The sequence below is a fragment of the Kaistella yonginensis genome, assembly GCF_030409525.1.
Classification (GTDB): domain Bacteria; phylum Bacteroidota; class Bacteroidia; order Flavobacteriales; family Weeksellaceae; genus Kaistella; species Kaistella yonginensis.
This window is the reverse complement of record NZ_JAUFQB010000063.1, coordinates 115343-173013: the sequence shown is the minus strand read 5'-3', so window position 1 is coordinate 173013 and position 57671 is coordinate 115343. Positions and strand designations below refer to the sequence as shown.

The window sequence follows — 57671 nt, the reverse complement described above, 5'->3', positions numbered from 1 at the left end:
AGGAAAACAGAACCATTAAGGCAATTGCAAAGGAAGTATTTTCCTATGGGGTGGGAATGACCATGAGTTCAAAAAAAGATGGTTTGGTAAATATCGGTGGGTTCATCGCTTTAAATGATGCAGAGGTGTATAAAAAAGCGTCTAATTTCACAATTATTTTTGAAGGATTCATTACCTATGGCGGAATGGCGGGAAGAGATATGGCTGCTTTAGCTATTGGACTAAACGAAGCTACAGAATTTGAATATTTAGAAAGCCGTATTTCTCAGGTGGAATATTTGGGAAATAAACTTATCGCATTCGGAATCCCCGTGCAAAAACCTATCGGTGGTCACGCGGTTTTCATCGATTCTTTGACTTTTTTACCGCATATTGCGAGAAAAGAATTTCCGGCACAAACATTAGCAAATGAAATTTATAAAGAAGCTGGAATTAGAACCGTAGAAATAGGAACTTTGTTAGCAGACCGCGATCCAGAAACACGTGAAAACCGATATCCAAAATTAGAATTGGTTCGTCTGGCAATTCCACGCCGAACATATACCAACAACCATATGGATTATATCGCAGTCGCCATTAAAAATGTATTTGATAGACGAGAAGATATTAAAAAAGGATATAATATTACTTGGGAATCTGAAATTCTGCGCCATTTTACGGTGGAGTTAGAGCAGGCTTAATCGCTTAAATACCATCTTTATTAAAAGTAAAACTTCGGCTTTCGTCGAGGTTTTATTTTTAAAATTTTTTCCCTGAATTAATTAGATCAGCTCGTACCTTTTTATGAAAATTTACTGCTCAATATTCACCGCATCAAAACCGACCAATTCTTCGTTTTCAAAAATTACATGCAATTCTATCGGATTACAACAAACTTCACAATCTTCAATATACGTTTGATTGGAAATGGAAGGATCCAAAAGTGCAGAAATTTCTTCCCAACAGTATGGGCATGTATAAAAATGTTCTAACATGAGGCGTAATAATTAAAAAGGCTATTATTTTGATGCGGTTTCACCATCACCTACAAATTCCAAACTAACAGAATTCATGCAATATCGTGTTCCCGTTGGGGGTGGGCCATCATTAAAAACATGCCCTAAATGCGAATCGCATCTTTTACAAACCACTTCAATTCTTTCCATGCCGTAGGTAGAATCTCTCTTGTAGGCCGTTCCTTCTTTATCTGCTTCAAAGAAACTTGGCCAGCCACATGATGAAGCAAATTTAGCATCGGAGCGAAACAAATGATTGCCACAAACCACGCAGTAGTATTCCCCTTTTTCATCGTAAACATTGTATTTGCCAGTTCCTGGTCTTTCGGTTCCCGCTTCACGAGCCACCGCATACACATCGGCAGAAAGAATTTCTTTCCATTCAGAATTCGGGACATTCAACTTGGTGCGGTCTGTTCGCGAATAATATGGATTGTTTTTTGTTGTAGAATTTTCCATTGAGGTTGATTTTTGAATTGATTTTGTTTTATCGGGTTGAATAACTTGTGAGCACATCTGCAAAGACATGCAAAAGAAGATTAAGAGAATTTTTTTATACATTTTAAAATAATTAGCGGCAAAAATCACGCATTGAAAACAATTGCGAATCAAATTTAGTACATTTGAAACAATGAATGATACGGAGAAAAAAGCACAATTAAGGAAGTACAAAATGTTTGCCACGGGACTTTTCGTTTTGATGGCTGTTATTTTTGTGGTGATGACTATCTTAGAAAAGAAAAACCCAGCCCATTGGATTGGATACCTCCGTGCGTTCTCTGAAGCGGCCATGGTTGGTGCTTTGGCCGATTGGTTTGCGGTTACAGCCCTTTTTAATTATCCTTTGGGTTTAAAAATCCCTCATACCAACTTAATCGAGAATAGTAAAGAACGAATTGGTGATAATCTGGGAAATTTCGTGGTAGAAAATTTTCTATCGCCTCAAAATATTCGACCTTATATTCAGAAAATAAAAGTTTCACATTTTGTCGGTGAATGGCTGTCGAAAGAACGAAACCAAGAAAACTTACTGAATGAACTTTCGTACATTGTCCTGGATATTTTACATAAATTAGATGATACTGCCGTGGTAAGTTTTATCGGAAAAAAGGCAAAAGAAATGTCTGATGATTTACAAATCAACCAAATCATCGGAAACGGACTGGAGTACATTTTAGATAAAGAAGACCACCAAAGATTTATTACTAATTTATCTAAACAGATTAAAGATTATGTCTTAAATAATCAAGACATGGTTAAACAAAGGGTAAAAAGCGAAAGTTTTTTTCTTGTTCCAAAGTTTGTAGACGACAGTATTGCAGATAAAATAACCAAAGGATTATCCAAATATTTTGAAGAAGTTGAACGCGATCTCAATCATTCTTTGCGCACGGAAATCACTCAGAAACTCTATTCTTTTTCTAAAGAAATCCAAACCGATGAGAAATGGGTAGATGAATTCAGAGACATTAAAAATGATTTTCTGAAAGAAGAAAAAATCGTTCAGTATTCCACTGATATTTGGGCTTCCATTAAAAAATCAGTGTCGAAAGAATTGGAAGAAGAACATTCTGCTCTGAAAAATTATCTTCAGAAAAATCTTTCAGAGCTTTCTCAAAATTTACAGACGGACGAGGTTTTTCAAAATAAAATCGATCATTGGATTCGCGTGACCGCTTACAAATACATTCTAAAAAACACGCATCAATTTGGAGGTTTAATCAGTGCAACGGTAGGAAACTGGGAAGGAAAAGAGTTGAGCGAAAAGCTGGAACTGGAGGTGGGTAAAGACTTACAGTTTATCCGCGTGAATGGAACTTTGGTCGGCGGATTGGTCGGTTTGATTATTTATACGGTGAGTAATTTCTTTATTTGATGCAGAGCGCTGTTTGAACTTGAAGCTCTAATAACTCTTACGTTTTATCCAAAATTTTCTGGTTAATCTCCGCAATTAATTTCGGGCCCTCGTAAATAAATCCCGTATACAATTGCACCAAACTTGCACCAGCTTCAAGTTTTTCTAAAGCATCTTCCGCAGAATGAATACCACCAACACCGATAATTGGGAATGCTTTTCCGCTTTTTTCGGAAAGAAATCTAATGACTTCAGTTGAACGTTTCGCTAACGGTTTCCCCGAAAGTCCACCGGTTTCTGCTTTGTTTTCAGCCTGTAGATTTTCACGCGAAAGGGTCGTATTGGTTGCGATTACGCCCGTAATTTTGGTTTCATTTACAATATCAATAATATCCAAAAGTTGGGAATCTGTTAAATCTGGAGCTATTTTTAAAAGAATCGGCTTGGGGTTTTCCTTGGTCAGATTTAATTCTTGAAGTGTTCCGAGCAGCTTTGTTAAAGGCTCTTTATCCTGAAGTTCACGTAAGTTAGGCGTATTTGGCGAACTCACATTTACAACGAAATAATCTACATGATCGAATAATTTTTCGAAACAGATGATATAATCGTTTACGGCTTCTTCGTTTGGCGTTACCTTATTTTTACCAATATTACCACCGATGAGTACGTTTGTATTTTTTCTTAATCTTTCGACAGCTGCCTCAACTCCACCATTGTTAAAGCCCATGCGGTTAATAATAGCAGAATCTTCTTTTAAACGGAAGAGTCTTTTTTTAGGATTTCCCTCTTGCGGTTTTGGTGTTAAAGTTCCTATTTCTACAAAGCCAAATCCTAAATCTGAAAGTTCATTGTACATTTTGGCATCCTTATCAAAACCTGCAGCAAGACCCACGGGGTTTTTAAATTTCAGGCCAAAAACTTCTCGTTCCAATCGTTGGTCTTCAATGGGTTTTGGGAGAAAAATTTTGGTAAGGAATGGAAATTTCTTTAATAATGAAAAAGTGAAATAATGAACCTCTTCCGGGTCGAAGTTAAAAAGTATCGGGCGTATGAAGGATTTGTACATAGGTAAATGGGTTGATACAAAAATACACAAATTCGGATTGTTGGCGGAAATCTTTCTCTAATTTCTTTTATTATAAAGCTTTTTCCCTTGTTTTATTTGAAATTTATTTACATTCGTATTGATTTAAAATTCTAATAAAAATTCTAGTGTTTAACATTGACTGATGTGGAATAACAAACTCAACCTTTTTTCCTTTTACACAAGCTTAGTTGCAGTGGGAATTATGATCATTGAAGCGGGTTTCTTCAAAGAATTTCTGTATCGCAGTCAAGTTATTTATTTCTATGATTTCAGTTTTATTCTCACGCTCATCAATATTGTTTATTATAATTTTTATAAAAAAACTTCGGCTTTAAAAAAGATTTGGCCGTTGGAGATTATTGTTACAGCCTTAGTGATAATCTATTATCTGGCTCGTTTTGAATTTAATTTCTTTGAAACCCGTACTTTTCAATTTTTCAATGTCCGGCTGTTGTACGTGTTAATTATATTGTGTTTCATTCGGGATTTTTCCAGTTTGCGGATTAATTTTAAGCGAACATTTATGAATCCTGCGCAGCTTTTTATACTCAGTTTTTTATCAATTATATTATTGGGAGCCGCCTTTCTCATGATGCCAAATGCTACGGTTAATGGCATAAAACCATTAGACGCCCTTTTTACTGCGACAAGTGCGGTATGTGTAACAGGGCTCATTGTTCTGGATACCGCAAAAGATTTTACGCTGTTTGGTAAAATCATCATCATCACCCTAATTCAAATCGGCGGTTTAGGAATAATGACCTTTGCCAGCTATTTCAGTTACTTTTTTCGCGGCGGAGCGTCCTATGAAAACCAGTTGAGTTTGGGCGAAATGACGAGTTCCGATAAGCTGGGCGAAGTATTTAACACCTTGAAAAGAATTATAATTATTACCGTAACCATAGAAGCTTTAGGTGCCGTATTTATTTATTCAACCTTAGATTTATCTTTACTTGATGGTTCTATTAACAAAGGTATTTTCTTTTCCATCTTTCACTCGGTTTCTGCTTTTTGTAATGCAGGATTTTCCACCCTTAGCGGAAATTTATATGAACCTGGTTATCAATTTAATTATGGCTTGCACTTTACAGTGGCTTCTCTGTTTATTTTTGGTGGTTTAGGATTTCCCATTGTATACAATGTGTATAAATACATAAAACACCTCATAAGAATATTCTTTTTTTCCTTTTTTACCAAAGAAAAAACGCACTATACACCGTGGGTGATTAATTTGAATTCCCGGATTATTTTAGTCACCACCTTCTCTTTATTGCTGTTCGGAACTTTTTCAATTTATTATTTCGAACATGATGGTGCACTAAAGAATCATTCCACCTTGGGTGCGTGGGTAGAAGCTTTTTTTATCTCGGCAAATAATAGAACTGCGGGATTTAATACGGTAGATATCGCTGCCATATCAGCGCCTACAATTATGATTTGCATGTTTTTAATGTGGATTGGTGCATCACCCGCCTCCACGGGAGGTGGTATTAAAACCAGCACTTTTGCCATCGCAGTTTTAAATATTATCAGTTTAACCAAAGGGAAGAAAAGAACAGAAATTTTTCGCCGTGAAATTGGCGAACATTCTATTAGAAGAGCTTTTGCCATTATTGCGTTGTCTTTAATTATCGTGGGATTTGGTATTTTTCTATTGGTGATCGTAGAACCAGGAAAAGATCTTATGAGTTTGGCTTTCGAAGCATTTTCTGCTTATTCTACGGTGGGATTAAGTTTAAACATAACACCAACCCTTTCACCGGAGGGCAAAAGTATTATTATTGCTATTATGTTTATTGGTCGGGTCAGTATGTTTTCGCTATTAATCGCGGTGATGAAACGAGAAAAATATTATAATTACCGATATCCTAAAGAAGAAATCTTAATTAATTAAATCCATAAAAATGAAATACATCGTCATCGGTCTGGGAAATTTCGGCTTGTCACTCGCAGAAAAACTAACCAAATTAGGAAATGAAGTGATCGGCATCGATAACAACATGGCAAAAGTGGAGGCCGTAAAGGAAAAAATCTCTCACGCGATTTGCATGGATGCAACAGATGAATACACCATGAATGGACTTCCATTCAAAGATACTGACGTGGTGATCATTGCGATTGGCGAAGATACGGGAGCCAACATTATGGCCACTGCAATGGTGAAGAAATTACATCCGCACCGTCTCATCAGTCGTGCGATTACGAATATACACGAAACCATTTTAGAAGCAATGGATGTACAAACCATCATTCATCCAGAAGAAGAAACTGCGGAAAGATGGGCGAAAAAACTCTCATTGAAAGGCGTTGTAGAATCCTTTGAACTGAGTATTAATTACAGTATTGTAGAAATTGCAATTCCAGATCAATTGGTCGGAAAAACTATTGAAGAAGTAGGCTTTAGAAACAATTATAACCTGGTTTGTGTTTCTATTATTAAAAAAATAGCCGACAAAAATCTCTTTGGAAAAGTAAAAAGAATCAATCAGATTCAGGGAGTGGTTACCACCGATACCGTTTTACAAAGTGCAGATATTTTGGTGCTTTACGGTGAAAATAGTGACATTAAAAAATTTATTAAAGAAAACTAAACATCGTAATTTATGACGGTTAGAAAACAATGTCAAGCACCACTTTTCTAAAACAAAACTAAAGTGTTAATTATTATTAAATTATGTTAATTTTTTCTTAAAATTGGCATGGTTTTTAGTAGTGATTTTGATTAAATAATGTAATCAAAATGAAAAACGTCTTAACCTTTAGCTTATTACTGTCCACTTGTTTAATACTTGCTCAGTTCATTCATCCAAAAATTTCTTTGAAAAAAGATTGGAAGGAAAACAATACCTTCAAAGGTTCAATTGCCGGGAAAAACATCACTTTACACCTCGAATACTCACGACATTCGGGCTGGCATGACAAAGTTTTTCTGGTCAAGGGTTGGTATTTATATGACCAATACCAAAAAAAAATTCCTCTTATTGGCTATTATAACGGGGATTTGATGCTGTATAACTTTGGCGAAAATCAAAAAAATGCCGAACAAACTTTATTTAATATTGATCAATTTTGTTGGACGGAACCATGTCCTACGCTGTCTAACTATGCCGAATATTTAGAAATAAAACAAAATGAAGGGCAAGTGCAAAAAGGAATTCTCAAAATCGAAAATAAAATATTCAATGTGAAATTAAACACCGATTTATTGGATGTAACGAAGAGAAATGAATGGCTGCAACTTCCAAACGGCACCGTTATAAATTTGTATGATACCTTAGACGGCTACGGTGGAAACACGCTGGTTTCAACATACGAAGATCAAAAAGAAAACAGAATAATGCTTTATTTTGAGCGGGATTCAAACTTCAATAAACAAGGAATGTGTGGTGCTTCTGAACCCGAAACTGGTTATCGTTTACTTAGTTTTGATAAAAATTGGAAAATGAAAAAATTTCAAGTTTATTCCACCAATAGTTGTCTTGCGGATGTGGAGTTGCAAAAAGAAATGAAAACGAAATACAATCACATCAAAGCGTATTATCTTTATTTCGAAAATTCCCTCAATTTATTGACGGTGAATCTGAAAGACTCGACTTTTGGGATAAAAAAATTGAAAAAAAACTACGATCCGTATAACTCATTTTGGTCAAAACGATTGTTTGGGAAATAGACTTAAAAAAAAAACGCCAACCAAAACAATCTTTCTTTGAGAACCGAACCGTAACTAGCCCTGATCGAAACGGCATCCTTTTTTATTTTTTGGTGCGGGAAAAGCAGTGGCAGAAATAAAAAAGATACAGTGAAGAGCAGGTTCTCGGCTCCCAAAAAATAGAATAAAATTCCCTATTTTTGCACAAATTCTATAAACGATGGCAAAACAAGAAGATGTTTTCAAAAAATTGATCTCGCACGCGAAAGAGTATGGTTTTATTTTTCCTTCCAGTGAAATTTATGACGGACTTTCGGCGATTTACGATTACGGACAAAATGGGGCAGAACTGAAAAATAACATCAAACAATATTGGTGGAAAGCAATGGTTCAGTTGAATGATAATATTGTAGGCATAGACTCTGCGATCTTTATGCATCCTACAATTTGGAAAGCTTCCGGTCATGTTGATGCTTTTAATGATCCTTTGATCGATAATAAAGATTCAAAAAAACGATTTCGTGCTGATGTTTTGTTGGAAGACTACTGCGCGAAATTAGAAGATAAGGCGCAAAAAGAAATCGAAAAAGCTGCTAAAAGATTTGGAGAAGCTTTCGATAAAAATGAATTTGAAACCACCAATCCACGGGTTTTAGAATATAGAGAAAAACAAAAAACCATTCTTTCGAGAATGGCACAATCACTTGATAAAGAAGATCTTGCCGATGTAAAAGCCTTGATTGAAGAATTGGAAATTGCAGATCCAGATTCTGGTTCGAAAAACTGGACGGATGTTCGTCAATTCAACTTGATGTTCGGAACAAAATTAGGTGCTTCTGCAGATTCTGCTACCGATTTGTATTTGCGACCAGAAACCGCGCAAGGAATTTTTGTGAATTTTCTAAACGTTCAGAAAACATCCCGTCATAAATTGCCGTTCGGAATTGCCCAAATCGGGAAAGCCTTTAGAAATGAGATTGTTGCGAGGCAATTTATTTTCAGAATGAGAGAATTTGAACAAATGGAAATGCAATATTTTGTACCTCCTGGAACGGAACTCGATTTCTACGAACAGTGGAAAGAAAAGCGTTTGAACTGGCATTTGGCTTTAGGTTTAGGTGCTGATAATTATAAATTCCACGATCACGAAAAGTTGGCGCACTATGCAAATGCCGCGGCTGATATTGAATTTAAATTCCCTTTTGGGTTTAAAGAACTGGAAGGAATTCACTCCAGAACCGATTTCGATTTAAGCGCGCACGAAAAACATTCTGGTCGTAAATTACAGTATTTCGATTCAGAAAGAAATGAAAATTATGTTCCGTTTGTGGTGGAAACTTCGGTTGGTTTAGACCGTTTGTTTTTGGCAATTTTCTCTAACTGTTTAAAAGATGAAGTTTTAGAAGATGGTTCCGAAAGAACGGTTCTTTCGCTTCCACCTGCTTTAGCTCCAGTAAAAGCAGCGATTTTACCTTTAATGAAAAAAGATGGTTTAGGAGAATATGGCGAAAAAATCTTCAATGATTTGAAATATGATTTCAATATGATCTATGAAGATAAAGACAGTATCGGTAAAAGATACAGAAGACAAGATGCGATCGGAACACCTTTCTGCATAACGATCGACCACGATTCTTTAACCGATGACACGGTGACTTTACGAGACCGAGACACCATGAAACAGGAAAGAGTTGCTGTTGCTGATTTAAGAAGAATTATTGACGAGAAAACGAATTTCAGAAACTTACTTTCTAAGATTTAAGATTTCAAAAAATAGTATTAATGAAAAGTTCCGGAGAAATCTGGAATTTTTTTATTTTAAAGGTTACCTTTATAAATCATAAATTTGTAGTTAAATTTTGGTCATGATTAAAAAAGTTCTAAAAGGTATTCTTATCTTTTTCGCCGCACTAATTGCACTTGCCTACACCTTTGGATATGATTACTTATTTAAAGGAATCCGGGAAACCTATTTGCGAGGTAAGAACAGCGCGACAATTGATGATGCCAAATATTTTCCTTCTCATATTATTGCCAAAGGAAAATCTATACCGTGGGTTCAGGATTCTCTTTACAACAAAAAATCTTTGCCTGAAAACCTCGTGGAAGATTTAAATCAGTCGAATACCGCCTCATTTATCGTCATTAAAAACGGAAAATTGCTGCACGAGCAATACTGGGAGGGCTATAATCAATCCACAAAAACCAATTCTTTTTCAATGGCAAAAGCAGTGAACGTCATGTTGATTGGTAAAGCGATTGAAGACAAAAAAATAAAAGGATTAAATCAAAAATTTGCAGATTTTTATCAAAATTACAATAACGTGCCATTCGGCAACCATCTTACCATCGGTGATTTAGCCAAAATGGAAGCAGGCTTAAACTGGAAAGAAGATTACAATAATCCTTTTCTGCCGACCGCAAAAGCCTACTACGGAAAATCTTTGGAAGAGGCGGTTTTTCTGCGTGGGCTCAAAGAACAACCGGGGACGAAATTTGAATATCAATCGGGAGCCTCACAGTTGTTAGGTTTCGCCTTAAGGAAATCAATCAATAAAACCGTTGCCGAATATCTTTCTGAAAAATTCTGGCAACCCTTGGGAATGGAGCAAAATGCAGACTGGATGACGGACGATTTCGGCATGGAAAAGACATTTTGCTGCATCAATTCCAATAGCAGAGATTTCGCCAAATTGGGGCAATTGCTTTTAAACGATGGCATATTTAACAATCACCAAGTCCTGAGCTCAAATTATATTAAACAAATGCGGACACCTACAAAATTATCAAATGGGGCGTACGGAATGGGGCTTTGGATTAATGAGGATGCACCAATTAAACATTATTATTTTTGGGGAGTGAATGGGCAGTATATCATCATCGTGCCTGAAAAACAACTGGTAATTGTTCGTACAGGAATGTACAGGGACCAACCCAAAGACGCAAAAGGCCGGCCGCAGCAGGTTGAGTTTTTGGTGAATGAAGTGGTGAGAAATTTTAATTAAAATTTTGGTTTTTCAAAAGTCTATGATTTACCATCTAATAATCTACTACCTCCAAAAGAATTTTCCGTAAATTTGAAGGATTCTAAATAAGCATTATGTTCGACATCCAAAATATTCGCAGCCAGTTTCCTATTCTTTCGCAAAAAGTGAATGGTAAACCTTTGATTTATCTTGATAATGGTGCTACTTCGCAAAAACCGATTTCGGTCATAGAAAGCTGGAAGAAATATTATCAGGAAATAAATGCAAATGTGCACCGCGGAATCCATACTTTAAGCCAGTTAGCAACGGAAGAAATGGAGATTTCTCGTAGAAAAATTCAAAAATTCATTAATGCTAAAAATGATTTTGAAGTCATTTTTACAAAAGGAACTACCGAAGGAATTAACCTCATCGCTTATTCTTTGACTAATTTAATTAAGGAAAATGACGAGATTATCATCTCGTATTTGGAGCATCATTCGAATATCGTTCCTTGGCAAATGCTGTGTGAAAGAACGGGTGCCAAATTGAAAGTCATTCCGATGGACGAAAACGGAATTCTTCAACTCGATTTTTTGGATGAAAATTTAAGTGAGAAAACCAAAATTGTATCTGTTAATCAGGTTTCAAATGCCTTAGGAATTATTAATCCTGTGGAAGAGATTATTGCCAAAACAAGAGCAAACTCTAATGCAATGATTGTTATCGATGGCGCGCAGTCGGTTCCCCATTTTAAAATCGATGTTCAAAACATGGATTGTGATTTTTTCGTTTTCTCGGGACATAAAATGTACGCTCCGATGGGAACGGGGATTCTGTACGGCAAAGAAGATATTCTTAGGAAGATTCAGCCTTTCCACGGTGGTGGCGAAATGATTGCAACCTGTTCTTTCGAAAAAACAACCTACGCTGATTTACCTTTTAAATTTGAAGCCGGAACTCCCAATGTCGGTGGGAATATCGCACTTGGAGCCGCAATTGATTTCATGGAAAAAATCGGACAGGAGCAGATTCAGAACCATGAAAATGCGTTGCTGGATTACGCACAGAAAAAACTTTTAGAAATTGAAGGTTTGAAAATTTATGGCGAAAAAGCGAATCGAACCGGTGTTGTTTCCTTTAATCTCGAAGGAATCGGAATCGCTTCTGATGTCGGAATGATCCTAGACAAACTCGGAATTGCGGTGAGAACCGGCCATCACTGTACACAACCGATTATGGAATATTTTAAAATTGCAGGAACAGTTCGTGCCAGTTTTGCAGTTTACAATACTTTTGACGAAATTGATATTTTAACTGAAGGTGTAATAAAAGCAAAAAAAATGTTGGGTTAAAAATAAATCTTAAGAATCTTTAGGCATCTCTTAACCTTTGTTCAGAAAAGCATCCCAACCTTGCGCATTCAAAGCTACAAGCTCACTGCTACCTCTTGCAACCAAATAATTACCTTGATCCAAATCCACAGCGTGACCGATAACCGTAAAGTCTGGATGACTTTTAATTTTTTCAAAATCTGTGGGTGCAATTGTAAATAGCAGTTCATAATCTTCACCACCGCTCAAGGCACACATTACAGGATTTAAATTTAATTCTTCTGCGGTTGAAATTGTTAAAGAATCCATAGGAATTTTTTCTTCGTAGATTCTAAAACCTACTTTACTTTGATCAGATAAATGCAAAGTCTCAGAAGATAAGCCGTCAGAAACATCAATCATGGAAGTCGGCCGAATATCCAGTTCTTGCAACATTTTTTTAATGTCAGTACGTGCTTCAGGCTTCAATTGTCGTTCGAGAATATAATCGTAGCCTTCCATTTCCGGTTGCATATTTGGATTGGCCAGAAACACCGAATGTTCCCGCTCCAAAATCTGTAAACCTGTATAAGCACCACCCAAATCACCAGTTACCACGAGTAAATCATTGGGTTTCGCGCCATTTCTCTTGACCAAATTTTCAGAATGTTCCAACCCGATGGCTGTAATGGTCATGACCAAACCAGAAGTAGAACTGGTTGTGTCGCCACCAACCAAATCAACTTTATAATGTTTACACGCTAACGCAATTCCAGCATAAATTTCTTCTAAGGCCTCCACCGGAAATCGGCTCGAAATAGCTAAGGAAACCAAAATTTGAGTTGGCGTTGCATTCATCGCAGCAACATCGCTTAGATTTACGACCACCGCTTTATAACCCAAATGTTTCAAGGGAACATACCCTAAATTAAAATGAACGCCTTCTGCCAAAACATCAGTCGTTACAACCACTTTTTGGCCTTCAGGATTAATTACCGCGCAGTCATCACCAATAGAAACTTCTGTCGAAGTATTCTCAAAACTAAATTTTTCGGTAAGATGCTTAATCAATCCAAATTCTCCATATTTGGAAATCGGAGTTAAGTCTGGATTTTTATCTTCTAACATTGTAATTTTTTATATGATGAGGTTCTTTACTTTACTTCTCGATTTGTTGGTCTTTGTCTTTCTTCCAAATAAAGGTATTCCTTTTGTGAAACGGAATTACATTTTCCGGTTTGAACGGCAAATCTTTTAAATCCTGTCTTGTTAAAACCTTTACGTTTTCACTTTTGAATTCATTCATCACCTCCAAAACCTCTTCCGGCGGTGTAGTTGATTTTCTCAGCATGGTATCAATCCAAACGCCTGTTGCTTCAGCCGTTGCACAATGAGTACCATCTGGCATATAAAACTTATGAACGAACTGATAAATACTTGCATCTTCCGACATTCCGGCAATTTCCAACGACACATAAACCGTTTGATCCGCATAGATTTCTTTAAAGAATGAATAACGCTCATGAAGAATAACAGGTCCAATTCCCCACCGCGTCAACTCTTTTAAGCCCATTTTATGGGTGTTCATAAATGCCATTCTGGTTTGCGCACAGTACATCACATAAGACGAATTTGCCAGGTGGCGGTTCGCATCGATATCACTCCAACGCACTTCAAATTTATAATGATAATCAGACATAAATTTTATTTTATATTTTTTAGGCGCCTTTTTCCGCCTTCCGTTCCCGCTTTTTTGTTCCTCGGTTCCTCGTCACAAAAAGAGCTCCACTCAAGTCGGGGCGCAGATTTCGCTTCAATTGAAGCCTTCTTTTCAATTCACAAAAATAAGCATTAATCATGGGTTAGAAAAATAGTATTTTTGCAACATATTCGTTAAAGCCGATAACACGTTTCATAATCTCAAATTCAATCGGTTTTATTTATATTATTATGACAAAAAAGAAAATCATCATTATCGGTGGCGGTGCAGCAGGATTCTTCTGTGCAGCAAATCTAGACGAAACCCAATTTGAGGTCATCATTCTCGAACAGAATTCAGAGGTCTTACAAAAAGTGAAAATTTCCGGTGGCGGAAGATGCAATGTATCGCATGCCTGTTTTGATCCAAAAGAATTGGTACAGTTTTACCCCAGAGGAAACAAAGAACTTTTAAGCGTATTTCATAAATTTCAGCCAGGCGATACGATGGAATGGTTTGAACAACGAAATGCTTCGTTGAAAATTGAGAACGATAACCGAATGTTCCCAGAAAGCAATTCTTCCCAAACCATCATTAATACTTTATTAGAAGAAGTAGCGAATAAAAATCTTCAGATTCATACCAAATCCGTGGTTTTAGAAATTGAACCGAAAGAAAATCAATATTTAATAACAACCACTACCAATTCGTATCTTGCTGATTTTGTAGTCTATACCACCGGCAGCTCGCCAAAGTCACTAAAAATGATTCAAAGTCTTGGACATAAAATCGTGGAACCCGTTCCGTCGCTATTTACATTCAACATTAAAAATGAAACAGTAAAAGATTTAATGGGCACCAGCTTTCCTAATGCTGAAGTTGCTATTCCCCACTTAAAAATGGACGAGTCAGGACCGATGCTCATTACGCATTGGGGTCTTTCCGGCCCGGCAATCTTAAAGCTTTCAGCCTGGAAAGCGAGAGAATTGGCGGACTTAAAGTACCAATTTGAAATCATCGTTAATTTTTTAGGAATCGATTTGGAATCCGCAGAGGAAACATTTAAAAACTTCCGACAAGATCATCCTAAAAAAACCATCGGAAGCTCAAAAATATTTGAAATTACCACCCGTTTTTGGCATCGTATGTTGTGGTTGGCTAAAGTAGATTTAGATAAAAATGTTTCAAATATTTCTGGATTGGAACTACAGCAAATCCTTCAAAACCTGTGCGCAAATAAAATGAAAGTCACTGGCAAATCAACCTACAAGGATGAATTCGTGACTGCCGGCGGAGTTGATTTAAAGGAAATTGATTTTAAAACGATGAAATCCAAACTGCTTCCCAACTTTTTTATTGCAGGAGAAGTTTTGAATATTGACGCCGTTACGGGTGGATTCAATTTTCAGGCGTGCTGGAGTGAGGCTTGGCTAATTTCACAAGCTTTAAATGAAAACCTGTTTTAAATTGTGATAAAATCAGTGTGGTAAACATTAATTTTATTAAATTTGAACAAATGAAAAATAGAATGAAAAATATATTTGCCTTAGTCTTATTCCTTTTGATGTTGACTTCCTGCCAGACTCGCGTTGTAAGTTCGCAGAAACCAATTCAAAATAACTCTTTGGAATTGTATCATAAATATACCATTCAAACGAATGACGCAAAAGTATACAAACTTGAAGTTTTAAAATTGGACAACGAAAACATCTACGGAAAATTAAAATCTGGTGAAGATGTCATTATTAATAAAACGGAAGTTCGCGAAGCAAAAAAATTAGATTTGCTATCGTCGATTGCCATTGCTGCTGCGGCGATTGCTGCCGTTATTTTTGTCCCGATTTAAAAGAAAATTTTATCCCAAAAAAAGGAGTGACTTTCAATGGTTCACTCCTTTTTTTATTTTATGCTTTCAATCCTTTAATCTCATCCCGCAATTTCGCGGCTTTGATGAAGTCTAAATTCTTGGCGGCGGCCTCCATGGCTTTTTGTTTTTCGGCCACTAATTTTTCGATGTCTTTGCTGCCATATTTGGCTTTCTGTTCCGCCACTTCTTGTAAGATTTGTTTTTGGGTGTATTTTTCATCTGGAAAATCTTTGCTTCTTCCGACCATTACTTCAGATATTTTTTTATTCAAAGCCGTCGGAACCTGTCCATGCTTTTCATTGTATTCGATCTGTTTTTGTCTTCTGTAAAGCGTTTCATCGATGGTTGCCTGCATTGATTTCGTCATTTTATCTGCGTATAAAATCGCTTTTCCATTTGGATTTCTTGCAGCTCTTCCGACGGTTTGTGTCATTGATCTACGGGAGCGAAGCATTCCTTCTTTATCAGCATCTAAAATGGCGACCAAAGAAACTTCCGGTAAATCCAATCCTTCTCTCAATAAGTTGACGCCGACCAAAACATCAAATAAACCCACGCGTAAATCCTGCATGATTTGAATACGATCCAAAGTTTCCACATCAGAGTGAATATATCGCGTTCTGATTCCGAACTTGGTAAAATATTTGGTCAACTCTTCGGCCATTTTTTTGGTCAAAGTCGTCACTAAAGTTCGTTCATCAACTTCTGCCCGTTTTTGAATTTCTTCCATTAAATCATCAATTTGATTTAGAGAAGGTCGGATTTCAATCACAGGATCCAGCAATCCTGTTGGGCGAATCAGTTGCTCGATGTATTCACCACCCGATTTTTCCAGCTCGTAATCTGCCGGAGTTGCCGATACATAAATAACCTGATTCTGAATCCCTTCAAATTCGTCAAACTTCAACGGACGGTTATCCATAGCGGCTGGAAGACGGAAGCCATGTTCCACCAAAACCTCTTTTCGGCTGCGGTCACCACCGTACATGGCGTGAACCTGTGGAATGGTAACGTGACTTTCATCAATCACCATTAAATAATCCCTCGGAAAATAATCCAATAAACAGAATGGTCGCGATCCGGGTAATCTTCCGTCGAAATAGCGTGAGTAGTTTTCGATTCCGCTACAATAACCGAGTTCTTTCATCATTTCTAAATCGAGTTCGGTACGTTCCTGTAAACGTTTTGCTTCGTAAGGTTTTTCAATATCATTAAAGAAATCGACCTGCTTCACCATGTCATCCTGGATTTCGCGAATGGCACTTACTTGCGTTTCCTTCGAAGTAACAAAAAGGTTAGCGGGATAAATTTTTATATCATCAAAATGATCCATTACATTTCCAGACAAAGGATCAAAACTTTGAATGGTTTCAATCTCATCGCCGAAAAACTGAATCCGTATCGCATTATCTGCATACGCTGGAAATACATCAACCACATCGCCTTTCACCCGAAAAGTTCCGCGTGTAAACTCATTTAAAGTTCTCGCATATAAAGCATTAACCAATGAATGGAGTAAATTGGTTCTTGTTATTTTCTGATTCTTCTCGATCGAAATTAGTGATTTTTCGAATTCTGCTGGATTACCAACCCCATAAATACAAGAAACGGATGCAATAATAAGAACATCTCTTCTGCCCGACAGTAAACTTGCCGTGGCAGAAAGTCGTAGTTTTTCTACTTCTTCATTGATGGATAAATCTTTTTCAATGTAGGTATTGGTTGACGCAATAAAAGCTTCCGGCTGATAATAATCGTAGTATGAAACAAAATATTCCACCGCATTATTAGGAAAAAACTCCTTGAACTCCATGAACAATTGAGCGGCTAATGTTTTGTTATGCGCTAACACCAAGGTAGGTTTTTGCACATTGTTCACCACATTGGCGATGGTAAAGGTTTTCCCAGAACCGGTAACACCGAGTAGGGTTTGGTATTTCTCACCGATCTCGAGCCCTTCGGTCAATTTTTTTATGGCAGTTGGCTGATCGCCGGTTGGTTTATATTCTGATTGAAGTTCGAATTTCATTTTGCAAAAATACGGAAATTAATAGAGTGAAGTTTACCTGTTTCCGTTAATGCTCAGTAACCAATTAATGAAATTTTTATTGATATTCGATCTTATGATTCAGTTCAATAGGATTATTATTATCTCGAATTTCTTTCTGCTTTTTTTCATTCCATTCTTTGAAATTGGGAGTGAATTCATTTCCGTTTTCATCCTGCCATTTGGTGATCATCACTGTACTTCCAAAGTTTTTACCATTGATTTCTCTGGTTGGATCAGAATAATAATCACGTGCTAATTTTTCATATTGTTTCCAGGAAATTGCGAGTTCTTTTTCTTTTTCGTATAATTTTCCGTCTGAGTTTTTGATTTGAACTAAACTAAAAACATAATCATTTTTACTATCGCAAATTTCTGTAATTAATCCTGGTAATCCTTGAAACACATATGGTCCTTCTTGTAACGCAATTTCATTGGTGAACCAAGCAACCCAATTTCGTCCGCCATAATTGGTAACCGCTTTTTGAGATTTCATTCCTAAATTTTCCTTTGTTTCTTTCTCAATGGTCCAAACCAATTCTTCATCAATTTTTATAGTGAAGAGTTTTTGAAAATTGGTAATAAATTTTTTTGTTTCCCTTGTGTTCAGGTTTTTAGAGACGCTTTTGAAATCTTTAAAAGAAGTAGTCATGAAACTAAATCTTTTCGTTGCGTGAAAAGTGGAATCCGCTTCTTTATCTTTTAATGTTCTAAACATCGATTTCCCTTCAGCAATATCCAACACATATTTCGCTTTGGAAGTACTGTCTTTCGAAGGATTAGGTTTATATTTTAATTCGTACACAAAACTTTTATTTTGGGCGAAAACGAAACCAAATGCAAATAGAAAAAAAAGACTTAAATATTGCTTCAACATTCTTTTAAATTTCGTCAAATATAAAATTTTAAATAATATCTATTTTTTGATTATAGGTCCTTCGAACTGCATTGTTAACGGCAATTTAAAAATAGTTTTTACAGGATTGCTATCTTCTGTAGCTGGTTTCCAAATTTTTCCTTCATTGGCGGCGGTTATAGCCCGTACTGCTTCTTGATTAAAAATTTTGTTTTCACCTTCTGCGAAGATATTTGAAATTTTTCCTTTTTCATCAATACTTAAATAAACGGTTGTTTTTATTAAGCCTTCGTCTCCTTTAAAAATGGAAGTGTCAAAAGAGTTTGAAACTAAACTTCTTAGCATTTGCGCCTCCCGGAAATTCTGCAGGAACTTGTTCAAATTCACTTGGTGGGGGCGGTGGCGGAGGTGAAACTGGTGCCGATACATTTTGTTTTTTCTTGATGGTATCTTTCTTCACTTCAATATCATCTCTTGTTTTCGTCGAAAATGTTATAATTTTTTTCTCAAATTTTGTAGCGTTCTTTTTCTTAAATGACATTACATCTTGCTTTTGAGGAAGAGTTGCCTCTACGATAGCAGATGTTTCAGTCTGTGCGTTCACTTTTTTAGTAAAAAGTACAAACAGAATCGCGAGTACCGGGAGAAGAGTCAATTTCTTCAACCCAGTAAATCTGGAGTTTTTAGAATTCATCATAATAAATCTTTTTTTGGTGTTGTTAAAATCGAATTGGTGCGTAAGATTAAAATTTTGCGAAATCTTAATTTCATTTAGAATCAAATGCTGGTAGTTACCGACATCAAAATTGTTTTGTAAAACATATTCATCAGCCAGAAATTCATGATTGGTGATCATGGCCTTTTTGAAAAAGAATAAGGCAGGATTAAACCATGAAAATATTTTTAGGAATTCAATGAACAGAATGTCCGCGCTATGTTTTTCTTCGATGTGGCATTTCTCGTGAAGGAATATGCGTTCATCAATTTGATCATTAACTAAATATTTTCTGCTGAAATAAATGGTATTCAGAAAACTGAATGGAGCATAATCTTTATCGATAATCAGAATGTTTTGGTTTCTATAATTTCTTTTTTCGCCTTTCAAAAATTTGATTTTAAAAATGGAGTAGATGAATTTGACTAAAAAATAAATAGAAACAGCAGCATAAACAACTAATAAAATTTTTATCCAATCAATACTTATAGCTTGCGCTGTATTTATTTGTCGAAAATTTTGAAGTGGTTCTCCAATGATTAAATTTGTTTTGCCTGTTGGCTTAAAGGGAATATTAAAAGGAATGAAAGGAATCGCATAAGCAAAAACTAAAGCCGACAAAAGAAAAATTCGGTTGAATTTAAAAATCCGCTCTCGTTCTAAAAACAAATAGTAGAACCCAATAAGTAAACAGGATGAAAGAACGATTTTTAAAATGATTGTTTCCATGTTTTTATTCTTTTATTTGATGATCAATAATATCTCGTAGGTCTTTCAACTGGCTTTGTGAAAGCTTTTTGTTGGAAGCGAAAAAAGAAGCAAACTGAGATACAGAACTGTTGAAAAAACGGTCAATCATCGAATTCATCTCCTGATTGAAGTAGGTTTCTTTATCAACTTTTGGGAAATACTCTCTGGAATTGCCAAAGGTTTTATAGCCAACTAAATTCTTGGTCTGCATTCTTTTTAGAAGTGTCGCAACTGTTGTAGAGGCGGGTTTTGGCTCTTGATATACTTCTAAAATATCTTTCATAAAAGCAGTTTTCTGTTCCCACAAAATTTCCATTATTTCCTTTTCTGCTTCCGTTAATTTTTGTTTCATTTCTACAAGTTAAGATTTGATTCTACAAATGTAGAATAACTTTTTTAAATAAACATTATATTTTTGTATATTTATTGAAATTGATAACAAGGAATGTTTTTTGTTGTCAATAGCTACTTATCAAATTCAATTACCAATGAAATATTCAATTAATTCAATCTCAGCAGTTGTTGCTTTTTCCCTATTGGCTTCGTGCTCCGGAAATTCTCAAACAACATCTTCAACAAATAATTCAGTCCCTGTAAACGGAACTGTACCAAATCCAGAAACATCGGATAAAAATTCCCCGACCTTTAAACCTGCTTTTGAAGGACAAACAAGAGTGGAAGGCGTTAAGACAAAAACGGTATATAACGTTGAAGTCATAAAGTCAGAGTTGGGAAAACCGTGGGGAATTATCAATTTACCAGACGGACGATTTTTAATTACCGAAAAATCAGGCTTCATGAATATTCTTTCTGCAGACGGAAAGACAATGTCTAAAGTTGTTGGATTCCCAACAGTAGATTCAAAAGCACAAGGTGGATTGTTAGATGTAGCGCTCGATCCCGACTTTAAAAACAACAGAATGATTTATTGGACTTTCTCTGAGCCTGTCTCTGGCGGAAATCATACCGCCGTTGGGAAAGGCAAACTTTCTGGTGATGAAAAGACCATTGAAAATCCCCAAGTTATTTTTAGAGCCACTCCAACTTATGATGGTAAACTCCATTACGGAAGTCGATTGGTTTTTGACAAAGATGGAAATTTATTTGTCAGCACTGGTGAGCGTTCTGACCTTGAAACCAGACCTTTAGCATTAAATACAATGGCTTATTTGGGAAAAGTTTTAAAAATGACCAAAGAAGGGAAACCTGCATCGGGAAATCCTTTCTTCGGAAATTCAAAATACAAACCTGAAATCTATTCTTATGGTCACCGAAATCCACAAGGTTTAGCCATGGATGAGAAAGGACAATTATGGGAAGCGGAGATGGGACCGAAAGGTGGTGACGAAGTTAATTTAATACAACCCGGAAAAAATTACGGCTGGGGCGATGTTACTTATGGAATTGAATATAGCGGTAAAAAAATTAATGCTGGAACTACCCAAAAAGAGGGCACCACGCAACCGGTGTATTATTGGGATCCCTCGATTTCAATGAGTGGAATTACCTTCTACACTGGAAACATAGCAGAATGGAAAAATAATATGATGCTCGGCTGTTTGAGTGGTGAGAAAATTATCAGACTGGTCATTAAAAACAATAAAGTAGTTGGTGAAGAATGGCTGCTGGAAGATCGAAAAGAGCGTTTTCGTGATGTTCATAATGGTCACGACGGAAATCTTTATGCGATTACCGATAGCGGGAAACTTTATAAAATTTCAAAAAAATAAAATGAAAATGAAAATGCTTAACTTTGCAGCTGTTAAATATAACATAGAAATTATGAAAAAAATATTTTTAACTGCAATGATTGCGGTTTTCGGAGTGGCAAATGCACAATCAGATGCATTTAGAGGAACAAATGATATGCGTTATCAAATTGGGGTTAACCTTCAAGATGGTGGAACCGGTGTAATGACTTCTTTGGATTACGGTTTGGGCGAAAGTTTCTCTATTGGTGCACAGGCAGGATATTTATTAGGTGCTAAAGAAATTGACGCATTAGGCAAGCCTTCTTTTGGTGACCGTTTCGACATCAAAGCAAGATTCAATGCAAACCTAGGAAGCGTCTTAGGATTGCCACAAAATATCGATGTTTATCCTGGTCTTAATCTAGGTTTGAAAAACTTCGGAGGTCATATTGGCACGAGGGTGTTTTTCGATAAAGGTTTCGGCCTTTTTGCAGAGGCTCAATTTCCTTTTGCAAAATATGATGAAAAAGACAAAGTTTATAATAATTTAAACAATCAGTTTCAAATGAATGTGGGTGTTTCTTTTGATATTTCAAAAAAATAAGAAACCTATTTGATCTAGAAAAAACCTCGGCTTTCGTCGAGGTTTTTCTTTACCTATTGGCAATCATTCACTTGGCTACTTCTAATTTTGTCTTGGCTTCTGTTTTAAGCTTCTGCCAAAGGTGAATGTTTTTTGATTAATTCCTGCTGAACATTTGGCGGCACCAATTGGTAATCGGCAAACTTCATGGTGAATTTTGCACGTCCACCTGTGATAGACCGTAAGCTAGAACCGTAATCATGGAGTGCTGCGAGCGGAATATCAGATAAAATTTTTTGATAATGTCCTTCGGAATCCATGCCCGAAATTATGGCACGTCTTGTTTGTAAATCGCCCATAACATCGCCTGTGTCTTCATCTGGACAAAGAATTTCTACGGAATACATCGGTTCTAAAAGCTGCGGTTTAGCCTGATGGAATGCTTCTTTAAAAGCACCAGATGCCGCCAGTTGGAAGGAAATATCGTTGGAATCTACACTATGCATTTTCCCATCATAAATAATAACCCTGATGTTCTGGCAACGAGAACCGGTCAATGGACCTTCATTCATCTGCTGCATAATTCCTTTTTTAATGGCACCGATGTAGCGGTTATCAATCGTACCACCCACGATACACCAGTAGAAGGCGAGTTTGCCACCCCACGGTAGGTCTTCAATTTCTTTTTGTCGGATATTGAAACCGGATGGCTCCTCCATTCCCTCGTAGAAATTTTCAACCCTCATGTGAATTTCTCCAAACTGACCAGAACCGCCAGATTGTTTTTTGTGTCGATAATCTGCATCAGCAGCTCCTGTAATGGTTTCGCGATAAGAAATTTTTGGTTCGGCAAAATTCATTTTCACACCAAAATCATCTTGTAGTCTTTCTTTCACCAAGTCGAGGTGAAGTTGCCCCTGTCCATGAAGAATTGTTTGTTTGAGCTCTGCAGATTGTTCTACTTTCAGCGTAGGGTCTTCTTCTTGAATTTTATGCAATGCCGTCACCAGTTTTTCCATGTCGGCAGCTGCATCGGTAAATATTGCTTTTCTGATCCGGCTTTCTGGGAATTCCATCGGGCGGACCTTTCGGTTGAGCCCTTTTGTATTGAGCGTATGATTCGAACGGGCAAATTTCAGTTTCACGGTAACGCCTAGATCACCTGCAACCAATTCATCAACCGGAATTCGGTCTTTGCCTTCGGCCACAAATAATTGCGAAATACGTTCTGTTTCACCATTTTCTGCATTCACCAGTTCATCACCTGGTTTTACTTTCCCACTTAAAACTTTAAAATAAGAAACCATTCCCACTTGCGGTTCCGAAATTGTTTTGTAAATAAAAAGGGTTGTTTTGTCATCGGAATTATAAGAAACTTCGTCGCCATTTTCTAGTTTTCTAGCTGGTCTTTCCGCAGGAGAAGGTGCGATATCATCTAAGAACCCCATCAATCTGCCGCTTCCCATATCTTTTATACCACTGGTAATAAATACGGGAAAGAATTGTTGTTTTGCTAAAGCGAGCGTAATTCCTTGGGCTAAATCTTCTTCAGAAAGTGTTCCTTCTTCGAAATATTTTTCCATTAAGCCTTCTTCATTTTCTGCGGCAATCTCTACCAGTGCGTTGTGCATTTGGTTGGCTTTTTCTATTTCGCTAGCTGGAATAGGTTTTTTCTCTGGTTTACCACCATCTGCTGGAAACTCGTACATAATCATTCTTAAAGCATCGATAATCGCATTGAAATTTGGGCCAGAATTATACGGATATTGGATGGGAAGAAGTTTGCTGCCAAATCGTTCTTTGGCTTGGTCTAAAGTTTTGTCGTAATCCGCCTTGGGATGATCCATTTGATTGATGACAAAAATTGCTGGAGTTTGGTATTTTTCAACATATTCCCAAACGAGTTCGGTTCCTACTTCGACGCCATTTGCTGCATTGAGGACGATAATCGCGGTGTCTGCAACTTTTAGAGAAGAGACCACTTCGCCGATAAAATCATCAAATCCTGGTGTATCAATCATATTGATTTTATTGTTCCGCCAGTTAACGAACATTTGATGTGAAAAAAGGGTTTTCCCTTTTTCATGTTCCAAATCAGTATTGTCGCTCACCGTGTTTTGCCCTTCTATACTACCACGGCGCTTAATCGCCCCGCCCTCGTACAACATGGTTTCAATCAATGTAGTTTTGCCGCTGTCGGAATGTCCGAGCAAGACCACATTTCGTAAGTTTTTGGTATTAGCACTCATAATATTTGATTTTAGTAATTTACGGGTAATACTAAAAAGGAAATGACCAGCACTTGATTTTTAGGAATATAAAGTTACAAAAGATTTAGATTGGTTTTTAAGAAATACGTTGAGGAAAGGATGATATTTGACATTATGAATTTGCCCGGATTTTAATAAATTGAGGGTAGATGGTAGAATTTTGAAGGTAGAAAATACCCTTTGTTCTAGTCCCGATGGGAGTGGCATCCCACGAATTCGCGACTGCGATGAGTGGAAACAGCGGACAGCGGGTGAGGATTGGGTAAGTTGCAATTCGTTTGTTACTCCTGATTACGACGCATAAAAAAACCACCATAAAAGGTGGTTTTCTTGGAATATCAATTATTTAATTTATATTATTTGCAACGTTGTCATTAAAAACATCTTGTGATAAAACTCTTTTGGCAAATCTAAATCTAGGTCCCCAATAAGAATCATCCAGTGAGGAGATCATCACTCCTTTGGAAGTTGCGGCGTGAATAAATTTCACTTGGCCGTCATCTGTTATGCTTTCTACGATTCCTACGTGTGAGATTCTTCCTTTACCGTGTGAAAAGAAAACCAGGTCTCCTTTCTGAAGGTTGTTTTTTTCTACTTTCTCACCTTCTTGTGCTTGGGAAGCTGCAACTCTTGGTAGCGTCATGCCAGCACTTGCACCGAATACTGATAAAACGAAGGCAGAACAGTCAATTCCCCGTCTTGTCATTCCGCCATATCTATAAGGAGTTCCTAAATAGGTTTCGGCTTCGGTTAAAATATCATCTATTTTTTTTGAGAAACGAACTGCTTTTGCAATTTCCTCATTTTTAACAATATTCTCTAAACTCTTTCCTGTGGCAAATTGCTCATCTTTGAAGCTGCTCAATAGTTGGTCTTTTGCTAGTGCAAGTTTCTTATTATCTATCGAAGCTAGTTTGGCATTTGATTTGTATTCGTTAACGTAAGTTGTTGGCGTGGAAACTACATAGTTGGTAACACAAGATTGCATTGATAATGTAGCAAACACAGCGGCACAATAAAACAAAACTCTTTTCTTCATATATATTTGATTCTCCGTGTTAAAACGTAATATTTTCATTTAAAAAGCAATACAAAAGTAGGTATTACAGCAAAACTGAGGGTGAAAACACCCTAATCAGCCTAGCACTTTAACACATTTTAACAGTATTTTTAATAATGTTAAAAGAATAATCCCCGCAATCCCTTTATTTAAGGGGTTGCGATTTTAGTTCCATTAAGATTTGTTAACATTTATATTTTTAATCTATCAACTTTATTGAATTCTTCTATTGACTGAAAATTGAATTAAAATAATAAAGAAAAGCCCCATTTAATGGGGCTTCTCTAAGGATAGTTTGTTTAATGTTATTTTGTAAACAGTAATTCACGGTATTTTGTCATTGGCCATAATTCGTCATCCACCATCATTTCTAGTTCATCCGATGAGTTTCTAATGGTAGCAAAGAAAGGAATCACCTCTTCACAAAAAGACTCAGCCATTTCGCGCGATGAGTCCTTTGACTTCGCCTCGGCAATTGCCTTCAACAGATTTTCTACTCCTATTTTGATAATGCTTACGTGACCTGAAATGTCTCTAATCAAACTCATCTGCTCTTTGGCTAAGGTTTGAAACTCCTCATCGCCGAAGATTTCTTTCAATCCTTTTACATTTTCAATAAGACGGTTTTGATAATTAAGAGCGCAAGGAATAATATGATTTCTCGCAATATCGGCAAGCACTCTGGCTTCGATGGCAATTACGCTAGAATACTTCTCTAGTTTAATTTCATTTCTGGCTTCCATTTCGCGGTGGGTATAAATCCCAAGCTCTTCATACAATGCTATAAATTTTGGATCCAACTCTCTACTCAGTGCTTGTGGTGTTGTTTTCAGATTGTTCAATCCCCTCTTTGCAGCTTCAATAGCCCATTCTTCCGAATAACCATCTCCTTCAAACATGATGTTTTTCGAGACTTTAATATATTCCCGCAAGACATTAAAAATGGCTTCGTCTTTTTTTAAACCACTTTCTACCAGGGCATCAACTTCTACTTTGAACATTTTAAACTGCTTAGCAGCGATGGCATTCATAACAGTCATCACCTCGGCACAATTTGCAGAGGAGCCCACTGCTCTAATTTCAAATTTATTTCCCGTAAAAGCAAAAGGTGAAGTTCTGTTTCTGTCGGTATTGTCGAGTAAAATATTCGGAATTTTCCCAACAACATTCAGCTTCAAATCTGTTTTTTCTTCTGGGGATAGTTTTCCGTCTTTTACTTTTTCAAGTTCTTCTAACACACCGAATAGCTGAGAGCCGATGAAAGCAGAAATTATCGCAGGCGGCGCTTCATTCGCACCCAAACGGTGATCGTTTCCGGCAGAAGCAATACTTACCCGTAATAAATCTGCATAATCATGAACTGCTTTGAGGGTATTGACGAAAAAAGTTAAAAACTGTAAATTCTTTTTAGGATTCTTGCCTGGGCTCAACAGGTTCTCGCCGGTATCGGTGGCCAAACTCCAGTTATTATGTTTTCCACTTCCGTTTACTCCGGCAAATGGTTTCTCGTGAAATAAAATATGAAAATGATGTTTGTGTGCGACCCTCGCCATTAGATCCATTAATAATGAATTATGGTCAACCGCCACATTTACCTCTTCAAACATCGGTGCCAATTCAAATTGATTGGGAGCCACTTCATTATGCCGAGTAGTTACGGGAATACCTAATTGAATTGATTTAATTTCTAATTCTTTCATGAAGTTCATGACTCTGGTAGGAATCGACCCAAAATAATGATCATCTAATTGTTGACCTTTAGCTGGTGAATGTCCCAAAAGGGTTTTTCCTGTAATTACTAAATCTGGTCGGGACTGGTATAAGGCAGAATCAACCAAGAAATACTCCTGTTCCCACCCTAAGGTTGGACTTACTTTGGTTACATTTTTGTCAAAATAAGAGCGACAAATATCCGTGGCCGCTTCGTCAACTGCATGTAAAGCTCGCAATAATGGTGCTTTATAATCCAGTGTTTCCCCTGTGTAGGAAATGAAGATAGAAGGAATACAGAGCGTAGTTCCCATGATAAAAGCCGGCGAAGTAGGATCCCAAGCGGTATAGCCACGTGCTTCAAAAGTATTTCTGATCCCTCCGTTAGGAAATGATGACGCATCGGGTTCTTGCTGAATCAGCATCCCGCCCGAAAACCTTTCTATAGCGCGATCACTTTCAAAGGGAGTAAAGAAAGAATCATGTTTTTCGGCAGTAGAACCTGTTAACGGTTGAAACCAGTGTGTATAATGAGTAACCCCTTTGCTCAGAGACCAATCTTTCATCGCTACGGCAATTTGATCAGCAACATCCCGTTGAATTTTCACGCCGCTTTTAATGGCGTTTTGAATGGAGGCAAATGCTTCATGCGTTAAATACTCCCTCATCGTTTCTTCTGAAAAAACGTTTTCACAAAAAAGAGAAGATAATTTTGCCGGAACTTCGACCGCATTTTCTTTTCTATAATCTTTTTGAGAAAGCAATTCTAGCGCTTTAAATCTTAAATTTGACATTTGATGTTGTTTTTGATGGGGTAAAAGTACAAAAAATATAAAAACGAAATAAAAATACCTCAAAAATTATGGGGTCATAGATAAAAAAAATTAAACAACAAAAGACAATTCACTTTCACTATAATTAAAACATTTGTGATTTTATTGATTTAAAAGGAAATACATCTCAAATAAAAAAGCAAATAAACAGTTAAAAATGGTCATTGTAAACCACCGATTAAGAAATTATTAAATATAAAGACCATCTAATGAGGAATGTATAAATCAGAACTAATTCCTTATATTTGTATGAAATTTTACACTATGGTAAATTCAAGAGCTAGAGAAACCACCGAAGCTATCGAGCGACTGTATGTTTCTATGCGTCATTTATTCTATCGCGGTTTTTTCAAACCAGCCGGGATCTCAGGAGAAAGTCTTCGATCCCTACTTACAACAATCAACCCAGAAATTTATGGAACGATGGGAGTTCCTAACAAAATAGAGTTAGACGGACTTCTTTATGTTTTGGATCGACTCCCAGAAGGAATTGAGGAATGCTCGTTCATTCACCTTACCTCTGATGAAGGCTTTGACAAAGGAAGTTTCGAAGTGATCGTTCCTAAAAAGAGAAGAAGAAATTGTTATCGTATTGATGAACATCAAATGAACATTGAAGTTCTGTTGGGCCGTTCAGAAATCTACGATATCCTCACGCACCTTACCTTCTTATATATAGAAGCTGATAAAATTCGCAAGCTGGCCTTTATTTCTGAACACGGCGATAAGCCGAGCAGAGCTTGGAAAATAATTGAAGAGGTTGCAACGGGTGAGAAAAAACTCAGCAGAAAAGAAAAAGAAGTTGCATTAATTCATCTTTCATCCCTATTGGGACGAACTTTTGATGAAACATTAAATGCTTATAACAGTTTCGGCGATGATCAAAATCCCGACCGATTATTCAAAATCATCTACCACTTGGGTGATGAAAGCTTTAATGACTATAAAAAAATAAGAGAAAGAGAAGTTCACTTTTCGGCAATTCTAAGAGAACGAGTAGGACATCACTTTTTTGGTGAAAAATGGGCGAATAAAGTAAAACAGGTTTTAGCAGAAAACAATCTGCATATGAGACCTTTACACATTATTTCCGCCAATATGCACTCGGTGAAAAACATGCTTTACGCAAACGATTCTATTGGGAAAAAAGTTACGAAAAACGTAGATTACAAGATGTACGAAGAAATTTCTAACAAGAAATCCTTGCAGGAAAAAATACTCGCTCACTCCCAAGAAGCAGGTTTGATTTATATCGACGATCAAAGCGGAAGTAATATTGACGTTCAGATTATCGATTTGTCTAAAACCGATTTAAAGAACACGCCCTTTGCAGGAATGAAATATGGCGGAGATGACGTGATTATGGTTTTTGACTATGCCTTTGGTGAACAAGCTTATGAAGTGATGGATGAACTTTTACGCCCGTATGACTTCAATGGTGAAATCTATACCATGAAGGTGAAATCAATTTCAATTATGGGGAAAGCCGGAATTTTGATGGGCGGAAAAGGAGACATTATGATACCAACCTCTCATGTCTTTGAAGGAACGGCAGACAATTATCCATTTGAAAATGCGCTAAAATTAGCGGATTTTGAGGATGATGAATTACAAGCCTTCGAAGGTGGAATGGTTACTGTTCTCGGGACTTCGCTTCAAAATAAAGATATTCTTAAATATTTTATGGAAACTTCCTGGAAAGCGATCGGGCTGGAAATGGAAGGAGCACATTATCAAAAAGCCATTCAGGTTGCTTCCAAAATTCGTCATCATATCTCCGAAGATCTATTCGTGATGTACGCTTATTACGCGTCAGACAATCCGTTGGAAACGGGTTCTACCCTTTCTTCCGGCGGTTTAGGACTAACTGGTGTGAAGCCAACCTATCTGATTACATTGAGAATTTTAGAGAAAATTTTAGCAAGCGGAATGGTTTCTAAAAAATAAACCCAAACCCTTTTAGCGCTATCGAGCTGAAAGGGTTTTTTTTGCCATAAAACAGTCTATAAATACAAAAATTCTTATCTTTCCCTTTCAAAATTAAAAATACTATGAACAAAGGGTTTTTTATTATTCTAACTTTATTTTTCGGCTTGCTATCTGCGCAAAAGAATGCCTATTCTCAACAACATGCCAAATACAAAATGGATATTGATGTTGATGCAAAAAACTACACCTACGAGGGAAAGCAAACATTAACCTACACCAACAATTCACCCGATGAATTAAATGTTGTTTATTTTCACCTCTATTGGAATGCATTTAAACCAGGTTCCATGATGGATCAAAGAGTGACGAGCCAAGGAAAGAATGGCGATTCAAGGTTACAAATAAATGGTGTTTCAACTTTAGCTTCTATTCCAAAAGATGAAGAAGGTGCTCAAAATATTCACTGGATTAAACAAAATGGAAAAGATCTGAAGTTCGAAATTCAGGAAACCATCATGAAAGTGTATTTAAATTCGCCGCTTAAAGCGAATTCATCAACCTTATTTACGATGGAGTGGGATGCCGTAATTCCCATGCAGATTCGCCGTGCAGGTAGAAATAACCGAGAAGGAATTGACATGACGGTCACGCAGTGGTATCCTAAAATTGCAGAGTATGATTATGATGGTTGGGCCACTTTCGATTATATTGGAAGAGAATTTCACGCACCGTTTTCTGATTATGAAGTGAACATAAAAATCGATAAAAATTATGTGATTGGCGCAGGAGGAACATTAGAAAATCCTTTGGAAGTAAAAGGTTATGATCCAAAAGCCACCCTTAAGACGGATAAAAACAACAAAACAACTTGGAAATGGACCGCGAAAAATTTACTGGATTTTGCCTGGGCTGCCGATCGTGATTATACGGTGGATTCCTTTGTTGTTCTGAATGGACCAAAAGTATATTACGTTTATCAAAAATCTGAAAAGACCAAATATTGGGAAGAATCAAAACCTTTTGTAACCCAATTTTTTCAAATAATGAATGCGACATTCGGAAGGTATGTATATCCCTCGTACTCCTTTATTCAAGGTGGAGACGGAGGGATGGAATATGGGATGTGTACCATGATGCTGGGAGAAGCAAGAACTTTAGACGGATTAGTTGGGTTAATGGTTCACGAAGGCGGTCATTCTTACAATCAACAAATCATGGCCTACAATGAAAGCATGCGACCTTGGATGGATGAAGGTTTCACCAGCTATTATGATGATATTATCATGCATCAGTTATTCCCCCCAAAATCACCACAAGCCAATCCATTTACCACCAGTATCGATCGTTACAGAAATTTTGTAAAGAGAGGAATTGAAGAACCTGCCGGTTGGCTGGGAGATCATCACGACAATGGCAACGCCTATTCATTTGCAACCTACTACAAAGGGGAACTTTTTTTAGTGCAGTTGGGTTATATCATGGGTGAGCAGAATTTGGCCTTGGTGATGAGAACATTTTATAACGAATGGAATTTGAAACATCCAACCGATAGAGATTTCATGAATATTGCACAGAAAATTTCGGGTATGGATTTAAAATGGTTTCATCATTACTGGATTAATACGACGAAAACAATTGATTATGGAATTAAAGAGGTAAAATATGATGAAAATTCTACAACCATCACATTGGAAAACAAAGGGACAATTCCCATGCCTATTGATTTCTCCATATTAACAGCGGATAAAAAAGTAGTAAATTTTCAAATTCCTTTGAATATGACCCAAACTTGGAAATCGAAAGACATTTACGGTGATTTCAAAACAATTCCCTACTGGCCGTGGACTCAGAAAGAATATACCTTAACCATTCCATACAGCAAATCACAGATTTCTGCATTGGGTATTGATTTCTCTCAAAGATTAGCCGATGTGAATTTGGAAGATAATTTGGTAGAAGTGAAATAAAGAGCCAAGGAAAAAGTTAGAAGAGCCATTTGGAGTTAATTTGAGATTTGTCCACGAGTTAAAGGTGAATTAAATCGCTCATGTAAAGTATGCTTAAAATTTTGCAGTTCCTATTAAATATAGGGATTTTAATAGTTCTTCGAATAGATTTTTTTCTCCGTTAAAAATTCCGTTTTACTTCCGTCCCCAGTTCTAAACAAAGTTTTGATGGTCGTTTTTTTATGGTCTGCACTCGGAAGAAAACAAACAAAGTGCAAATGCGGACCATTGCTCCAACCTGTATTTCCACTGATTCCGATGGTATCACCTTGTTTTACGGTATCTCCAATTTTCACCAAAACTCCATTTTGTTTTAAATGATAATATTGCGCAATAGTTCCATCGGAATGTAAAACACTGATATAGTTTCCAAAATTCGCGCAACTTTCGGTTGCGCAACCTCTATTATTTACATGCACCTCATCGATCACCAATCCATCTCTCGCTGCAACAATCTCCGTTCCTATTGGCATCACGAAATCTAAAGCGTTTTCATTTCGGTGAGAAAAATTTCCGTTATATCCTTGCCAAACTTCAAAAGATTTTCCTTTTTTAAAGGGTAAATCATATTTATAATTCGCATCATACGACTTTATAGAAACATCACCGAGATAGGAAAAATAACTTGGCATCTTCTTTATTCCCCATTTTTTAGTTTTATCGATTTTTACAAAAATTGCAACTTTATTCCTTGTCGTTTTTGGTGACAATATCTGCGTGGTTCTAAACGTTTCTGCATTCCTCATATTTTCTAATTCTGGCTGACCTGAAAACACGATAGAAACAGGGTAAACATCTGGGTTATCTGCGTAATAACTGATAGTATCACTTTTATTCTCAAAAAACATTTTAATGTTTTTCTGAGAATAACCGAGTATAAATTGAAAAATAAAAGTAAAAATAAATATTTTTTTCATGGCAATTTGGCTGTCTTTTTAAAATTAAATTTGTCAAAAATAAGAGTTTTGTTTAATAAAGCAAGTAATAATTCATCGTGTTTTGTTATATTCACAAAACATTTATTAGCAAAGATAAAATGAACTTTTTAAATTGTTTGCAGAATCACATTTATAGAATCGTTTTTTAACCGAATAAATTTTGAATGCAAGGTTTTAAAATTAAATAAAATTATTTTTCATGAACTCCATCGTCATTAATATAGGAAATACCAACATCAGATTCGGATTATTTGATGGTGATAATTGTGATATATCCTGGATTTTAAATACCAAACCGTACCGTACCAGCGACGAACTGCAAATGCAGTTTATGATGATGTATCAGACCCATAAAATCGAAGCAGTAAAGATTGAAAAAATTATTATTGGTTCTGTAGTCCCACAATTAACCCACGATATTGCCAGAGCGATTAAAAAAATTCATGGCAAAAACCCAATCATCGTCGATCGAGCTACGAAATCTGGAGTACAGCCAAAATCAAAACAAATGGGTACCGATATTTACGCAAATTTGGTCGCTGCACATCACCTCTATCCTTCTACAAAAAAGAAAATTATTTTTGATTTCGGTACCGCGTTGACAGCCAGCTGCATAGACCAAAGTGGCGAAACTCTGGGTGTGATTATCGCTCCGGGAATTATTACCGCACTCAACTCCTTAATTCACGACACCGCACAATTGCCGGAAATAGAATTGGTAAAACCCAAAACCGTTCTCGGTCTCGACACGGTTTCTTGTATGCAAAGCGGGATGGTTTACGGATATTTGGGCATGGTCGAAGGATTTGTAGACCGCATCAATGAAGAGGTAAAAGACGAGTGCTTCGTCATCGCAACTGGTGGAGTTTCACATGTTTACAAACCATTAACGGAGAAAATTCACATTGCAGATCGCCTTCATACTTTAAAAGGATTGTATTATTTGGGCAAAGGTTTGTAAAATCTTCATTAAATTATAGAAAGTATGTTGCTATTTCCACTCGTTTACAATTTCAGATTTATTCTGAAAATTAGAAGCATAACAACTGAATCTCGCTTTGATGAGCGTTTTTCTTCCTGCTGTATTTTGGGTGAAAAATAACTGAGCATTTCCGACCCGATTATTCCATTCTTTAAGGAAAAACGCTGCGTTTTTTTTATTTCTGCCAAGGATTTCAGGAACTGCGTGATAGTCTTTTTTAAAGAGAAAAAACAAAAATCGATCTTGTCTGAAAAGTACATATCTTGGTTTATCAATGGGTGATACCAATTCTTGTAAAGCATGAAGAAAAACGCTGTTTTCCTGAGTAGTTGCGTTTTTAAGATTACAAATTACCAATCCATTTTCATCGGATTCTGTTTCTACCAGAATTTTTTTATCATTTTTGATGGCTCCTTCAAATTGTAAACTTTTCAAAAGTGAAGTTCCAATATTTAAAAAATCTTTGCTGATGTTTTGATAACGCCACCACAATTTTACTGCTTTGAAAGAATACCCACCGAAAACGAAGACCCCAACTAAACCAAAAGTACTTAGTAAAAAACCCAATTCTCGAAGCGTGGTAATGTTCCTCAAATTATTTAAAAAACTAGAAATCGCTTGTCCACCAAATCCTAAAACCCCTGAAAACAAAGTAAGCAAAACATTTTTTACCGTTTTGTTGTAATAAAATTTTTTTGTTCTGATAAACGAAGTATTTTCAGAAAAAGGGATTTTTATTTCTTCAACCATATGGGTTCCGCTTGCAATTGCGAAATCCCATCTTTTTTGTAGATTTTGTCGTTCAGAAGCCACTCTAAATGTTTCGTTATTGATTTTCCAAATATCATTAAAACTGAAAAAATTCATTTTAAAACGAACCCTGTCAAATGAATTCTGAATAATGGGAAATTGCGAATAATCAATTCCTACAAAACTTTTGAATCGCCTTTTCATTACTAAAAAATCTTCGCCGAAATTTTCATCAATCGGATTGAGACATACCAAATGCCAAATATTTGCTGTTTTTTCGGGGTTAGCATTCTCTGTTCGTATCGCTCTACCACGCATTTGATTCGATAAAACGAAAGATCCAACGAAGCTTGCTAAGATTAAAGAATTAATACAAGGAGCGTCCCAACCTTCACCGAGTAGGGATTTTGTGTCTATAATAATTTCAATTTTTCCTTCAGTAAAAATCTCCGTAACAATCGCTACTATTTGATTGTTTAAAAAAGTGTTTTGGTGGAATTGAAAATAATTCGCATCAAAGCTTACATCTATAAACTCTAAATTTTCTGTTTTTCGCAGCTTTGCTTTTTCCAAAAAAAAACCTTTGCACTCTTTTGGAAGAATTACAACAGACCCGGCAAGAACTGCAATTTTTTTTCTGGCGGAGTTTTCTCGTCGGAGCTTTTCGAAAATAGACAAAACCCCAATTCTTTTTAGTTCGATCTCGTTCGTAACCGAATTACTTAAATATTCATTCCTAATGTAATCCGTCAATATGACCAAACGAAGTTTTTCTTGCAACTTCTTATGTTCGAAATCTACGATTTCTTTGATGGAATTTAATTTACTAATGCTATTAATCAATTTGGTATTTACACTTTCATTCCTCGAAAACTTAACTTTGTCATCATCTATAACGCCATTTCTTATCAATTTCTGTAAAAGCTGTTCTTTAAATTCAATAAGATGATTAAAGTATTTTTGGTCTTCAAATAAAATATAATTCAGCAATATTTCTGCCCATTCTTGATTAAAAGCGGGAATGTTTACAGACTCGTTTCCGATAATTTCTAAATGCTGATTTGAGATTTTGAAGTGATGGTTTTTCAGAAAAATAAGCACTGAAGAGTAGAAACCAATATTTTCGAATATCGCAGCTTCATTTTTTTCAGGATCAATAAAAAAGGGTAGTTTTTGTAATTCTGTAATGATTGCAGAATCATTGGAAATTTCATTAAAAATAGAATCCGACTTTTCTTTTTGTTTTTCAATGGCTTCATATTCTTCAACGCTTGGAAAACTATAATGGACAAAATCCTGATGTGGACACAGATTTTTCTCTAATAAAAGATCCGGAACAAAAATTTCTGCATCGATCGGCCCATTCAAATCAATATAATTTCGCCACTCTGCATAATCTACATCGTACGGCGGTGTTGCGGTTAAAGCAATTACTTTACAGTTGAGGTTTCCCTTCAGTTTCTGCAAAGATTTATACCATTCTTTTTTTAAATGATGAGCTTCATCAAAAAGAAGACAGTTCACCTGTTGCTTTTTTATTTTCTTTAAAATATCATTACAATCACCATCGGTTTTGGTTGCAGCATGCAACGCTTGATAAGTAGTAATTGTTAGAAATCCAGGGTTTCTAAGATCCGTAGAAATCCACTCTGGAACTTCGTTGGTCTTTAGAAAAAGTTCACAAAACCTTTCTATCCATTGATTTTTTATTGAAATTGTTGGTGCGAAAATAAGCGTTGGTTTGCCAACACGGCGCATTACCTCTAATCCTAAAATCGTTTTCCCAGAACCCGGAGGTGCAATTATGTGAAAATGATTATTCTTTAAATGAATGTGTAATTCATCTAAGAGTTCTTTTTGGTATTTCCTCCAAGAAAATTTGAAGTTGATATTTTCGGGAAAAAACTCCAACTTTATCTTCTATTCTTAAAAAATTCCTTCACGATCACCGAGCATTCATTTTCCATAATTCCGGTCATGATTTCGGTTTTCGGGTGAAGTTGTAAATTTTTATTGATGAAACCTCGTTGTTCGTCTCTGGCGCCGATTACGACTTTGGAAATTTGGCTCCAATTCAATGCGCCACAACACATTACACAAGGTTCTAAAGTGACATAAAGTGTACACTTTTGCAAATATTTACCGCCAAGATAATTAGCTGCAGAAGTGATTGCTTGCATTTCTGCATGTGCAGTTACGTCGTTTAAAGTTTCGGTAAGGTTATGTGCTTTTGCGATAATTCTGTTGTTGGATACAATGATGCAGCCAATGGGGACTTCCTCTTTTTCCAAGGCAATTTCGGCTTCTTGTAAAGCCATTTTCATGTAATATTCGTCGGTAAACATATATCATTTTTTGATTTTTGAAACTTGGCTCTCTTTACTTTTTTCATGGCTCTTTTATTAACTTAAAAAGAAAAGGTTCAGTACAAAACTAAACCTTTTCTTTTACTATTTCAAAAATTTTAGAAACGATAACCAATACCGAGCATTCCTTTTCCTGTGATTGGGGTGTCGTCATAGTCGTTGCTCATTCCAAATCTTCTGGCAATTCCGATACTTGCTTCAAATACAATATTTCGTCTGGCAACCCATTTTCCACCAAAACCAATTCCAGCGCCAATGGTGGTGTTTTTCTCATAGAAATAAGAGGACTGGTAATAACCGGGGCCAACGTAAGGAGTGTACACGTAATCATTTGACATGGTAATGGGAATAAAACCCTCCACAAAAAATCCCGCGGAATATTTTTTACCGAAATACATTCGGTAGTAAGGGGAAATCTGAGATTGTAACCCATCTCCCTCATTAGTATTGTCTAATAGCACGACTACATTAATACCAATGCCCGAATCTTTATTCAAAAGTCTTTCATATGAAATATTCAACGCTGGACTAGCGATCAATTCGATCGGGCTAATCATAATGTCATTTTGCCTTTCGGTAGTAGTTTCTTGTGCCTGAGCATTCATCGCAAAAACCAAGGAGGTAATCAGTAATAATTTCTTCATATTTTTTTTATCAAATATAAAATTAATAGTCATATAAAATTGATTTCCAGTCAATTTATTTTTGATATTCAAAATCCATGGCAACAGGTAATCTAAATCGATAACGAACTGCTGTACCATTGATGAATGCAGGCTCAAATTTTTCCGGAAGCAGATAAAGAGCGATCTCGGCCTGGCGGTTAAAGCTAAAATTATCCCCTTCTGCCTTGACTGAGCTAATTGATCCATCTTTTTCAACAACAAAAAGCAGATCTGTCCTCATTATCTTTTGGTCGGTCAAAATGGCATCGGTGTAGAACAAATCAATAATTTGCTTGCGCATGAGCTCGAAACCACCAGGATAGTTGGCATTATGGGTAAAACTAGCTTTGGGATGATTCATGCGAATGGTTGAATCATCGCGAAGTTGAAACCGATTTAAATCTTCGCGTATTTTTACACGAACCAACGCATAGACCAAGGCATTATTCTGAATGCTATCGAGTTTCACCATAAATTCTTGAAAATCGCTTTGTATGGCAACTTTATTTACAGAATTGAGCTCTTTATCGAACCGTTTTTTGAATTCTTTATTCAAGATCAACCGTTGATAATCATAAAATTTTTTGACTTGTTTAAACTCTTCATTCTGCTGTGCGAAGGAAAAAAAGAGAAAACACAAAAAAAATAAACTTAAGGATTTTTTGATCACGACCACGATATTAATAAAGTAAAAATAATTAAAAAAAACGAGTTCTTGTAAAAGTATACAATTTTGCAGCCCCGACTTGAGTGGAGCTCTTTTTTTACTTAACGAAGTGGTGTAAAAAAAAGCGGGAGTGGAGGGCGGATGAAGCTGCCCTAAGAAATGAAAGAATACAAAAAGTCCCGCTCACTACTGGGCGGGACTTTTTTATGTTTGGGTGTAGATTTATTCTGCACTTGTTTCTTCTGCTGCTGGAGCTTCTCCTTCTGCAGTTTCCTCTTCTTCATCATCTGCTGCACCACCTTTGGCTGCAGTTCTAGACATTTTAACAGCAACTACTACTGCATTGTCTGGATGCATGAAAGAAAATCCTTCGGCTTTGATGGCACCTACATAAAGTTTGCTACCAATCTTTAATGGGGTAACATCTACCACGATTTCGTCTGGCAAGTTTGCTGGGATTGCTTTTACTTTCAGTTTTCTGTAGGTCTGTCTCATTGCACCTCCGGCAACTACTCCTTTTGCACGTCCTGTTAGTCTTACCGGGACTTCCATCACTACTGGTTTATCATCTGACAACTGATAGAAATCAGCGTGTAAGATTTTGTCTGTTAATGGGTGGAATTGGATGTCCTGAAGTACGGCAGGAATGGTTTTTCCGTCAACCTCAATAGATACCGTGTGTGCTTCAGGAGTATAAACCAAACCTTTGAAAGATTTTTCTTCTGCAGAAAAATTTAAAGTTTCGGCACCTCCGTAAACAACACAAGGAACTAATTCAGCATCACGTAAGGCTTTAGTAGACTTCTTGCCCACGCTTTCTCTTTTTGTACCTTGAATTGTAATTGATTTCATTATAATATATTAAAAAATTTTAAGGTTGCAAAGATATAAATTTTTTCTTTAAATAATGAATTTATCGCTGATTGATTTATGCTTGTGCACCATATTCATCACATCGGCAAAGAGTTCTGCACACGACAGGACTTTTATTTTTGAAGACAATTCTGTTTTGATGGGAATGGTGTCGGTTACAATTACTTCAGAAAGCTTTGAATTCTCAATATTTTCATAGGCTTTCCCGGAAAGAACACCATGAGTCGCCATCGCTCGCACTGATTTCGCGCCGTTAGCCATTAAAATATCAGCCGCTTTACACAATGTTCCTGCCGTATCAATCATGTCGTCAATAAGAATAACATTTCGGCCTTCAACATGACCTATTAAAAACATTTCTTCTACAACGTTCGCTTTTTTTCTTTCTTTATAAGCGATTACAACTTCGGCACCGAGGTGACTTGCATAGTTTTTTGCTCTCTTGGCGCCACCCATATCAGGAGAGGCTATGGTAAGGTCTTCTAAATTAAGTTGCTTAATGTAATCGATAAAAATAGTCGAAGCGTACAGATGGTCAACTGGAATTTCAAAAAATCCCTGAATTTGATCTGCGTGCAAATCCATGGTCATAATTCTGGTTGCACCTGCAGCAGTCAAAAGATTTGCGACTAGTTTCGCTCCGATTGGCGCTCTGGGCTGGTCTTTCCTGTCTTGTCTTGCCAAACCATAGTACGGTAAAACTACGGTGATGCTTTTTGCCGATGCTCTTTTGGAGGCATCAATCATGAGTAATAACTCAAGAAGATTGTCTGCAGGTGGAAAGGTGGATCCAATTAAAAAAACCCGTCCACCACGAACAGATTCATCCAATACAGGTTCAAACTCCCCATCACTAAATTCCTGGAAATTAATTTTCCCCATTTCTTGCCCATAGAATTGAGCAATTTTTTCCGCCAAAACTTTACTTGTCCTGGTAGAGAATAAATAACTTGCCTGATTAGCCATTTTTACTTTTTTTTAGATGTGCAAATTTAAAAAAATAAAACCACTCGAAGAATTCAAGTGGTTTTAATATTTAATGATTTTTCATTTTACTTATGGGAAGGTTACTCCTTGATAACTATTTACATTGACCATTGGCAAAGTGGATTTGTATTTCTTGTTGATTTCCTTCATAAATTCATTTGCAATCAAAGCATAGCCTCGTCCTGTAAGGTGAACGCCATCTAGTGAGAATGTACCACCGGTAACAAATGTTGCGGTATACTTCACCCCGTCAAACAGGATCCCAGACATTTTCGAAAGCTCAACCATTTTCGCATTTGCATCTACAAATGCCAAACCTTTTGCAGTTGCAATTGATTTAATAGAGGCATTATAAGCTGCAGTTGCAGTTAATACCTTAGCGGTTTCTTTTTCGGTCAATACATATTTATCTGCCAACGGTACTGAAGTTCCACCACCTGCTGCAGGTGTAAGTAGACTGGAAGCGGTTAACAAGATATAATCTTTTGCCGTAGTTTGTCTGTATGATGGAATATTCAAGGCTGATAAATTTGTAAGATCTTTATCTACAATGATGGCTCCGTTAGCCACACCAACTGTAAATTTGATTAATCTTTGATTATATTCTGCTTCGGTTAAATATCCTAGCGTCTTTGCTTGTCCTAATCCCGCGTTATAACCTGCATATGCGCTATTAAGGGCTGTAACAGTAGCTGGCGCACCTGGAATCGGCATGGCAGGAACTCTCGTAAAGTATGGGATTGAAGTTACATTCGGAATATTTGCAATAACTCCTTTTGCACCACCTGCGGTCAACGCATTCACATAACCACTGATTACTGAAGCAACTACTGCTGGATCTGTAATGTCATTTGAACCATAAGTTGCAGGGTTGTTGCCTGTTCCTGTTTGATCAATACCAGAACCTCCACTTGTTGCATAAGAAAGAACATCGTTATTTCCGATCCAAAGTGAGAAGAACGTTGGAGCTTGAACCATGGCATCACCAATTACAGAAGCAGTTGGGCTCGTTGCAAATCTTACAAAGTAAGGGTTGGCTGCACCAGTTGCTAAACCAGCTGGGTTACCATATCCATTAACACCTAAGTGGAAAGATTTCGCACCTGGCACGCCCATGTTACTAAATTTTTTACCCGCACCACCAATCATATCTAAATTTGCTCCTGGAGCACTAGGAGTTGGCGACAAGGCCCCATTTAGCACTTTAAGTGTTAACTTTCCATAAAATTCTGTACCACCAGATGCGGTAAACAAATTGGTGAATCCTCCTACATTGTTAGGCATCATTGGTTGTGTAAATTCACCACCACCTGCGCGTTTCATTTGCTGAGCCATCATATTTGGAAAAGACTCCATTTGTCCATCGCTATATAAAGTTCCGTCTCTGTAACCAGAAGTCAAGGAATTACCAATCGATACAAATTTTGTAAAGTTTGCTTCGCCGGGAGTCACTTGTATACTGCTTACATCGGTATCAAAGTCTGTTTCACAACTTACTGTGAAAAATAATGCTGAAACAGCAATTGCTGAAATTAATATTTTTTTCATAATTAAATTAAATCTTAAAATGGGTTATATGATAAACCTAAACCGAAGTAAAATGCTTTCGCTTTCGCCTGTCCGAAGAAGTTGTTAAAAGAGTTTTTCACCTCTCTGCTTTTTGGGAATGCCATAGCTCCTGAAACGTCTAATCCAAATCCTTTGGCAAATGCAAATCCTAAACCGGCTGTAAATACATTACTATCAAAAGATGGTGTTTCAGCCTGGAAGTTTTCATCTTCGTAAGGAGATTCATCGTAGTAATATCCTGCTCGGGCAGCAATCATATCATTAATTTGATATTGTGTTCCAACCCTCCAAGTTTGGGTGCTTTTAAAGTTTTTCGGGCTGACCAAAATCGTAGGATCATTTGGCTGATTACCAATCGGAGCGTTTGCGAAGTCTAAAGTCAACTGATTGTATCGATCCCAGCCACTATAATTAAAGTCCCCAGAAACAAACCACTTCGGTGTAACTTTATACGTAACACCAATGGTATACTCATCAACCAGAGGCAATGTCGCTTTAAAAGAATCTTTACCAGACGCATCAAGACCTAAATTAGAATACAAGGAAGGAGAAATATTAAAGGATACGGTACCGTCTTTTGCCTCCACATCAATAGGAGAACGGTAGGCAATACTCACATCTAATTTATCACTCGGTTGAAAATAAAAACCGAGTCCGAAACCGGTTCCAGATGCTTTCTCATCTAATAGATTTAAACTTCCGCCTAACTGCGTTACCGCTTTATCCCAATTTACTGTTCCTTTTGCGTAGATATAACTACCTCCCACAGATGCCCATGGTGCTAGTTTAAAAGAAACCATTGGTTGGAAATAATAAGCCTTCAATTCTAATCGTTGTACAATTTCTCTTCCAGCCCAGTCAGAAGGCCATTCAATAGTACTACCAAATGGGGTCGTAAAACTAAAACCAACAGAAACATTATCTAAAACCTTATAAGCTACCGCCGCATAAATCGGGGTCCCCAAAGGGTTATTTGTTTCAAAAGATTCAAGAGTTGATAGGTTTTGGTAGGTTACTGTTGATTTCGCACCAAAACCGCCCGCTGCAACACTTAATTTAGACGGAATGAATGACATCCCCGCAGGATTAAAAAATGTTACACTCGCGTCTTCTGCGTGTGCACTTGTATGTGCCATTGCCAGTTGCTTAACGCCTTGTAGAGAAACTCTGAAGCCTCCAGCGTGAGCAAGAACACCAGCTAAAAATGCTGTTGTTAAAACTATTTTTTTCATAAAATCATTATTAATGTCCCAAATATAAAATTATTTTTTAAACAAATGTTAATTATTCTTAATTCATTTTAAACAAATGCTATTTTATGCCTAATGTTTAACTTTTAGCAAATGGTAATATATCTAAAAACACAGTGGTAGAAGAGGTAAAAATTAAAAAAACACTTTAAACAATTATTATGTTTAATTTAAATGATTTCAATAAAACAGAATCAATTTTCATTTTTCGCATTAACTAATCGCCATTATAACATTAAAAGTATTGAACAATTCATAAACGATCTCCCGTTTTTTTTATAATTAAAAAATTGATACTGTTAAATTGCCTCACATTGAATTATACAAAAAAATTTATACTAAATTTGCAACATATAACAAAAAGAAAAATATGAGTTGTGGATGTAAAACATCCGGCGATTCGTCCCATTCGTGCGGAACAAAATCCGCCAATGGCTGTGAAAGTGTAGACACTTGCGGAAATAGCTATAAATTAAGCGTTTTCGATTGGCTCTCGAATATCAATAATCCATCTCAGTCACAGACTGATTTTGTGGAAGTTAGATTCAAGAACGATCGTAAATTTTTTTATAAAAACGTCAATAAATTACCGCTTCATATGGGAAGCGTTATCACAGTAGAATCTAGTCCGGGTCACGATATAGGTGTAGTAAGCCTTACAGGAGAATTGGTGAAAATTCAGATGAAAAAGAAAAATGTCACTGAAGAAAATCCCCTGAAAATTTACCGATTAGCCAACCAGAGAGATATCGAAGTATGGCAAGAAGTAAGAGGAAAAGAAGAAAGTGTTAAAATTCAAGGCAGAAAAATTGCTTATGCACTGAATCTTGAAATGAAAATTACCGATGTGGAATATCAGGGTGATGGCACAAAAGTGACTTTCTTTTACACCGCCGAAACTCGCGTAGATTTCCGGCAATTGATCAAAGAATTCGCTTCTTTATTCCGTACCAAAATCGATATGAAACAAATCGGTTTTCGGCAAGAAGCAGCAAAAGTGGGCGGAATTGGTTCTTGTGGCCGAGAACTATGCTGCTCAACATGGTTAACAGATTTCCGGTCAGTGAATACCAACGCGGCACGTTATCAGCAATTAAGCATTAATCCACAGAAATTAGCCGGACAATGCGGAAAATTAAAGTGCTGTCTCAATTATGAACTCGATAGCTACCTGGATGCATTAAGCGATTTCCCACCGTCATCAACTACGATTGATACGGAGAAAGGGCGGGCATTCTGTATTAAAATTGACGTTTTCAAAAAGAGAATGTGGTTTGCGTATACCGATCACTCTATGGCTTGGTATGATTTAGATGTTCAGGATGTTAAAAAAATGATTGCCAAAAATAAAAATGGTGAGAAAGCACCCGCTTTAGAAGATGTAAAAGTTCATGACATTCCGGTTAAATCAGTAGATTTAATTCAGGAAAACAATATGGATCGATTTGAGCGACGAGGGAAAAATTCGGGAAAAAATCAAAATAAAAAAAGACCGAATAATCAGCAGAAACCAGACAATAGACCTGCCGAAAATCAAGGAGACCGAAAAAAGAAACCATTTGACAAAGCTGTGCAACCAGCGGCCAAGTCGCCACAACAGAAACCTAAAAACTTTAAAAAGAAACCACAGCCTAAACGTGATGACAATGCATAAGATAATGGGTGTTTTTTTCGTTTTGCTTATTCTTGCCAGTTGTAATAATAATTCGGAACAGGTTTTTATGAATAACCTCAACGGAAAATGGGATAAAAAAGCTGAACAGAAATTTGACTTTAATATAAAGGATGCGAAAAATCCAAAAAATATTATATTTGTTGTAAGAAATAACAACGACTACCCTTATAGTAATATTCGGTTGATTGTAAACTTTTTAGATAAAAAAACAAAAAGCAAAAGCACTGATACCTTAAATTATATTTTGGCAAAACCCAGTGGTGAATGGCTTGGAAAAGGCTTTGGAGATACCAAGGAGATTCTCTTTCAGTATAAATTAAATTACAAATTTCCTGGAAATGGAGATTATTCAATAGGGATTGTCCAAGCGATGCGAAATGATAATCTGCCCGGAATAGAAGATATTGGCGTAAAATTAGAAACGGCGCAACCGTAAACTTATTTATGGAAAACACACAGAATAAAGGTAGCAAGACCCCACAGAAGTTTCCACTTCCTCCAAAAAAAGTTAAAAACACAGGCTGGAAGAAATGGGTAAAATTCGTTTGGACTGGTTTAATTATAGCGATTATAGGAATTGCAGGATTATTTTTTGCAGTTTCGCAGGGATTCCTCGGCGATATGCCTGATGTTAAAGAACTGGAAAACCCAGATATTTACGTCGCGTCTGAAATTTATTCTTCAGATGGAAAAATGCTGGGAAAATTCGAAAAAGAAAAAACACAACCCGTTACTTACAAAGAACTTCCACCCTATTTAATCTATGCTTTACAGGCAAAAGAAGATGAACGATTCAAAGAGCACTCAGGAATTGATTTACAATCTGTCGCTCGCGCAGTTGCTTTCGGAGGAAAAAGAGGTGGTGGTTCTACGATCACTCAACAGTTGGCGAAGCTTTTATTTACCGGAACACGTTCACAAAATAAATTTACCGCTATTTTTCAAAAACTAAAAGAATGGGTGGTGGCCGTAAGTTTAGAAAAGAGATACACGAAAGAAGAAATTATTACTTTATATTTTAATAAATTTGATTTCCTATACAATGCGAACGGCATCGAGATGGCCTCCCGAGTTTATTTTAATAAAACAACAACTAAACTTACCCTGCCAGAAGCTGCAATGTTTGTTGCAATGCTTGAGAATCCTGTCAAAAACAATCCCATGCGGAATGAGGAAAGAGCAAAAATCCGACGAGATGTTGTTTTGGATCAGATGCTAAAAACAGGATATCTTGATCAGCAAACTTATCAGAAAGCAATAGATACACCAATTGCGCTGGACTATCAACCAGTTCGGTCTATTGATGAAGGCTATTCCGCTTACTATAAATATTATTTAAGAAAAGAGATTGATGGTTACATCAAAGATTATGAAAAGAAGACCGGTAAAACTTTAAATTTATTTAAAGACGGACTGAAAATTTATACCACCCTCGATTCAAAAATGCAAGGATACGCCGAAGAAGCTATTAAAGAACACTTAACCGATTTGCAAGCCAGGTTTGATGCCGAGCAAAGAGGAAGAAAACAAAGACCTTTTTATTATCTCAATGACAAGCAAGCCAACGCGGTGATGATGAGTGCTGTAAAAAGAACCGGCAGATACAAACAACTAAAAAATGCAGGAGTTTCGGAGGACTCAATCATGATTGATTTTAAAACTCCTGTGAAAACCTCCAGGTTTACTTGGAAAGGCGAAGAAGAAGTTGAAATGTCTCCATGGGATTCTATTCGCTATCACAAACAAATCGCACAGGCAGGATTGATGTCGATGGTTCCTGGAACAGGCGAAATTAAAGCTTGGGTCGGTGGAATTAACTGGCAACATTTCCAATATGACCACATTAGACAAGGAAAAAGACAAGTGGGTTCAACTTTTAAGCCGTTCGTGTACGCAACCGCCATTATGAAATTAGGAATGACCCCTTGCTCTACTGTTTCTAATGCTACGTATACCAAAGGAAGTTGGAAGGTCGCTGGTAGAGGTGGAAATCTTACTTTAAGGGATGCCCTTGCACACTCCCAAAACCCAGTCGCAGTACGATTAATTGAAATGACAGGTGTGAAAAGTGTGATGCAAACGGCTAGAGATTTAGGAGTAACCGAAGAAATTCCGAATGAATATGCCGTTGCGCTCGGATCCTCAGATATTACGATATTTGAAATGCTCGGCGCTTACAGTACCTTCGCGAATTATGGAAATTATATTAAACCCGAAATGATTTGGCGAATTGAAGATGCGAACGGACGAGTAATTAAAGAAGTAAAACCAGTCACCAAAGAAGTAATGAACGAATTATATGCCTACACCATGATCGATTTGATGAAGGGCGTAGCTGATTTCGGTACCGCATCTGGTGAATTGGGAAGAAGAGGAGTGGCCAAAGGAATCGAGATCGCGGGTAAAACAGGAACCACGCAGAATAACTCAGACGGTTGGTTTATGGGAATCACCCCGAACCTTGCGACCGGAGTTTGGGTTGGCTGGGAAGACAGAGCTACACATTTCTATGGAACCGGTGAAGGACAAGGCGCAAAAATGGCTCTGCCAATTTGGGCCATCTTTATGAAAAAAGTATGGGCAGATAAAGACTTGCAAATTTCACCGGAAGATAAATTTGTAAAACCTTCCAACTGGACCGGGAATTGTGCAGATTTACAAGGTCTTGGTGGCTATGGTGATGATGGTGGCCTACAAACCATTGATCAAATTAAAAACCCAACCGTTGCAGAACCTACAAATACCGTTAAAAAGCCAACGGTAAAAGAAGATAACGTTAACGAAAACATCAATACGGGCGACGATATCGATTTTAATAAATAACGTTCATTTATAGAATGTATAGAAACATCCTTTCAAATTTTTGGAAGGATGTTTTTTTTAACGAACTTTGGATTATGAATTTAGACCAAATAAAACAACCCTTTCTCGACCGATTTCCGGGTGATTTTTCTGGAATTCCCAGGCAAAGACAAACTCCCAAAATTTTATTTTCAACCACAGAAATAGCCCATTTCGATACCTCAGAATTAATCATTTTTAATGAAAAACTATCTGAGGAGATTGGTTTAGGCACCATTGAAAACGAAGCCGATAAAGATTTTCTGAATGCCAAAATACTTCCTGAAAACGTAAAAACCTATGCCACCGCTTATGCCGGACATCAATTTGGCAATTGGGCTGGGCAATTGGGCGATGGACGTGCAATTTTTGCGGGAGAGATTGAAAACTCAGAAGGTGAAAAAACAGAAATCCAGTGGAAAGGTGCAGGTGCAACCCCATACTCCCGCCATGCAGACGGTCGCGCCGTTCTTCGGTCTTCCGTTCGAGAATATCTTATGAGTGAAGCGATGCATCATTTAGGAATTCCCACCACTCGTGCTTTGTCGCTTTCTTATAGCGGTGAACAAGTGGTACGGGATCTATTATACGATGGCAATGCCACCTATGAAAAAGGAGCAGTAATGACCAGAACCGCACCAAGCTTTTTACGGTTTGGACATTTTGAATGGATTTCTGCACAAAATGAACATACAACCTTACAACAACTCACCGATTTTACGCTTGAAAATTATTTCCCCGAAGTTGATCGAAACCATCCTCATCAATATGCTGAATTCTTCAGAATAGTTGCAGAGAAAACAGCTGATATGCTTGTAGAATGGTTCCGAGTAGGATTTGTTCACGGCGTTATGAATACGGATAACATGTCGATTTTAGGCTTAACGATTGATTATGGCCCATTTTCTTTCCTTGATGAATATGATTTAAATTTCACACCCAACACGACCGATTTACCAGGGAGAAGGTATGCCTTCGGAAACCAAGCGAAAATTGCACAATGGAATCTCTGGCAATTGGCCAATGCCTTGTTTCCTTTAATTAAAAACGAATCTACCTTAGAAAAAATACTGAACGATTTTAATACCAATTTTTGGATTAAACACGATGAAATGATGGCGCGAAAATTTGGGTTTGATAGAGTTCTACCCAGCGATGGTGAGTTTTTTACAGAAGCGCAACAGTTCATGCAGGATCTAGAAATTGATTATACTTTATTTTTCAAACAATTAGAAACTTATACCCCAAATGTTGCGTATAAAACCCATTTTAAGGAGGTTTTTTATTCAAGAGTAACTGAAGATCACGATAAAAAATTGAAAGATTTCCTGAATACATATCGAAGTCGATTGGCCGAAAATACGATTTCAACAACAGATTCTTTAGAAATGATGCGCAGAACCAATCCCAAATTCATCCTTAGAAATTATCTGCTTTTTGAATGTATTAATGAGTTGAATGAAGGAAAAAAAGAACTGCTGACGAAATTATTGATTGCTTTAGAAAATCCTTATGAGGAAATCTATCCGGAATTTTCGTTGAAAAGACCTTCCTTCTACGATGGCCAAGCTGGTTGCTCTACCCTGTCTTGTAGTTCCTAAAATTGCTTACTTTTGCCGAAATTTTTTACTTTGAATTTTAAACAAAAATCAACCGATTTTCTGAAAACTGTTTTCCCGGAAACAAAATTGGAACTGCTTTTATTTACAGTATTTCTAACCGCTTATGGTCTTTTAGGAACAGCAATCGCTTTGAATTATCGAATTATTTTTGACAATAGAATTCCTTGGGATGCGTATTTTAGTTTTGACAATCGCGCGATTGTCATGACTGGTGGTGGCTTTGAAAGACATCCGCTCGCTAATTATTTTTTCAATTGGATTCGTGAAGTTGCCTATCTCTTTTCAAATGGAAAAAAAGACGCAACCTTTAGGCTTGCATTGGCTTGGTGCAGTAATTTTGCGATCAGTTTGAGTTTAATTCAGATTTATAAATACCTAAAAAATATCATCATTTTACCAAAGAAGATTTCTTTGCTACTCCTTTTCTTTTTCTCTTTTTTCAGTACACCAATTTTGCTTTCTTTCACCCCGGAAACGTATACTTACACCTTACTCTTTTTGGTTTTATTTAATTATTATGCGGCGTTAAAATTAAGGAAAGAAGAAAAGATTCCGGCTACGGCTCTGGCTTTAGCAGGAGTTGTAATCGGAGGATTAACGGTAACGAATATTGTAAAAGTCTATATTCCGCTACTATTTGAAAAGGATGTTTTCCGAAACTGGAGAAGATTTGGTCATCTTTTCTTACGTGGAGTGATTTCTATTGCTGTGTTTGTTTTGCTGTTCCTGTATCGGTTGGATTTTAAGTTTTTGAATTTTCTGAATAAATCCGGTGAGCAATACGAAAAATTTTCAAATCCAAAAGTAACGCCAGTTTGGGATATGATCGCAAGTTGGTTTTTTGGTGGAAATATGCTTTTCAGCAGCTTTGTTACGAGAGATTATCACAATAAGAAAGGTTTTGAATACAAAGCTCTTTTCATGGAGGTTTATACCTCCGTGCTGCCTTATGTTTTTGTCTCCCTAATTTTAATTCTTGTTTTATGGAGTTATTTAAAGAATTTTAAGAATAAATTCGTTCAGATTCTGATGCTCTCTTTCTTGGTAGATCTAGTGATTCACTGCGTTTTAAAGTTCGGTTTGCACACTTCTTATATTTACGGTGGCCATTTTATCTTTGTTGTTCCGTTGTTGCTGGGATGGTTGTTTAATCGTTATAAAGACTCGCCAAAAACCCTGTCTTTTCTATATGTTGCGGTTTGGATCTTGTTTTTTTACCTCGCGCTGAATAATCTCTTTAGGATGACTGAATTTTTTGATTTTCTAGAAAAGTATTACCGGTAATTCTATTGAGGAAGGTTTATTAAAACACAGAACTGTCGCAGCCCGACTTGAGCGGAAATCCTTTTTTATGACGAGGTACGAGGAGTGAAAAAGATTGGGAGCGGAAGGCGGATGAAGCTGCCCTAAAGAAAAATAAGCATTATTCCCTTTTTATTTTCCGACCAAAAAAAAACGCACTTTAACATGCGTTTTAATTTTTATCTGAGAAAAGAATTACTTCTTTTTTGTTTTTACTTTATCTACTTCTTCTTTCAGGAATGGATATTTTTGCTGCATATCTTCTAAAAGTTGTGGATCGAGCGCTTGTGCTTGTGCTAAAGCTTCGCGGCCTTTTTTCTGATTGTTCAGCTGGAAATAACAGTTGCTTAACTGATAAAACAATTCGGCCCTGTGGTGGGTTTTTGTAGCTTCGATTAAAACATTCACGGCCTCTTCAAATTCGCCGATCAACATCAAAACTTCTGAATAGGCGTACCAATTGTAGAAACGAGTGGGTTCGAAATCGACTAATTTTTTCAGGCAAGCCAAACTTTCTTCGAATTTGCCACCTTCAATATATAAGAACGCCAGTCTTTTCTGATAATCCAAATTGGATTCGTTGAGCGAAACGGCTTCTTTTGCAAAATGAAGCGCTTCTTTCATACTGCCCATTTCTTCGTAGATGTAGGATTGCTCCATCATCGACAGATAAAACTGCGGATCATCTCGCAATGATTTCTGAAAAGAGTTTAAGGCTAAAACCGGCTGTTTATTTTCTTTGTAACACAACCCGATTTTATAGAAGGTAAATGATTTGGTATATTCTAAAGCCAACATTTCTTCGTACACGGCAATGGCTTTTAACCACTCGCCCATGGCTTCATAACATGCAGCTTTATTGGCATAAACACCAATAGATTGTGGATTTACGGCTAATAAATAATCAAATCCCTTGATGGCTTCTTCATAGTTTTTTTTATTAAAATAAAACTGTCCGTATTCGTACCAAGCGGTTTCTGAGAAGGCAAATTTATCCAAATAACCATTCAAAAATTCAATGGCTTCCTCGCTTCTTTTGAGTTGGTTGTAGCAGAACATTACATTTTCTAGGGCATAATCATCTTGCTGATCAAAACTCAAAGCGAGTTTATAGTGTTTTAAGGCTTTGAAAGGATCTTCTAAATTTACATATTCATCGGCGATGAAGTTATGCAAAAAGTTCTCTTCATCATGCAATACCAGAGCTGTTTCGCAATATTCTATGGATCTTCTTGGATTGCCAAGATTCGAGTAATATTTTGCGCAACACACCAGAAAATCTGTATTATCCATACACGGTTCCTTTAATTCCTCCATCAATTCTTTGGCTTCTGTATATTTTTCTAATTCCAAAAAGACTTCGAATTGCTTCACTTTCAAATCCAGGGAATTGGGGTGAATTTTCAGCCCATACTTTGTTGCCATATCGGCAAACGAGATATCCCCTATTTCTAGGTAATATATAATGATTTCTTCATATTCTTCGGTTTCGAAGTAGAGTTCATCATTATTTTCGACCATTTCTTCAAACTTTTCTACGAGTTCGTTTTCAAAAAATTCTTCCACTTTATTGTTGTTTTTTTCTCTACGTAAGTTATAATTAAATATGAAAAAGTTTTTTAATTAATTTTTAAGTTTTCTGGATCTTGTCTGTTATCAAAGCATGAATAGACCAACTTACTTTTTTCACCTTCCAAAAGATTTGATAACTTCTTCATGTGAAATTACTCTTCCTTTTTCGACGTCTTTCCAGCCCATTTCGATCGTGTTTTTTTCAGAGTCTGAAAGTTAATTCCACCAATCATTTTCTACACTATCTTCAATAAAATCAACCTCAAGTGCTTTAAGGATCGCTTTTATCTTTTCAGATTCTTTTTTACTTTTTGGATTTATTGTAATTGTCATCACTCAAATTTGAATTAAAGTTAATCAATTTTGATTAAATCAAACTTCTAATTTTTTCAATCATGTGATTTCCCAAATCATCAGCTTCTTCTTGTGAAAAAGCTTCGGTATAAATTCTAATAATCGGTTCTGTATTTGACTTTCTCAAATGTACCCAATTGTTTTCAAAATCTATTTTCAGTCCATCGACGGTTGAAAGTTCTTCTGTTTGATACTTTTTTTCCATTTTAGTTAAGAGAGAATCTACATCAATATCTGGCGTGAGTTCAATTTTCTTTTTACCCATGAAATAACTTGGATAAGTAGCTCTTAATTCTGAAACCGTTTTATTTTCTTTGGCTAAATGCGTTAAAAACAACGCTACACCCACCAAAGAATCGCGACCATAATGAAGGTCAGGATAAATGATTCCACCATTTCCTTCGCCACCAATCACGGCATTTTTTTCTTTCATTAAAGTTACCACGTTCACTTCACCCACGGCGCTTGCAAAATATTCTGAACCATGTTTTTTTGCAACATCTCGCAAAGCACGACTGGAACTTAAATTAGAAACGGCTACACCTTTTTGGTGTCTCAAAAGATAATCAGCCACGGCCACCAAAGTATATTCTTCGCCGAAAAGCTCACCGTTTTCATCGACCAAAGCCAAACGGTCCACATCTGGATCCACTACAATTCCAACATCAGCCTTTTCTGTTTTCATCAGTTCGCAAATATCTCCCAAATGTTCTTTTAATGGTTCCGGATTGTGTGGGAAATGACCATTGGGTTCACAATATAGTTTCACCACTTCACAGTCGAAATGCGCTAACAACTGCGGAATAGCAATTCCGCCCGTAGAATTTACAGCATCTACTACGACTTTAAATTTCTTTGCTTTAATAGCTTCTGCATCAACCATTGGTAAATCCAGAATCTTTTGAATATGAATATCGAAAGCATCATCACGGGTTTCGTACGTTCCCAAATCATCAACCTGAGCGTAATCAAAATCTTGACTTTCTGCTAAGGCCAAAACTTCTGTACCATTTTCACCGGTAATGAACTCACCTTTTTCATTTAATAATTTTAAAGCATTCCATTGTTTTGGATTGTGAGAAGCAGTTAAAATAATTCCACCATCAGCGTTCAGTTCTGGAACCATTACTTCAACCGTTGGCGTTGTCGAAAGCCCTAAATCAACCACGTGAATTCCCAGACCTTGCAAAGTTGCAGTGACCAACGAATTCACCATCGAACCGGAAATTCTGGCATCGCGACCAACAACGATAGTAAGATCTTTTTTATTTTTATTATTTTGAAGCCAAGTTCCGAATGCGGAAGTGAATTTCACCACATCAAGTGGCGTCAAATTTTCATCTACTTTTCCACCGATGGTTCCGCGGATTCCTGAGATTGATTTTATTAAAGACATAAACTTATTTTTTACAATTATTAAAAGTAATACGTCATTATGACATAAAGTTTTTCAAGCTGCAAAAATACAAATAAAATAGGAGAAAAACTTAATAGAAACGCAAGAATAATCCATAGTTTAAAACACCATTAGTCTAATTTCCAGCAATTTACATTTTGACTCGGAACGGTTAAAATATTGTTAAATTTAAAAAGGAATTTTATAAAACTCTATTTTTTCTGGTAGATTTGTTTGTTCTTCTACTTCTCCATTTTTGAAAAAAGTTTGCTTTTCCTTGACATAGAAAAATCCTATTTTGCCTTGTTGCAAAGTTTTTATTTCTTTTTCCTTGGGTTCTTTATCATCATAAAAATATGTGGTTACGATTATTTGTCCTTTTATTTCATCGTAAAATGAATCATAACTTTGTACAATTCTATTTTCAATCTGAAGAGGAGGAGGATTATGTGGACTTATACGTATCTCGGTGCTATTTTTTAACTGGTATACGAAATGACCAATATATTGTTTTCTATTACCTTTTGTTAAAACTTCAGAAAAGGAGCAAAATTTACCTTCAGGTTGATAATTGTATTCATATTTTAACACATATTTATATTTTCCTATCTTTTTAATGTGTTTTTTTTCAGCCTCATATATCATATTATCCTGGGCAATTACAACAAGTGATAATAGAATAAGTATTAATGATAAAATTTTTTTCATAATTTATTAATTTAGTTCCCAAATATAAATATGTTTAATCCCTCCTTTAATAATGCTTCCATTAGAATTTGTAACATTTGCCCCTCCTGAGACATAACCGTTTTTAATCATATCCGTGTGCCCTGTATAACCCGCTCCGTCTTTTTTACTTGGATCCTTGTTTATTACCAAGTACACCCCTGTTTTTCCTTTTAGAAATTCTGCAATTTTGCTCGGATTGTTTGCATCAGCACCTTCCAATTTGTGCGTAGGTACTCCAAATGTTTTTTCAAGAAATATACCCATTTTAGATGCGGTTAAAATATAATTCCAATCATTATTTCCTTTCATCGAAATATGTTTGTGCAAAAAAACGAATAAATAAGTGAGTCGTCAGATAACAAAAACAACCGTAAAATTACGGCTGTTTTTTATAATTATTAAAAACAATTGCGAATGATTACATTAATTTAAAAAATCCGCTGATTTGCCAATAAGTATAAGATATTACTTTATTTTTTGATATATTTTATAAATAAAATATATTATTAAAATAAGTACTATCAAATTTAAGCACTGTAATAAAAAAAAACTAAATTAAACTCCGAAATATTTTCCATAATTATAAGTCTACAAATTCTATGCTACTGATATTGCCAGTATTATTACTAATATTTACTCTAATCATAACTTTATCTTTATAAACAGTACCAATTCCTTCGACAAAGATATTGTAATTTTCATATCCTATGACCTCCACTTTAATTATTTGATTTTGTACATTTTGAGTAAATGCTATTTGAGTAAATGACCAAGTTCCTAATGTTAAACCATATTCAGTAGAAGTCACGCTATCAAAAGTCCAAGTATTATTTATTTTTTTTAGTTTAATCAAAACTTCTTCACCACTATTCCAGAATCCAGTTCTTTTAACTTTTGCTGAAACTATTTTTTCACTGCCGTTATCTTGTATTACACTACTTTCTGTGGATATGGAATTGTTTTTTGACTGAAGTGCATTTTTGAATTCTGCTAATGAAGTAAATACAAAAGAATTATTCGTATTGACACTATTATCAAAAGTTAAATTTGGAGTACCATTTGAATCTATGAACCAATTCTGAAACTCTGTCCACGATGTATTCGGATTTTGAATAAAAAAATTAACAGACCAATGTAACAAAGAAGGAGATCCAGAATTTTCGTCATTTAGAAAATAATACTTTAATGAATCTGCGACTAAAGGATTATTTTGTAGATAACTCAATTGTTGAGTTGAAAAACCTGTTCCACCTTTAATTTCTAAGTAGTACAGTAAAGCCTCTGACGGTGAAAAGTCGTAAGGGTTAAAACCACCACCACCGCCGCCAATTCCGCCGCCACCCCAATTAGGGTCTAAAGACTCGGCATGCCCTCCAGAACAATTTAAAATTTCAGTATCATAATATGCCGAACCAGATGTTCCCGAACATGCACAAGCTTCTCCAGGGAAATGGCGACCTGAAGCGCATGAAACAGCAGTGGTCACATATCCACATATAGATTTAGAATAACTCTTAATTGAATGACCATTTTCAAACATTTCATTCCCAAGCACATTCAAGTTCAGTTCTTTAAAAATAATAGTTCCTGTAAATTTATTTAATTTAAAGTCTTGAATTTCGACATCAGAAGTTAACTCGGCTATAAGCATTTGTTCTTTTTCCTCTTTTTTCGTGTAGATTAAAACTTGATATACTAAATTTTCTTTATTAACGAGAGTGCTATATGATACTTTGTTATTTAAATTGATAACATCGACTAAATTATTGTCATTTAAGACATCCACATACTCCTGTGAATGAAAATTCTCATTGGATAAATTTCGTTGGAGATAATCTTTAAACAAAGGAACATCCTTCATTTTGTATATTCCAGTTGTGTCAATTTTTGCTTGTACCGGTTGTGAATAATTTTCATCTGTTAACACTTCACTTCTACAACCCTATAAGAGGATTAGAGAAAAAACAACAGAGATAGAAGAGAAAAAATAGTTTTTAGTCATTATTGATTAATATTTAATTTATTAGAATAAGTAGTTTTTCAAACAAGGTTTTTACTTTTTGCCAAAAATCAAATATATGAATAAATATAATATTTTACAAATTCTTCATAAAAGAACTAAACACTCAATGGATTTTTGCGTAATACCACATTTCACTTATATATTCCGCTAAAAATACAAATAGCTAAGAAATAAGCTTTATAGCGGATTTAGAATAATAGAATATTGATAATGAGTAATTTAATTAAATCATCCACAACAATCAGAATCGCAACCTGGTTTTCCGTTCTTTTTGAATTTCTTCGAACTGAAATTTTTAGCGATAATTTTAAATAAAGAATAACCTGCGATTAAGACAATTACCGCAATAATGATATATTGAAAAACAAGTGAATTATCCATTACTTTAAAATTTGATAGACAATTAGTGAGGCTATATAAGCTAATCCCGACATGCCGAATAGTTGCGCCATCGTCCATTTCCAGGATTTGGTTTCTCTGTATACAACGGCCAAAGTAGAAACACATTGCATGGCAAAAGCATAAAAGAATAAGATTGAAATTCCCGTGGCAAAACTATAAACTGGTTCTCCATTTGGTTTTTTATCATTCCTCATTTTATCGATGATTTTCCCTTCTGGCGCTTCATCATCTAAACTGTATAAAGTTGACATGGTTCCTACAAAGACTTCTCTCGCTACAAAACTGGTTAAAATACCAACGCCCATTTTCCAATCGTAACCCAAAGGCGCAATCACAGGCTCAATAGATTTACCCATTTTGGCGAGATAAGAATGATCTAATTTCACATCGGTAGCTACAAATTCTTTGTCATTTTGCGTAGGTCCGATATACGAGAAAAACCAAATAACAATACTGAACAAGAAGATAATTTTACCGGCTCCGGTAATAAATTCCCAAACTTTACCCAGCACGATTTTAAAATCATAGCCAAAAAGTGGCATTTTATAAGACGGAAGATCCATCACGAGGAAGGATTTCCCCTTGCTTTTAATAATTTTCTTAAGGATTAACGCAGCCATAAGGGAGGTGAAAAATCCGAGAAAATACATTGCCATTAAAGCGATAGCTTTATAGCTGATTCCAATAAAATATTTATTCGGAATGATTAAACCAATGATAATGCTGTAAACCGGAAGCCGTGCAGAACACGTCATGAAAGGGGTTACTAAAATCGTAATCAATCGTTCTTTAACATTCTCAATATTTCGGGTAGACATAATTGCAGG

Annotated in this window: 50 protein-coding genes (2 of these 50 running past the window's edge); 20 read left to right on the top strand and 30 right to left on the bottom strand. The window is 36.3% G+C overall.

What is annotated here, in order from left to right; genetic code table 11:
* Nucleotides 1-680 carry the 3' portion of a tryptophanase TnaA gene (tnaA, locus tag QWY78_RS14815; RefSeq protein WP_290221345.1) on the top strand. Its footprint begins 697 nt before the window's first position, so 680 of the gene's 1377 nt are visible here — the last part of the coding sequence; its start codon lies beyond the left edge, outside the window; its stop codon occupies nucleotides 678-680.
* A 111-nt stretch (nucleotides 681-791) separates the two neighbouring features.
* Here the strand turns inward: tnaA and QWY78_RS14810 are convergent, their stop codons facing one another.
* A complete protein-coding gene (locus tag QWY78_RS14810) occupies nucleotides 792-974 on the bottom strand; it encodes a CPXCG motif-containing cysteine-rich protein (RefSeq protein ID WP_290221340.1) in 183 nt (60 codons plus the stop codon).
* 24 nt (nucleotides 975-998) lie between these two features.
* The gene (msrB, locus tag QWY78_RS14805; RefSeq protein ID WP_290221338.1) at nucleotides 999-1454 is read right to left on the bottom strand and encodes a peptide-methionine (R)-S-oxide reductase MsrB; all 456 of its coding nucleotides are present in this window, start codon (nucleotides 1452-1454) and stop codon (nucleotides 999-1001) included.
* A gap of 172 nt (nucleotides 1455-1626) precedes the next feature.
* On the opposite strand from msrB, the gene QWY78_RS14800 reads away from it, so the two are divergent.
* Nucleotides 1627-2871, top strand: coding sequence for a DUF445 domain-containing protein (locus tag QWY78_RS14800; RefSeq protein ID WP_290221335.1), 1245 nt, complete (start codon nucleotides 1627-1629; stop codon nucleotides 2869-2871).
* A gap of 37 nt (nucleotides 2872-2908) precedes the next feature.
* On the opposite strand, the gene QWY78_RS14795 is transcribed toward QWY78_RS14800, so the two are convergent.
* A complete protein-coding gene (locus tag QWY78_RS14795) occupies nucleotides 2909-3916 on the bottom strand; it encodes a quinone-dependent dihydroorotate dehydrogenase (protein ID WP_290221331.1) in 1008 nt (335 codons plus the stop codon).
* A 163-nt stretch (nucleotides 3917-4079) separates the two neighbouring features.
* Between QWY78_RS14795 and QWY78_RS14790 the strand changes: the two genes are divergently transcribed.
* The 6 genes from QWY78_RS14790 to QWY78_RS14765 all read left to right on the top strand — a co-directional run bounded on the left by QWY78_RS14790 (nucleotide 4080) and on the right by QWY78_RS14765 (nucleotide 11907).
* Nucleotides 4080-5831, top strand: coding sequence for a TrkH family potassium uptake protein (locus tag QWY78_RS14790; protein ID WP_290221328.1), 1752 nt, complete (start codon nucleotides 4080-4082; stop codon nucleotides 5829-5831).
* 10 nt (nucleotides 5832-5841) lie between these two features.
* Nucleotides 5842-6528, top strand: a complete 687-nt coding sequence (locus QWY78_RS14785) for a potassium channel family protein (protein WP_290221324.1) — start codon at nucleotides 5842-5844, stop codon at nucleotides 6526-6528.
* A 149-nt stretch (nucleotides 6529-6677) separates the two neighbouring features.
* On the top strand, nucleotides 6678-7607 hold the full coding sequence (locus QWY78_RS14780) for a hypothetical protein (RefSeq protein ID WP_290221321.1): 930 nt from the start codon (nucleotides 6678-6680) through the stop codon (nucleotides 7605-7607).
* Nucleotides 7608-7806: 199 nt separating this feature from the next.
* On the top strand, nucleotides 7807-9348 hold the full coding sequence (locus tag QWY78_RS14775) for a glycine--tRNA ligase (RefSeq protein ID WP_290221319.1): 1542 nt from the start codon (nucleotides 7807-7809) through the stop codon (nucleotides 9346-9348).
* A gap of 103 nt (nucleotides 9349-9451) precedes the next feature.
* Nucleotides 9452-10591 (top strand): serine hydrolase domain-containing protein, encoded by a 1140-nt coding sequence (locus QWY78_RS14770; protein WP_290221316.1) that lies wholly within the window; start codon nucleotides 9452-9454, stop codon nucleotides 10589-10591.
* Between the two features lie 95 nt (nucleotides 10592-10686).
* Nucleotides 10687-11907 (top strand): aminotransferase class V-fold PLP-dependent enzyme, encoded by a 1221-nt coding sequence (locus QWY78_RS14765; RefSeq protein ID WP_290221313.1) that lies wholly within the window; start codon nucleotides 10687-10689, stop codon nucleotides 11905-11907.
* A 30-nt stretch (nucleotides 11908-11937) separates the two neighbouring features.
* On the opposite strand, the gene thiL is transcribed toward QWY78_RS14765, so the two are convergent.
* Both thiL and QWY78_RS14755 read right to left on the bottom strand, forming a co-directional pair.
* The gene (gene thiL, locus QWY78_RS14760) at nucleotides 11938-12993 is read right to left on the bottom strand and encodes a thiamine-phosphate kinase (RefSeq protein WP_290221310.1); all 1056 of its coding nucleotides are present in this window, start codon (nucleotides 12991-12993) and stop codon (nucleotides 11938-11940) included.
* A gap of 31 nt (nucleotides 12994-13024) precedes the next feature.
* Nucleotides 13025-13564: an acyl-CoA thioesterase gene (locus QWY78_RS14755; protein WP_353960539.1), complete on the bottom strand. Its 540-nt coding sequence runs from the start codon at nucleotides 13562-13564 to the stop codon at nucleotides 13025-13027.
* A 251-nt stretch (nucleotides 13565-13815) separates the two neighbouring features.
* Here QWY78_RS14755 and QWY78_RS14750 point away from each other — a divergent pair, with 251 nt between their 5' ends.
* Together QWY78_RS14750 and QWY78_RS14745 are read left to right on the top strand one after the other, a co-directional pair.
* Entirely contained in the window at nucleotides 13816-15030 is a 1215-nt protein-coding gene (locus QWY78_RS14750) for a BaiN/RdsA family NAD(P)/FAD-dependent oxidoreductase (protein WP_290221309.1), read from the top strand.
* Between the two features lie 62 nt (nucleotides 15031-15092).
* The gene (locus QWY78_RS14745; protein WP_290221306.1) at nucleotides 15093-15410 is read left to right on the top strand and encodes a bacteriophage spanin2 family protein; all 318 of its coding nucleotides are present in this window, start codon (nucleotides 15093-15095) and stop codon (nucleotides 15408-15410) included.
* Nucleotides 15411-15468: 58 nt separating this feature from the next.
* Here QWY78_RS14745 and uvrB read toward each other — a convergent pair whose 3' ends face one another.
* The 5 genes from uvrB to QWY78_RS14720 all read right to left on the bottom strand — a co-directional run bounded on the left by uvrB (nucleotide 15469) and on the right by QWY78_RS14720 (nucleotide 20151).
* On the bottom strand, nucleotides 15469-17460 hold the full coding sequence (gene uvrB / locus QWY78_RS14740; RefSeq protein WP_290221305.1) for an excinuclease ABC subunit UvrB: 1992 nt from the start codon (nucleotides 17458-17460) through the stop codon (nucleotides 15469-15471).
* Between the two features lie 76 nt (nucleotides 17461-17536).
* Entirely contained in the window at nucleotides 17537-18373 is an 837-nt protein-coding gene (locus QWY78_RS14735) for a GLPGLI family protein (RefSeq protein ID WP_290221301.1), read from the bottom strand.
* A 21-nt stretch (nucleotides 18374-18394) separates the two neighbouring features.
* On the bottom strand, nucleotides 18395-18679 hold the full coding sequence (locus QWY78_RS14730; RefSeq protein ID WP_290221298.1) for an energy transducer TonB: 285 nt from the start codon (nucleotides 18677-18679) through the stop codon (nucleotides 18395-18397).
* Nucleotides 18648-19778 (bottom strand): M56 family metallopeptidase, encoded by a 1131-nt coding sequence (locus QWY78_RS14725; protein WP_290221295.1) that lies wholly within the window; start codon nucleotides 19776-19778, stop codon nucleotides 18648-18650. Before QWY78_RS14725 ends, QWY78_RS14730 begins: the two co-directional genes overlap by 32 nt.
* Before the next feature lie 4 nt (nucleotides 19779-19782).
* Complete coding sequence (locus tag QWY78_RS14720; RefSeq protein ID WP_290221291.1) at nucleotides 19783-20151, bottom strand: BlaI/MecI/CopY family transcriptional regulator; 369 nt, start codon at nucleotides 20149-20151, stop codon at nucleotides 19783-19785.
* A 136-nt stretch (nucleotides 20152-20287) separates the two neighbouring features.
* Between QWY78_RS14720 and QWY78_RS14715 the strand changes: the two genes are divergently transcribed.
* On the top strand, nucleotides 20288-21529 hold the full coding sequence (locus QWY78_RS14715) for a PQQ-dependent sugar dehydrogenase (protein WP_290221288.1): 1242 nt from the start codon (nucleotides 20288-20290) through the stop codon (nucleotides 21527-21529).
* Between the two features lie 52 nt (nucleotides 21530-21581).
* On the top strand, nucleotides 21582-22094 hold the full coding sequence (locus QWY78_RS14710; protein WP_290221284.1) for a DUF6646 family protein: 513 nt from the start codon (nucleotides 21582-21584) through the stop codon (nucleotides 22092-22094).
* 104 nt (nucleotides 22095-22198) lie between these two features.
* On the opposite strand, the gene QWY78_RS14705 is transcribed toward QWY78_RS14710, so the two are convergent.
* The 3 genes from QWY78_RS14705 to QWY78_RS14695 form a co-directional block, all read right to left on the bottom strand.
* The gene (locus tag QWY78_RS14705) at nucleotides 22199-24322 is read right to left on the bottom strand and encodes an elongation factor G (RefSeq protein WP_290221282.1); all 2124 of its coding nucleotides are present in this window, start codon (nucleotides 24320-24322) and stop codon (nucleotides 22199-22201) included.
* A 367-nt stretch (nucleotides 24323-24689) separates the two neighbouring features.
* Nucleotides 24690-25382, bottom strand: a complete 693-nt coding sequence (locus QWY78_RS14700; RefSeq protein ID WP_290221279.1) for a C40 family peptidase — start codon at nucleotides 25380-25382, stop codon at nucleotides 24690-24692.
* Nucleotides 25383-25708: 326 nt separating this feature from the next.
* Entirely contained in the window at nucleotides 25709-27907 is a 2199-nt protein-coding gene (locus tag QWY78_RS14695; protein WP_290221276.1) for a glutamine synthetase III family protein, read from the bottom strand.
* A gap of 303 nt (nucleotides 27908-28210) precedes the next feature.
* Here QWY78_RS14695 and QWY78_RS14690 point away from each other — a divergent pair, with 303 nt between their 5' ends.
* Together QWY78_RS14690 and QWY78_RS14685 are read left to right on the top strand one after the other, a co-directional pair.
* The gene (locus QWY78_RS14690; protein WP_290221273.1) at nucleotides 28211-29893 is read left to right on the top strand and encodes a DUF6909 family protein; all 1683 of its coding nucleotides are present in this window, start codon (nucleotides 28211-28213) and stop codon (nucleotides 29891-29893) included.
* Between the two features lie 104 nt (nucleotides 29894-29997).
* A complete protein-coding gene (locus QWY78_RS14685; RefSeq protein WP_290221271.1) occupies nucleotides 29998-31842 on the top strand; it encodes a M1 family metallopeptidase in 1845 nt (614 codons plus the stop codon).
* A 128-nt stretch (nucleotides 31843-31970) separates the two neighbouring features.
* On the opposite strand, the gene QWY78_RS14680 is transcribed toward QWY78_RS14685, so the two are convergent.
* The gene (locus QWY78_RS14680; protein WP_290221269.1) at nucleotides 31971-32798 is read right to left on the bottom strand and encodes a M23 family metallopeptidase; all 828 of its coding nucleotides are present in this window, start codon (nucleotides 32796-32798) and stop codon (nucleotides 31971-31973) included.
* Between the two features lie 220 nt (nucleotides 32799-33018).
* On the opposite strand from QWY78_RS14680, the gene QWY78_RS14675 reads away from it, so the two are divergent.
* Entirely contained in the window at nucleotides 33019-33780 is a 762-nt protein-coding gene (locus QWY78_RS14675) for a type III pantothenate kinase (RefSeq protein ID WP_290221267.1), read from the top strand.
* A gap of 30 nt (nucleotides 33781-33810) precedes the next feature.
* Here the strand turns inward: QWY78_RS14675 and QWY78_RS14670 are convergent, their stop codons facing one another.
* The 8 genes from QWY78_RS14670 to QWY78_RS14635 form a co-directional block, all read right to left on the bottom strand.
* Nucleotides 33811-36462: a DEAD/DEAH box helicase family protein gene (locus QWY78_RS14670; RefSeq protein WP_290221265.1), complete on the bottom strand. Its 2652-nt coding sequence runs from the start codon at nucleotides 36460-36462 to the stop codon at nucleotides 33811-33813.
* 2 nt (nucleotides 36463-36464) lie between these two features.
* Nucleotides 36465-36896, bottom strand: a complete 432-nt coding sequence (locus tag QWY78_RS14665; protein ID WP_290221263.1) for a nucleoside deaminase — start codon at nucleotides 36894-36896, stop codon at nucleotides 36465-36467.
* Between the two features lie 119 nt (nucleotides 36897-37015).
* The gene (locus QWY78_RS14660) at nucleotides 37016-37561 is read right to left on the bottom strand and encodes a DUF3575 domain-containing protein (protein ID WP_290221261.1); all 546 of its coding nucleotides are present in this window, start codon (nucleotides 37559-37561) and stop codon (nucleotides 37016-37018) included.
* Nucleotides 37562-37616: 55 nt separating this feature from the next.
* Nucleotides 37617-38222 (bottom strand): energy transducer TonB, encoded by a 606-nt coding sequence (locus tag QWY78_RS14655; protein ID WP_290221260.1) that lies wholly within the window; start codon nucleotides 38220-38222, stop codon nucleotides 37617-37619.
* Nucleotides 38223-38471: 249 nt separating this feature from the next.
* On the bottom strand, nucleotides 38472-39101 hold the full coding sequence (locus QWY78_RS14650) for a 50S ribosomal protein L25/general stress protein Ctc (protein ID WP_290221258.1): 630 nt from the start codon (nucleotides 39099-39101) through the stop codon (nucleotides 38472-38474).
* Between the two features lie 48 nt (nucleotides 39102-39149).
* A complete protein-coding gene (locus QWY78_RS14645) occupies nucleotides 39150-40088 on the bottom strand; it encodes a ribose-phosphate pyrophosphokinase (protein ID WP_290221256.1) in 939 nt (312 codons plus the stop codon).
* Nucleotides 40089-40178: 90 nt separating this feature from the next.
* Nucleotides 40179-41657, bottom strand: coding sequence for an SGNH/GDSL hydrolase family protein (locus QWY78_RS14640; protein WP_290221254.1), 1479 nt, complete (start codon nucleotides 41655-41657; stop codon nucleotides 40179-40181).
* Between the two features lie 14 nt (nucleotides 41658-41671).
* On the bottom strand, nucleotides 41672-42910 hold the full coding sequence (locus tag QWY78_RS14635; RefSeq protein WP_290221252.1) for an OmpP1/FadL family transporter: 1239 nt from the start codon (nucleotides 42908-42910) through the stop codon (nucleotides 41672-41674).
* 388 nt (nucleotides 42911-43298) lie between these two features.
* Here QWY78_RS14635 and QWY78_RS14630 point away from each other — a divergent pair, with 388 nt between their 5' ends.
* From QWY78_RS14630 to QWY78_RS14610, 5 genes are all read left to right on the top strand, one after another.
* Nucleotides 43299-44582 (top strand): PSP1 domain-containing protein, encoded by a 1284-nt coding sequence (locus QWY78_RS14630; protein WP_290221250.1) that lies wholly within the window; start codon nucleotides 43299-43301, stop codon nucleotides 44580-44582.
* Complete coding sequence (locus QWY78_RS14625; RefSeq protein WP_290221248.1) at nucleotides 44575-45039, top strand: gliding motility lipoprotein GldH; 465 nt, start codon at nucleotides 44575-44577, stop codon at nucleotides 45037-45039. The genes QWY78_RS14630 and QWY78_RS14625 overlap by 8 nt, the downstream gene beginning before the upstream one ends.
* Before the next feature lie 8 nt (nucleotides 45040-45047).
* Complete coding sequence (locus QWY78_RS14620) at nucleotides 45048-47426, top strand: transglycosylase domain-containing protein (RefSeq protein WP_290221246.1); 2379 nt, start codon at nucleotides 45048-45050, stop codon at nucleotides 47424-47426.
* Nucleotides 47427-47500: 74 nt separating this feature from the next.
* Complete coding sequence (locus QWY78_RS14615; protein WP_290221244.1) at nucleotides 47501-49045, top strand: protein adenylyltransferase SelO; 1545 nt, start codon at nucleotides 47501-47503, stop codon at nucleotides 49043-49045.
* A 12-nt stretch (nucleotides 49046-49057) separates the two neighbouring features.
* A complete protein-coding gene (locus QWY78_RS14610; protein WP_290221242.1) occupies nucleotides 49058-50350 on the top strand; it encodes a DUF6080 domain-containing protein in 1293 nt (430 codons plus the stop codon).
* A 213-nt stretch (nucleotides 50351-50563) separates the two neighbouring features.
* Here the strand turns inward: QWY78_RS14610 and QWY78_RS14605 are convergent, their stop codons facing one another.
* The 8 genes from QWY78_RS14605 to feoB all read right to left on the bottom strand — a co-directional run.
* The gene (locus QWY78_RS14605; RefSeq protein WP_290221240.1) at nucleotides 50564-51934 is read right to left on the bottom strand and encodes a tetratricopeptide repeat protein; all 1371 of its coding nucleotides are present in this window, start codon (nucleotides 51932-51934) and stop codon (nucleotides 50564-50566) included.
* A 222-nt stretch (nucleotides 51935-52156) separates the two neighbouring features.
* Entirely contained in the window at nucleotides 52157-52273 is a 117-nt protein-coding gene (locus QWY78_RS14885; protein WP_353960538.1) for a DUF2683 family protein, read from the bottom strand.
* Nucleotides 52274-52307: 34 nt separating this feature from the next.
* A complete protein-coding gene (glmM, locus tag QWY78_RS14600) occupies nucleotides 52308-53690 on the bottom strand; it encodes a phosphoglucosamine mutase (RefSeq protein ID WP_290221238.1) in 1383 nt (460 codons plus the stop codon).
* 189 nt (nucleotides 53691-53879) lie between these two features.
* On the bottom strand, nucleotides 53880-54398 hold the full coding sequence (locus tag QWY78_RS14595; RefSeq protein WP_290221236.1) for a hypothetical protein: 519 nt from the start codon (nucleotides 54396-54398) through the stop codon (nucleotides 53880-53882).
* A 6-nt stretch (nucleotides 54399-54404) separates the two neighbouring features.
* On the bottom strand, nucleotides 54405-54728 hold the full coding sequence (locus QWY78_RS14590) for a T6SS effector amidase Tae4 family protein (protein WP_290221234.1): 324 nt from the start codon (nucleotides 54726-54728) through the stop codon (nucleotides 54405-54407).
* 271 nt (nucleotides 54729-54999) lie between these two features.
* Nucleotides 55000-56346 (bottom strand): hypothetical protein, encoded by a 1347-nt coding sequence (locus QWY78_RS14585; RefSeq protein WP_290221231.1) that lies wholly within the window; start codon nucleotides 56344-56346, stop codon nucleotides 55000-55002.
* A 324-nt stretch (nucleotides 56347-56670) separates the two neighbouring features.
* Nucleotides 56671-56823, bottom strand: coding sequence for a hypothetical protein (locus QWY78_RS14580; RefSeq protein ID WP_290221229.1), 153 nt, complete (start codon nucleotides 56821-56823; stop codon nucleotides 56671-56673).
* Nucleotides 56823-57671 carry the 3' end of a ferrous iron transport protein B gene (gene feoB, locus QWY78_RS14575; protein WP_290221227.1) on the bottom strand. It continues 1185 nt past the right edge of the window, so the window shows 849 of its 2034 coding nt (coding positions 1186-2034); the start codon falls outside the window, past its right edge — the gene reads right to left on this strand; it ends in the stop codon at nucleotides 56823-56825. The genes QWY78_RS14580 and feoB overlap by 1 nt, the downstream gene beginning before the upstream one ends.

Excerpts from the sequence above, each read along its gene's own strand:
- QWY78_RS14775 (WP_290221319.1), top strand. The coding sequence starts at position 7,807 with ATGGCAAAACAAGAAGATGTTTTCAAAAAATTGATCTCGCACGCGAAA.
- QWY78_RS14885 (WP_353960538.1), bottom strand. The coding sequence starts at position 52,273 with ATGACAATTACAATAAATCCAAAAAGTAAAAAAGAATCTGAAAAGATA.
- QWY78_RS14705 (WP_290221282.1), bottom strand. The coding sequence starts at position 24,322 with ATGAGTGCTAATACCAAAAACTTACGAAATGTGGTCTTGCTCGGACAT.
- QWY78_RS14695 (WP_290221276.1), bottom strand. The coding sequence starts at position 27,907 with ATGTCAAATTTAAGATTTAAAGCGCTAGAATTGCTTTCTCAAAAAGAT.
- QWY78_RS14800 (WP_290221335.1), top strand. The coding sequence starts at position 1,627 with ATGAATGATACGGAGAAAAAAGCACAATTAAGGAAGTACAAAATGTTT.
- QWY78_RS14620 (WP_290221246.1), top strand. The coding sequence starts at position 45,048 with ATGGAAAACACACAGAATAAAGGTAGCAAGACCCCACAGAAGTTTCCA.
- QWY78_RS14640 (WP_290221254.1), bottom strand. The coding sequence starts at position 41,657 with ATGAAAAAAATATTAATTTCAGCAATTGCTGTTTCAGCATTATTTTTC.
- QWY78_RS14690 (WP_290221273.1), top strand. The coding sequence starts at position 28,211 with ATGGTAAATTCAAGAGCTAGAGAAACCACCGAAGCTATCGAGCGACTG.
- QWY78_RS14785 (WP_290221324.1), top strand. The coding sequence starts at position 5,842 with ATGAAATACATCGTCATCGGTCTGGGAAATTTCGGCTTGTCACTCGCA.
- QWY78_RS14745 (WP_290221306.1), top strand. The coding sequence starts at position 15,093 with ATGAAAAATATATTTGCCTTAGTCTTATTCCTTTTGATGTTGACTTCC.
- msrB (WP_290221338.1), bottom strand. The coding sequence starts at position 1,454 with ATGGAAAATTCTACAACAAAAAACAATCCATATTATTCGCGAACAGAC.
- QWY78_RS14685 (WP_290221271.1), top strand. The coding sequence starts at position 29,998 with ATGAACAAAGGGTTTTTTATTATTCTAACTTTATTTTTCGGCTTGCTA.
- QWY78_RS14715 (WP_290221288.1), top strand. The coding sequence starts at position 20,288 with ATGAAATATTCAATTAATTCAATCTCAGCAGTTGTTGCTTTTTCCCTA.
- QWY78_RS14780 (WP_290221321.1), top strand. The coding sequence starts at position 6,678 with ATGAAAAACGTCTTAACCTTTAGCTTATTACTGTCCACTTGTTTAATA.
- thiL (WP_290221310.1), bottom strand. The coding sequence starts at position 12,993 with ATGTTAGAAGATAAAAATCCAGACTTAACTCCGATTTCCAAATATGGA.
- QWY78_RS14650 (WP_290221258.1), bottom strand. The coding sequence starts at position 39,101 with ATGAAATCAATTACAATTCAAGGTACAAAAAGAGAAAGCGTGGGCAAG.
- QWY78_RS14630 (WP_290221250.1), top strand. The coding sequence starts at position 43,299 with ATGAGTTGTGGATGTAAAACATCCGGCGATTCGTCCCATTCGTGCGGA.
- QWY78_RS14750 (WP_290221309.1), top strand. The coding sequence starts at position 13,816 with ATGACAAAAAAGAAAATCATCATTATCGGTGGCGGTGCAGCAGGATTC.
- QWY78_RS14590 (WP_290221234.1), bottom strand. The coding sequence starts at position 54,728 with ATGAAAGGAAATAATGATTGGAATTATATTTTAACCGCATCTAAAATG.
- QWY78_RS14700 (WP_290221279.1), bottom strand. The coding sequence starts at position 25,382 with ATGAAGAAAAGAGTTTTGTTTTATTGTGCCGCTGTGTTTGCTACATTA.
- QWY78_RS14710 (WP_290221284.1), top strand. The coding sequence starts at position 21,582 with ATGAAAAAAATATTTTTAACTGCAATGATTGCGGTTTTCGGAGTGGCA.
- QWY78_RS14675 (WP_290221267.1), top strand. The coding sequence starts at position 33,019 with ATGAACTCCATCGTCATTAATATAGGAAATACCAACATCAGATTCGGA.
- QWY78_RS14645 (WP_290221256.1), bottom strand. The coding sequence starts at position 40,088 with ATGGCTAATCAGGCAAGTTATTTATTCTCTACCAGGACAAGTAAAGTT.
- QWY78_RS14660 (WP_290221261.1), bottom strand. The coding sequence starts at position 37,561 with ATGAAGAAATTATTACTGATTACCTCCTTGGTTTTTGCGATGAATGCT.
- QWY78_RS14580 (WP_290221229.1), bottom strand. The coding sequence starts at position 56,823 with ATGGATAATTCACTTGTTTTTCAATATATCATTATTGCGGTAATTGTC.
- uvrB (WP_290221305.1), bottom strand. The coding sequence starts at position 17,460 with ATGAAATTCGAACTTCAATCAGAATATAAACCAACCGGCGATCAGCCA.
- glmM (WP_290221238.1), bottom strand. The coding sequence starts at position 53,690 with ATGTCTTTAATAAAATCAATCTCAGGAATCCGCGGAACCATCGGTGGA.
- QWY78_RS14770 (WP_290221316.1), top strand. The coding sequence starts at position 9,452 with ATGATTAAAAAAGTTCTAAAAGGTATTCTTATCTTTTTCGCCGCACTA.
- QWY78_RS14795 (WP_290221331.1), bottom strand. The coding sequence starts at position 3,916 with ATGTACAAATCCTTCATACGCCCGATACTTTTTAACTTCGACCCGGAA.
- QWY78_RS14635 (WP_290221252.1), bottom strand. The coding sequence starts at position 42,910 with ATGAAAAAAATAGTTTTAACAACAGCATTTTTAGCTGGTGTTCTTGCT.
- QWY78_RS14810 (WP_290221340.1), bottom strand. The coding sequence starts at position 974 with ATGTTAGAACATTTTTATACATGCCCATACTGTTGGGAAGAAATTTCT.
- QWY78_RS14595 (WP_290221236.1), bottom strand. The coding sequence starts at position 54,398 with ATGAAAAAAATTTTATCATTAATACTTATTCTATTATCACTTGTTGTA.
- QWY78_RS14725 (WP_290221295.1), bottom strand. The coding sequence starts at position 19,778 with ATGGAAACAATCATTTTAAAAATCGTTCTTTCATCCTGTTTACTTATT.
- QWY78_RS14625 (WP_290221248.1), top strand. The coding sequence starts at position 44,575 with ATGCATAAGATAATGGGTGTTTTTTTCGTTTTGCTTATTCTTGCCAGT.
- QWY78_RS14680 (WP_290221269.1), bottom strand. The coding sequence starts at position 32,798 with ATGAAAAAAATATTTATTTTTACTTTTATTTTTCAATTTATACTCGGT.
- QWY78_RS14790 (WP_290221328.1), top strand. The coding sequence starts at position 4,080 with ATGTGGAATAACAAACTCAACCTTTTTTCCTTTTACACAAGCTTAGTT.
- QWY78_RS14720 (WP_290221291.1), bottom strand. The coding sequence starts at position 20,151 with ATGAAACAAAAATTAACGGAAGCAGAAAAGGAAATAATGGAAATTTTG.
- QWY78_RS14765 (WP_290221313.1), top strand. The coding sequence starts at position 10,687 with ATGTTCGACATCCAAAATATTCGCAGCCAGTTTCCTATTCTTTCGCAA.
- QWY78_RS14730 (WP_290221298.1), bottom strand. The coding sequence starts at position 18,679 with ATGCTAAGAAGTTTAGTTTCAAACTCTTTTGACACTTCCATTTTTAAA.
- QWY78_RS14755 (WP_353960539.1), bottom strand. The coding sequence starts at position 13,564 with ATGTCTGATTATCATTATAAATTTGAAGTGCGTTGGAGTGATATCGAT.
- QWY78_RS14615 (WP_290221244.1), top strand. The coding sequence starts at position 47,501 with ATGAATTTAGACCAAATAAAACAACCCTTTCTCGACCGATTTCCGGGT.
- QWY78_RS14665 (WP_290221263.1), bottom strand. The coding sequence starts at position 36,896 with ATGTTTACCGACGAATATTACATGAAAATGGCTTTACAAGAAGCCGAA.